The organism is Salinivibrio sp. IB643 (assembly GCF_001996105.1).
GTDB lineage: Bacteria > Pseudomonadota > Gammaproteobacteria > Enterobacterales > Vibrionaceae > Salinivibrio > Salinivibrio costicola.
This window is the reverse complement of the sequence record NZ_MUFF01000004.1, coordinates 1-57,671: the sequence shown is the minus strand read 5'-3', so window position 1 is coordinate 57,671 and position 57,671 is coordinate 1. Positions and strand designations below refer to the sequence as shown.

Genomic DNA, 57,671 nt, shown 5'->3' with positions numbered 1-57,671 from the left:
CCAGCCTAATGTGGCCGCGATTGGCCATGCTGCCAGTGGTGAGTTTTACGGTTTAACCGCGATTAAGAGCGAGATTGCCAACCAACAGCAAAATCACACTCGCTTTATTGTCGTGGCCCGTAAGCCGGTGAAAGTGTCCAAACTTACACCTGCCAAAACCACGTTTATTATGTCGACCTCACAGCAAGCCGGGTCCTTGGTCGAATGCTTGATGGTATTGCGCGAGCGTGGCATCAATATGACCAAGCTCGAATCCCGCCCCGTGCTCGGTAACCCGTGGGAAGAGATGTTTTACGTCGATGTTGAGGCCAATATGGCTAGCAACCTGATGCAAAGTGCGCTGGACGAACTCACTACCCTGACCCGTTATCTAAAAGTGCTCGGCTGCTATCCGTCAGAGACTATTTCACCCACCGAGGTATCCCTGCCGGACGGCCACGACTAATCTCGAGTAGCCATTAACGGCAAAAGCCCACGATGTGGGCTTTTTGCTGATAATTCAACGCTGAGCGGCGTATTTTACATTAAGCTAGGTTGCGGTGCGGTGGGTGGCGTCGTTGGCTTGTCGCAACAAGCCTTGGCTTTCTTGTAAAAAGCGTGGGGCATAATCGCCAAACCAGTTTTCCACTTGCGCGAACGCATCGACAAAAGTGGCTTTGTCGTGCTGTTCAAGCAAATCAATCGCTTCGCCAAAACGCTGGTAAAAACGCTTGATCATCGCCAAGTTTTGCGGTGAGGACATAATAATATCCGCATACAGCCCCGCATCTTGAGCGAACAAGCGCCCCACCATGGCAAGCTCTAAGCGATAAATCGGTGAGCTTAGCGCAGTAAGCTGATCGAGATTGGGGTTTTCTTCTGCCAGATGGACCCCGTAAACAAACGACGTAAAGTGACGTAGCGCTTGAATCAGCGTCATGCCCTCATCATGCTCAATGGCACTGATCCGGTTTAACCCGGCGCCCCAAATACGAAATTGCTCGAGCAACCATTGGTATGCCTCAGGCTGTCGGCCATCGCAATACACCATTACCTGTTTAGCAAGGCTGGCCACATCTGGACCAAACATCGGGTGCAGCCCGACCACGGGCCCCGAATGCGCCGCTAACATCGCTTGTAGCGGACCGGATTTCACCGAGGTGAGATCCACCAATAAGCAATCGTCTGGCAGCTGGGTCAGTTTACTAATGACCGTTTCCGTGACGTCAATCGGCACTGAGACCACCACCATCCCCGCATCGGCCAGCAGGGCATCGGCATCCTCCCAATCTTCTTTATCCAGCACCGCAACCTGATAACCCGACAAACGGAACAAGCGAGCAAATAAGCCACCCAGCTGGCCTTTACCCCCAATCACCACCACCTGACGTAAATCTGGGTTTAGACACTTAAAGCCAGAGTCATTTTCACTGCTGTAAGACTCACGCATGGTGCGACGCAGCACATCTTCAATTAAATCCGGTGGCACCCCTTGCGACTGTGCTTCTTGACGACGCGAAGCGAGCATCGCCGCCTCACGGTCCGGTGCATAAATGGGCAAGCCATGCTGGCTTTTCACCTCCCCCACTTCTGCTACCAGCTCTAAACGGCGCGCGAGCAAGCTCACCATTTGTTTATCGACATCGTCTATTTGATCGCGCAGTCGGCTGAGTTCCGCCACCATGGTTTAGTCCTGTTGAGTACGTTGTTGAAGAGAGGTTGCCAGCTCTTGGTGAGCATGACGTAATAATTGTTCGGTAGACGCCCAATCAATGCAAGCGTCCGTGATCGACACACCGTACTCCATCTCATCTTTAGACAAATCCGCCGATTGGTTACCCGCGTTAAGATGGCTTTCGATCATCAGACCAATGACAGAGCGGTTACCTTGTTTGATTTGATGGATCACATCTTCTGCCACCAATGGCTGGCGGCGGTAATCTTTACGTGAATTCGCGTGGCTACAATCCACCATCAGGGACGGGTTGAGTCCCGCAGCTTCCATTTGCTGTTCGCATTCGGCGACGGACACTGAATCGTAGTTGGTTTGCTTACCACCACGTAAGATTACATGCCCATTAGGGTTACCTTGCGTTGTAAGCAGTGCCACTTGGCCCGCTTGGTTGATCCCCATAAACCGGTGCCCAGACGCGGCGGCTTTCATCGCATTAGTGGCGGTGGCCAGATTGCCATCAGTACCGTTTTTAAAGCCGATTGGCATCGACAAACCACTGGCCATTTCACGGTGGGTTTGTGATTCGGTGGTACGTGCGCCAATCGCCGCCCAGCTAAACAGATCACCAATGTATTGCGGGCTGATTGGGTCCAACGCTTCAGTGGCCAACGGGATCCCCATTTGTGCTAAATCCGTGAGCAGACCACGCGCTTGCTTTAAGCCAGATTCCACATCAAAGCTGCCATCAAGATGCGGATCGTTGATTAACCCTTTCCAGCCTGTAGTGGTCCGCGGTTTTTCAAAGTAGACCCGCATGACAATAAACAGGTGATCGCTGAGTTCATCCGACAAGGCTTTCAGACGACGCGCGTAGTCTTTCGCCGCTTCAACATCATGAATAGAGCAAGGACCACACACCACCAACAAGCGGTGATCGCGTTTATGAATAATATCCGCCACTGTCTCGCGTGCCTCACTGATAGCAGCCCGGGTACTTTTTTCAATAGGGAACTGCGCGCGAAGCTGCTCTGGCGTCAAGAGCACCTGCTCATCACGGATATGAATATTGGTCACCGAATCTTGCTGCATAGCCTTGCCTTTAATGTTCATCATGTTTTACACAAACAATACCAGCCCATATTTTAAAAGCAATAAAAACTGTACCCATTTATTTACTCTGTAATTAATGGTTTACACTATAGATTGCAATAGAGTCTTACAACAGCAACCGTTACTATAGCGCATTGGTTTTTTTGTGTGGGTCGTTATGGCACTGATTCTCTCACTGCTTCAGCAAATGAGCGTCTATCTGGTTATCGCCTATTTGCTCAGTAAAACACCGGCATTTATGCCACTGCTGAGTATTTCGGGGCGACTGTCGCATAAAGTTGTTTGTTATTTTCTTTTCTCTGGCTTTTGCATTCTCGGTACCTATTTTGGCTTGGGGATTCAAGATGCAATTGCCAACACCCGTGCGATCGGAGCGGTCATGGGCGGATTACTAGGCGGCCCATTTGTGGGCTTTTTGGTCGGGCTAACCGGCGGTTTACATCGCTACAGTTTAGGCGGCTTTACTGACTTGGCTTGCGCCATTTCGACCACGGCAGAGGGCTTGATTGGTGGTGTAATGCATCGCTATTTGGTGTCGCGCAATCAAACCAGCCGTTTATTCTCTCCCACAGTCGTGTTAGGGGTAACCTTCGTTGCCGAGTTAGTGCAGATGGCGATTATCCTCGCGGTCGCTGAACCCTTTAGCCGCGCGTATGAACTGGTTAGCGCGATTGCCGCCCCCATGGTGATTGCTAACTCTATTGGCGCGGCGATGTTTATGAGCATTATTGTCGATCGGAAAACCCTGTTCGAGCGCTATTCAGCGGCATTTTCCAGCAAAGCACTCAAAATTGCTGAACGATCGGTCGGCCTTTTAAGCAGTGGGTTTAATCAACAAAGCAGTGAACAAGTCGCTGCCATTATTCAGCAAGAAACCGGCGTTGGGGCGGTGGCGATTACCGATAGAGAAAAGATCCTTGCGTTTACCGGTATTGGCGATGATCACCATCTCCCCGGTACGCCCATTGCCTCTGATTACACCCGTCGCGCGATTGCCGATGATCAGCTGATCTATATTGATGGTGCGGATATCCCCTATTGCTGCTCACTTTCTCCTTATTGCAAGTTGGGATCAGTACTGGTGATCCCACTACGCGGAGGCGATGGCTATGTACTGGGGACGGTGAAGCTTTATGAGCCAAAACGTAAGCTCTTTTCGGCCATTAATGTCACCATGGGCGAAGGGATCGCCCGATTGCTCTCGAACCAGATTTTAACCGGCCGTTATCAGCGTCAACAAAGTTTGCTCACCCAGGCCGAATTAAACCTATTACGCGCCCAAGTCAATCCGCACTTTTTGTTCAATGCCTTAAATACGATTAGTGCCGTGGTCAAACGCGAGCCAGAGCGGGCACGCCAATTGATCCAACATCTATCGACTTTCTTTCGCAGTAACCTTAAGCAAAACCGCGAGACCGTCTCGCTTGAGCAAGAGCTGAATCACCTTGATGCCTATTTAGAGCTCGAACATGCCCGTTTTGCCGATCGCATGAGTGTGGAGAAGCAGATTGATCCCGCTATCTTGCACGCGGTGATCCCAAGTTTTACCTTACAGCCTTTGGTCGAGAATGCGGTGAAACATGGGATCAGCCAATTGATGGCAGACGGCAAAATTATTATACGTGGCTGGCAAGAAGGCGAATGCCTGTATTTACAAGTGGAAGACAATGCCGGGCTTTACCAACCCGCAGCACAGCACTCAGGACTCGGCATGCGTATTGTTGATAAGCGTGTACGAGGGTTGTTTGGCGGCCAATATGCGCTAAAAATGACCTGTCAGTCTGATATATGGACACGGGCAACCGTCACTTTGCCCTTCACGTATCAAACGCCCAATAAGGAGAGAGAGGCATGATTAAGGCATTGATTGTTGATGATGAGCTGCACGCCCGCGAGGCGTTGGAAGACGAGTTGCTAGCGGTAGGCGGTGTTGACATTATAGGGCAATGCAACAATGCCATTGACGCACTGAAAGCCATCAATCAAACCCGTCCAGACGTGGTGTTTTTAGATATTCAAATGCCGCGAGTGACGGGATTAGAGCTGTTAGCCATGCTCGATCCCGATACCATGCCCAAGGTGGTATTTGTCACCGCCTATGATGAATATGCGGTACAAGCATTTGAAGAAAATGCGTTCGACTACCTATTAAAGCCCGTCGAAACCGTGCGATTAAAAAAATCCTTGGAAAAACTCACTCGTGAGCTACGCCAGAAAAACGACTACCGAGCAATGACACCAACGTTGGATTTGCTTCCCTGTGCGGGACACAGTCGGATTACATTGATCCCACATCAAGAGGTCGAAGTTGCGCGGACCGCCTTAAGTGGCGTCGCACTGCTCACCGCAAAAGGCGAGTCTACCACGCACCTATCACTCAAGGTCTTGGAGGACAAAACCCCCTTAATACGCTGTCATCGCCAATACTTGATTCACCCCGCCGCTATCCGCGAAATCCGCTTACTCGACAATGGCCTAGCCGAGGTGATTACCTCCTCAGCGCATGTTGTGCCGGTAAGCCGACGTTACTTAAAAGCGTTAAAAAATCAATTGGGGCTTAACTAACCCAGACTTATACGCCAGTGCTCAATAAAATAGGCTATTGGATTGGCTTTGAGAATCGTGATGACCACGCTGCCATTCCATTCTAAAACGCTGAGATCCTGGCCGACTTTCACATACGCCCATATACGGATTTCCGTCTAGGCCAAGCTGATAGGCATGAGCAGGATCGCAGTAATCATCAATACCATGGATATATCCCTGTTCGTAATCTAGATAGTTGGCGTTCACGCTGACGTTGGATTGACTGACTAGAGTCTGCAAGTCTTTCAATGAGCGCTGAGGCAACCCGCGCTGTCCATCTTGTTCCCCCAACCCATACCAATTTTGATCGTCAACCAAGCCTTGGGTGGTAGAAGCAGCGCACCCGGCCAAAAGTAAAACGGCGAATAATAAAAAAAACGTCTGTTTCATACCCTGTCCTACCCTCATAAAAAAGCCTCAGTAAATACTGAGGCTTAGATCTTAGCGTATTTAACTGAATATTGCTTGAATACCAATCATATAGCTGAGAGCAAATGGATTCAGCATAGGCTTCCTAGCCACGACGTCTTATCGGCTATTATTTCTCCTCAGCAATCAACTGAGCATTGGGTTTATAGCCAATCAGAAAAGCAATCGTGGCGGCAATAGTCGCGCCCACGCCTATCATGGTAGAGATGTTCATCGGTAAGCTAAAACCGATTTCGGCATTGGCCAAATAGGTAACTGTCACTGCGGTCATGAACATCGCAGGAATGGTACATACCCAGTGCAGTTTATCGCGTTTAATCAAATAGGCAGCCGCTGCCCATAACATGATCATGGCGGTGGTTTGATTCGCCCAGCCGAAGTAACGCCAAATCACGCCAAACTCCGCTTTGGTGATCAAAAAGCCGACCACAAACATGGGGATCGCAATCATTAGGCGCTTCACCATCGGTTTTTGCTGAATATTCAGAAAGTCGGCGATAATCAGACGCGCAGAACGGAAAGCAGTGTCGCCAGAAGTGATCGGCAACACAATCACCCCTAATACCGCCATAATGCCGCCGACCGTGCCAAGTAGCGAGGTGGAAACCTCATGCACCACCGCAGCCGGGCCACCGTTAGCGAGCGTTTGATTAAGCGCGTCACTCGATTCATAGAAGCTTAAGCCCAGACTACACCAGATAAGCGCAATCACACCTTCACCAATCATGGCGCCATAAAAGATAAACCGGCCTGACTTTTCATTCTGCATACAACGCGCCATTAATGGCGATTGGGTAGCGTGGAAGCCTGATACCGCACCACAAGCGATGGTGATAAACAGTAATGGCCATAGTGGCAGATCGGTCGGATGGAAGTTGGTGGCAAAATCGAGCCCTTGGCTGTAGAAGCTGTGATCGCTCACGGCCAAGCCGATAATCAAGCCCACCGACATAAAGACAAGCAAAGCACCAAATATAGGATAAAAACGACCAATAATTTTGTCTATCGGCACCACGGTGGCCAATACATAGTAGGCAAAGATAATGCCCACCCACAGCGCCACGCTCATTTCTGACAGACTACCTAACAACTTGGCTGGACCGAGCACAAACACCACGCCCACCAGCATCAAGAGTAACACCGCAAAGAAGTTCATAAAATGTTTAGCGAAGTTACCGAGATGCTCACCCACGACAGAAGGGACAGATGCGCCATTGGCACGCACACTGAGCATGCCAGAGAAATAATCATGCACGGCGCCGGCAAAAATGCAGCCAAACACAATCCATAGCATGGCAACTGGGCCATATAACGCACCGAGTATTGGGCCAAAAATCGGACCGAGGCCAGCAATATTAAGCAGTTGAATCAGATATACTTTCTTATCTGACAGTGGCACAAAGTCCACACCATCGTTCATGCTCATGGCCGGGGTCGCTTTTTGCGGTTTTGGCCCAAAAATTTTGGTAATGAAAGTGCCGTAGGTAAAGTAGCCGACAATCAAGGTCACTACGCAAAGTAAAAACCAGGACATAATTGCTCTCCGTGTCGTTAGCAGCGCTGCTGCCAATCTTTTAGTAGGGGACAGATGCCATTTTGCCGATTGCGTTGTCGAATACACGCGCTTTAACGGCGAGTGGTCGCCGGTGCAGATAAACGGTTGTAAACAGGATTAAGTGGTGAGGGCGGTGAAGGGTGTGGTGTGAATGAGCCGATTGGCCATTAAAAAAGCCCGTCCTGTAGGACGGGCTTTTGAGCAATAAACGCCATAGGGGCGATTACTTCTTGTTAAGACGCTCTTTGATTCGAGCTGACTTACCAGAACGCTCACGCAGGTAGTATAGTTTGGCACGACGTACTGCACCGCGACGTTTAACAGTAATGCTGTCGATAACTGGCGAATGGGCTTGGAAAGTACGCTCTACACCTTCACCGCTAGACATTTTACGTACGGTAAATGCAGAGTGTAGACCACGATTGCGCTTAGCGATAACCACACCTTCATATGGCTGCAGACGCTCACGGTTACCTTCTTTTACTTTAAGTTGTACCAGGACAGTGTCACCTGCTTGAAACTCAGGCAGGTCTTTTTTCATTTGCTCGTCTTCGAGCTGCTTGATGATGTTACTCATTATTTATAACCCTAGAATAAACTGAAACTCAATTTGATTCGGCACTTGCACGATATTCTTTGATGAACTCGGCAAGTAGTGATTCCTGTTCGTCAGTCAGAGCTAGGTTTTCCAGGAGCTCTGGTCGTCGTAACCAAGTGCGACCTAGCGATTGTTTTAATCGCCAGCGACGAATGTCCTTATGATTACCGGATTTTAGCACCTCTGGTACCACCAACCCATCTAACACTTCAGGACGCGTGTAGTGTGGACAGTCTAACAACCCATTGGCAAAGGAATCCTCCTCTGCTGACGCCATATCGCCTAGCACACCCGGTACAAACCGAGCAACAGCATCGACTAACGTCATCGCGGGCAGCTCGCCCCCACTAAGCACAAAATCTCCCACTGACCATTCTTCGTCAACGTGAGTTTGAATAATGCGCTCGTCTACCCCTTCGTACCGGCCACAAATCAAAATAAGTTTATCATTGCTCGCCAGCGACTCGACCCCCGCTTGATCGAGCTTGCGCCCTTGCGGAGAGAGGTAAACCACTTTCGCTTTATCGCCTGCGGCTTGTTTAGCGGCATGAATCGCATCGCGCAAAGGCTCTACCATCATTAACATGCCCGGGCCACCGCCGTAAGGTCGGTCATCGACCGTACGGTGTTTATCGTGGGTGAAATCACGCGGATTCCACGTTTCGACGTTTAACAGCCCTTTTTTTACCGCTTGGCCCGTGACTCCAAAATCAGTGACCGCTCGGAACATTTCTGGAAACAGGCTGATAATGCCAACCCACATATTTCCGCTCGCTTACTGTTGGAGTTTAAAAACCAGGATCCCAGTCAACTTCGATCCGTTGAGCAGTGCGATCAATCGACTTGATGACCTGCTCTTCAAGGAACGGAATTAAGCGTTCCTTTTTACCAAAAGCATCTTTCAGGTTGGCTTTAACGACAAGCACGTCGTTCGAGCCTGTTTCAAGCATGTCAGTCACAGTGCCGAGGTGATAGCCTTTTGCATTCACCACGTCCATACCAAACAGCTCACGCCAATAAAACTCTTGATCTGATAAAGCAGGAAGCGCTTGTGCACTGACTGCAATCTCAGCATTGGTCAGCATCTGCGCGTCTTCGCGCTGATCCAGCCCCGTAAGTTTGGCGACATACCCTTTATTGTGGCGTTTCCAGTCTTCGACCTCGAAACGTTGCCACTGCCCGCGCACCTGGATAAACCAGGGTGAGTAGGCAAAAATGCTTTCAGCGTCTTCAGTGTAAGAAAAAATCTTGAGCCAGCCTCGTATGCCGTACGACGAGCCTAGCTTGCCAACGACAATCGTCTCTTGCTCACTCATTTCTTCTTTTAACCCTGACACTGATCAATTACGCCGCTTGCGCTGCGTCTTTGACTAGCTTAGCAACACGGTCAGAAACCGTTGCGCCTTCGCTAACCCAGTGGTTTACGCGATCCAGGTCAAGGCGTAGTTTCTCTTCCTGGCCTTGAGCAACAGGGTTGAAGAAACCAATTTTTTCGATGAAGCGACCGTCGCGCGCCTGGCGGCTGTCAGCTACAACGATTTGATAAAATGGGCGTTTTTTCGCGCCATGACGTGCCAAACGAATGGTTACCATATCGTCCTCATTTGCATTACTTAATAAAATTGGCCCCGTTTCGCGTAAGCAATGCGGGGCCTCGTGCCAAAATAAAGCTCGGGAATTTTACTCTTTATTGCTGTGAATGCAACTGGTTTAGTCAAATTTCCACCAGCTGTCCCCAGCCTCACAGCGAGTTATCAAGCCTGCTAGCACTGGGCTGACAAGCAAAATATCGAATCGGATTAACCCATGAATCCGCCAGGGCCGCCGGGGCCACCACCGGGTGGCATCATGCCCTTCATTTGGCGCATCATATTGCGCATGCCACCTTTTTGCATTTTCTTCATCATCTTCTGCATTTGGGTGAACTGCTTAAGCAAGCGGTTGACGTCTTGCACCTGGGTGCCTGAACCGGCGGCAATCCGCTTTTTGCGTGACCCTTTGATGATTTCTGGACGCTGGCGCTCACGCGGTGTCATCGAGTTAATGATCGCTTCCATCTGCAAGAACATTTTATCATCAACGTTATCTTTCACGTTATCAGGCACATTGGACATGCCAGGCAGCTTATCCATCATGCCCATCATGCCACCCATGCCCTTCATCTGCTCAAGCTGATCACGAAAATCGGCCAAGTCGAAGCCTTTCTTCTGCTTGAACTTCTTGGCCATTTTCTCGGCTTTGTCTTGATCGACATTACGCTCGAGATCTTCGATAAGCGACAGCATGTCGCCCATCCCCAATATACGGGATGCCACCCGGTCAGGATGGAAAGGCTCAAGTGCGTCTGTTTTTTCACCCACACCCAAGAACTTAATCGGTTTACCGGTGATATGACGCACCGACAGTGCGGCACCACCACGGGTGTCACCATCAACCTTGGTCAGAACCACACCCGTCAATGCCAATGCATCGTTAAAGGCTTTGGCGGTGTTCGCCGCATCTTGGCCTGTCATGGCGTCTACCACGAACAGGGTTTCAACAGGGTTGATCGCGCGGTGAACGTCTTTGATTTCGCCCATCATGGCGTCATCGACATGCAAACGACCCGCCGTATCGACAATCACTACGTCATAAAATTTTAGCTTGCCGTGCTCAACCGCGGATTGAGCAATATCGACTGGATTTTGGTCAGTGCTGGACGGGAAAAAATCAACCCCCACTTCGCTAGCCAAGGTCTCCAACTGTTTGATCGCCGCCGGGCGATACACATCGGCAGACACCACTAACACTTTTTTCTTTTCTTGCTCGGTAAGCATCTTACCCAGCTTACCCACACTGGTGGTTTTACCCGCCCCTTGCAAGCCCGCCATCAAAATCACTGCGGGCGGCTGCGCCGCAAGATCCAATTTTTCATTGGCGTCGCCCATCACCGCTTCAAGCTCAGCTTGAACAATCTTGATAAACTCTTGCCCTGGGGTCAGGCTTTTAGAGACTTCAATGCCAACGGCGCGTTCTTTGACGCGTTTAACAAAATCACGAACCACAGGGAGCGCGACATCGGCTTCCAGTAGCGCCATACGCACTTCGCGCAGGGTTTCTTTGATATTGTCTTCCGTTAATCGTCCACGGCCGCTCACATTTTTGAGCGTCCGGGATAAACGTTCTGATAAGTTTTCAAACATGCGTTACTCGCCCACTCGTCCTATTGGCCCATGATTTTTCATCTGGGTGCAATCGCTGTCGCGAAATTACTGAGATTATACCGCAATCCCCCCATCACTTGCATGTATCGATAGCGACAGAGATTGAGGCAAGGTATACTCACACCTTCATTCTTATTGATTAACTGACTGATCGGTGACGATGGAAATTCTGACAGCCTTGTTGGCATCACTGCTTTATCTGGCCGCCATTTTGCAGATCATCCCCGGCTTGTCCAGCAACAATCAAATTAGTGCGAAGCCGGTCTTTTTCACCGCACTGGCTGCGCTGGCGTTACATGCTTATCTGCTCAAAGATCTGATTTTATCAGGAAGCGGGCAGAATCTTAGCATGCTTAACGTCGCCTCTTTGGTGAGTTTTATCATTGCGATGATGACGACCGGGCTAATTTTCCGATTGCGGCTATGGTTCTTGCTGCCGGTGGTTTATGCCTTTGCAGGACTAAACCTTGCGAGCGCGACCCTGCTGCCCGGTGCCTTTATTACGCATCTTGAATCACACCCAGATGTGCTATTACACATTTCTCTGGCTCTGTTTTCATACTCAACATTGATGATTGCTACCCTGTACGCATTGCAATTGGCTTGGCTGGATTATCAGCTCAAACACAAAAAGCGCCAGGTGATTAATCATAATGTTCCTCCTTTAATGATGGTGGAGCGTCAGCTTTTCAACATCATTTTAGTCGGACAAGTATTATTAACACTCACTCTAATCTCTGGTTTTGTCTTTGTCGATGACATGTTCGCGCAAGGAAAAGCGCACAAAGCCTTCCTCTCGATGGCCGCTTGGGGAGTCTATGGTGTACTCCTTTGGGGGCATTATCAGTCCGGCTGGCGTGGACGTCGGGTGGTCTGGTTTAGTATCGTGGGCGCGTTTCTCCTTACTCTGGCCTACTTTGGTAGCCGGTTTGTTCGTGAGATATTGATTGCAGGCTATTGATTACGCGCATTTAGCGTAAACCCTCGAGCACACGCTCTGATTTTAAAACAAACGTAAGGAACAGTTCGTTGGACGACATATCGACGGGAATATTAATTTCCCTTTTGGTATTGCTTATCGTCATTTCCGGTTATTTTTCCGGGTCTGAGACAGGCATGATGGCACTTAATCGGTACCGGTTGCGCCACCTCTCTAAATCAGGCCACAGTGGCGCTAAGCGGGTCGAAAAACTGCTTACTCGGCCAGACCGATTGATTGGGCTTATTCTGATCGGTAATAACCTGGTAAATATTCTTGCCTCTTCAATCGCGACCGTCCTAGGGTTACGTTTGTATGGCGACGCAGGGATTGCGATCGCAACCGGTGTGTTAACGATGGTGATCCTGGTGTTTGCCGAAGTCACGCCCAAAACGCTGGCTGCTCTTTATCCAGAGCGCGTATCGTTTATTAGCAGCCATTTGCTCACCATCCTAATGAAGGTGTTTTATCCGCTTGTTAGCCTGGTGAACTTTATCACCAATGGTTTTTTGCGCTTGTTAGGAATAGGCGCTAAAGCCGACGGCAAGGATAATCTAAGCACCGAAGAACTGCGGACCATTGTCAACGAAGCCGGTAGCTTGATCCCCCGTCGTCACCAGCATATGTTGCTATCGATCCTAGAGCTTGAAGAGGTGACCGTGGATGACATCATGGTGCCACGCAATGAGATCACTGGGATTAATATCAATGATGACTGGAAGTCGATCATGCGCCAATTCACGCATGCCCCGCATGGAAGAATGGTGTTATATCGCGATACCATCGACGAGGTGGTTGGGATGCTGCGCGTCCGCAAAGCCTATCGCCTGATGGTTGAGAAAAACGAATTTAATAAAGAGACGCTGCTTCGCGCCGCCGATGAAGTCTATTTTATTCCGGAAGGCACGCCACTGAACGTACAAATGCTTAAATTTCAGCGTAATAAGCAACGTATCGGCTTAGTGGTAGACGAATACGGCGACATGATTGGCCTAGTGACGTTAGAAGATATTCTCGAAGAGATCGTGGGTGAGTTTACCACCTCTTTATCACCGAGCTTGGCCGAAGAGATTACGTCATTGACCGATGGTGGCTATTTGATTGAAGGTAGCGCCAATATTCGCGATTTGAATAAGAGTCTTAACTGGACCTTACCCACTGACGGGCCCCGTACCCTCAATGGTTTAATCCTCGAGCACTTGGAGGATATCCCTAAAAGTCGCTTAAGCATTGAAATTGATGGTCACCATATTGAAATTGTCGATGTTGCCGACAATATGATCAAGCAAGTCAAAGTCCTCCCTACAGACCAACCCGACGCCAATATTAGTGTTTAGACCATGCAGCGCACAACGTTAACTCTCACACTCATGAGTCAGCGTGTGCGCCATGTTTTAAGTGGCAGAGTTTTAAGTGGCGGAGCGCCTCGATAAAGCTGGCTTCTTTAATCGGTTTGACGATGATGTAATCCGCGCCTGCTTGGTAAAAAGCCTCATGCACGCTGCCATACGCATCGGCCGTGCAAGCGTAGATGGGGACACTTAATCCGAGCGTTTGCCGTATGGCCTGCGTTGCTTCTACGCCACCAAGATTAGGCATATGGTTGTCCATCAACACCAAGTCATACTGCACTTGCTGAAGGCGCGCTAATGCTTGTTCTCCATCTTTCACCCACTCCACCTCAATATGATATTTATGGCAAAATGCTTGGGCGACCATAGCATTAATCTTATTATCCTCAACCAATAAGACGCGCTTGATGCCGAGCGACACAGGATCGAAAGGCACGTTTTCTGGCGCCTTAGCCGGTTTATTGTCCACCAAGGTGAGCGGCACCTCGACCACAAAGCGGCTGCCTTTATCTGGCTCACTGGTCACATCAATGCCACCTTCCAGTAACTCTAATAGACTTTTAACAATCGACAGGCCCAGGCCGCTACCACCATAAGTCCGCGTCACACTGGAATCCGCTTGTACAAAGGGATCGAACAAAGACTCAAGCGCCTGCTGGTTCATTCCTATCCCGGTATCACTCACGACGAGACGCAATGTATATTGACGCAATGTAGATTGATCTGACGAATTTTCATTCCCGTCTGTTTTTTCTACTTCACGTTGCGCTAGGGTGACCGTCAGCCCAACCTGCCCTGCATGAGTAAATTTTATCGCATTACTCATTAGGTTGAATAAGATTTGTGTGAGGCGGGACTGATCCGAGCGCACCATGGTATCAGCCGCAATCGGTGCATCGATATTTAATAAGATAGACTTGCTTTCACAAAGCGGTGTGTAAATGTTCTCCACCGTGCGAATGATATCTTGGAGATAAAACTCCCCATACTCGATGGTCATTTTACCTTGTTCGATCTTAGACAAATCGAGGATATCATTGAGCACTGTGAGTAAATGCTCACCACTTTGGTATAAACTACCAAGTAGGTCTTTTTGTGCCTTATCCTCGGCTCTATCATTTAATATTTGCGTGATCCCCAAAATGCCGTTAAGCGGTGTGCGTATTTCATGGCTCATCTTGGCTAAGAACTCTGATTTAGCGCGCGCGGAGGCCTCCGCTGCTTCTTTGGCTCGCTGGCTTTGTTGCTCGGCTTCGATAAGAGATGTAATTTCTTGACCTTGACCGATCACCGCTTTGACTTGGTTATCAACCATTAAAGGTGCAAGATTCCATCGGTAAACGCGACGGTCAATCTCAATATTAACTCCTTTGAGGATGGTCCCGTTAACCACGCGCTTTAGATGAGGAGAGATGGCATACATAAACTGATCATACAAGGCTCTTCACCGGATGTGGTGGAAAGTGTTTCTTTTCAAATTTTCCGATTAATTGGACAATAAGGAAACACTCTGCACTTGAGCCCTGAATCAGATGAAAGATACAGCACTCTATCAAGCGATCCTTGGACTGATTCCGCCATGGACTGTCGACTCTGTCCAGGTGGATAAAACGAGCCAACGTATTATCGTGACTATCATGCACGAAAGTCATTTAGGCGTTGCTTGTCCAACATGCTCGAAAGCGGTAAGAAAGCATGATTCTCGAAAGCGGATATGGCGTCACTTGGATACATGCCAATACGAAACATATCTTGAGGCCCAAGTGCCACGTGCTGACTGTCCAAAGCATGGGGTTCAGACCGTTTCTGTTCCTTGGGCATCTCCTGGAAGTCGCTATACCGAACTCTTTGAGACAAAGATTATTGAAACACTTCAGTTCACTTCTCTTCACTCTGTATCTAAAGCATTTCGACTGAGTTGGGGAGCCATTGATCGGATAATGAAAAGGGCTGTTTCACGAGGGCTCGCCCGGAGAAATTTAAATAAGGTAGAAGATCTGCTGGTAGACGAAACTGCCTTTTGCCGAGGACATGATTATGTCACGGTGATGTCGAGCCGAACGGGCCAAGTTCTCGCTGTTGCCGACGGTAAAAGTGAACAAAGCTTAGCAAACTGCTATCGAGTGCTGCCTAATATCGCTAAACAACAGATCCGTTCAGTCTCGATGGATATGAGCCAAGCTTTTATGAATGCAACCGAGTCCTTCTTTGGCTCACGCTCTAAACGCCTGATTGCAGTTGATCATTTCCACGTGGCAAAAGTGCTCACCAAAGCTGTTGACGATGTTCGCAAGCAAGAGGTTAACCGTCTACCGCCATACCTTAAACGAGAGTGCTACAGAACTCGTTATGGCTGGCTCAAAAGAAATAGAAACCTCACTGGTCGCCTGAGGGAGCGTATAAACAAATTGGCCAAGCTCATGATAGATACAAGCCTTAGCTGGTTGCTCAAAGAGCAAGCAAGACTAATCTGGTACGGAGGTTCGATCAGAAGCGCAAGGAATCAATGGCTAGAGTGGCTTGCTTTAGTTAAAGCAAGTGGAATTAAACCATTGAGTGAAAAAGCACTTACCAGCAATCCTTAATGCAATGCGGCTGAAGGCATCGAATGGCCTGGCGGAAGCTATAAATGCCAAAATCCAGTACATGAAGCTTAGAGCCAAAGGCTTTAGAAACAAACAACGGTTCAAGACAGCGATACTGTTCTATTTTGGGGGGCTTGATATGACTTTCCACCATGAACGGTGAAGAGCCATGAATAAACAGTCTTAGAGGGAGGGAAAAGATCATGACCAAAAGTCCGTTTATGGCAAGCCTTCAGCACGAGATTAGGCGACGAGGCTATGCGATTAGAACCGAGAAAAGTTACTTGTACTGGGTTCGTCGATTTATCCTTTTCCATCACAAGCAACACCCTACAGAGCTCAGTGACGAGGATGTAAAAACGTTTCTGTCTTATTTGGCGAATGCGCAGCAAGTTTCACCAAACACACAAAAGGTTGCCCTCAATGCATTAGCCTTTCTTTACAACCAGTTTTTAAACCAACCGCTAGGTAAGATTGCGTTTAGTCCGTCCAAAAAATCGCCGCGAATTCTAATTGTGCTCAGTAAAGAAGAAGTTGCCAAAATTTTTACCTACCTTAGCGCAAGAGATAAGCTGATTTGTGGGCTTATGTACGGCAGTGGCCTACGCATCAATGAGTGCTTGAGGTTACGCATTAAGGATTTGCTTTAACACCCACGCTACCGCCCTTTGGTTAGCGGCATCCAAAAGGCCTTACAGGGCAATTTTTTGCGGGCTAGGTTATCAGACGCTGGGCAGTGTGTTTAGGCAAAGGAGTCTAAAATGTTGGCGGGGTCAGAATTTAGAAATTTTTGGGGGTATAAACGCAAAAAAGCCGCTGACTGAGCAGCGGCTTTTCTATATGTGGCGGAGAGATAGGGATTTGAACCCTAGAAGGGCTATTAACCCTTGCCGGTTTTCAAGACCGGTGCTTTCAACCACTCAGCCATCTCTCCGGAACGCGGCGTATATTATTGGCTTAGGCTTCGCTTGTAAAGTAAAAAGCGACGATTTTGGTTTGTTTGGTTAGCTTTCGTGCAATAAAAAAGAGGCCAGCGTTTGGCTGACCTCTTTCGTCTGTTTTCTAAACAGTTTTAGATGTTTTCGACATCAAATTCTACCAATGGGCTCACGTCTGCGTCGTAGTCTACGCCGTCTACGCCAAAGCCAAATAGCTTCAAGAACTCGGCTTTGTATTCGTTGTAGTCGGTTAGCTCGGTGAGATTGTCAGTGGTGATTTGCGGCCACAAGTCGCGACAGTGCTGCTGAATGTCTTCGCGTAACTCTAGGTCGTCTAAACGCAAGCGACGCTCGCTATCAACGGCAGGCTCACTGCCATCGGCTTGATAGAGGCGTTGAGTAAACATGCGATGGATTTGCTCCATGCAGCCTTCATGGACCCCTTCTTCGCGCATCTTTTTGAACACCATGGCGATATAAAGCGGCATAACGGGAATAGCCGAGCTTGCTTGGGTCACGACGCTTTTCAATACGGCGACGTTGGCGCTACCGCCTTTGGTGGCAAGCGTCTGGTTTAGCGCGTTGGCGGCACGGTCTAAGTCCATTTTGGCTTTGCCTAGTGCCCCTTCCCAGTAAATTGGCCAAGTGAGCTCTGTGCCAATGTAGCTGTAGGCGACGGTCTTGCAGCCTTCGGCCAATACGCCGGCGTCATTGAGTGCGTTAATCCAAAGTTCCCAGTCTTCACCGCCCATGACAGTGACGGTGTCTTGGATCTCTTGCTCAGTAGCAGGCTCGACGCTCGCTTCGATAAGTTGATCTTTATTGGTATCGACGGCGGTTGAGGTGTACGTCTCACCGATAGGTTTGAGTGATGAACGTACCAGCTCGCCGCTGTCAGGTAACTTACGGACTGGCGAGGCCAGTGAGTAAACCACCATGTCGATTTGACCCAAGTCTTGTTTGATCAAATCGATGGTTTTTTGCTTGGCCTCGTGCGAGAAAGCATCGCCGTTCAGGCTTTTTGAATACAGGCCTTCTTGCTTGGCAAACTTGTCGAACGCGGCTGAGTTATACCAGCCTGCGGTGCCTGGCTTTTTCTCGGTGCCTGGCTTTTCGAAGAACACGCCTATGGTTGCTGCGCCGCCACCAAAGGCGGCTGCAATGCGTGAGGACAAGCCATAGCCGCTGGATGCACCCACGACCAACACACGTTTTGGCGCATTGGCAATCGGGCCTTGCGCTTTGGTGTAGTCAATTTGTTCTTTTACGTTCGCTTCACACCCCACTGGGTGGGTGGTTGTACAGATAAATCCGCGAATTTTAGGTTTGATGATCATATTCAACGTCCCTCACAAAATTGAGGCTAGGATAAATACTAACGCCTGCCTATGCATCCCCTTTTATGGAAAAAGGGCAAAAATACCCAGTGGTTGGAGGTGTTGCAGGCAAAAATAGTGGGCAAGATCGCAGTGTTAATCGGTTCCATGAGCGAGCCAACAAAAAAGCGTCTGCTCATCACAGACGCTTTTCATTAGCGTAATCACAGCGTTTAAGCGGCTTTATTTGGGTTGGCTTTGTCGATAGCGCCCCCTTGTAACTGGTTTGAGGTAAACCAATCGGCCTCAAAGTCATCCACTTGTACGGCGTAAGCACGCAACGCATCGGCCTCAAGCAATTTTTCACGCGCATCGGCGGTAATAATATTTTGCTCTACCGCTTGTTGTGAACGGTCGGCCAGGCTGGCTTTACCATTGATTTTCTTGGCTTTTACTGCCTTGATCAGGGCTTTTTCGGTATCACGACACGCCCACATGGCTGTGAAGGCGCGTTCCATTACCGCCACCGGATCGTCGGCTTTTTCCCCGACATAGCAAAGATGCGTCCAACGGTCGCGCTCTGCACTTGGGGTCATTAACTGCTCGGCGATCTGGTTGAGCAGTTTGTCGGACGGCATCGTATAACGCATGCCTAATGGGAACAGTAGCACCCGTAAACTACGACCCACGCCTTTGGCCGGGAAGTTGTTAAAGGCGCCATCAAAGGCTTTGGCACACTGGGCTAAGCAGTATTGCAGCGCATAGTGCACCATTGGCAGATCTTGGCTTGGACGCCCTTCATCTTCATAGCGCTTCAGGGTTGCCGATGCCATATAAAGGTGACTCAATACATCACCAAGGCGCGCTGAAAGCATTTCGCGGCGTTTTAGCTCACCGCCTAGTGACAACATCGCCACATCAGTGGTTACCGCCAGTGCACGACTCATGCGAGTCAAGTGGCGATAGTATTTGGCCGTTTCACCACTAACCGGTGCACGGTTAGTCAGCGAGCCGGTTAACGCATTCACTAACCCCATGATGCTGTTTTTAGTGGCATGACCAATGTGTTTAAACAGCAGGTTATCAAATGCTTGTGCGCCTTGCTCTTGGTCTGGGTTAGCCGCCGCTTCCATCTCTTTAAGTACATAAGGGTGGCAACGGGTCGCCCCTTGACCAAAGATCATCAGGTTGCGGGTAAGAATGTTCGCCCCTTCCACGGTGATCGCGACAGGAATACCAAAGTAATGGTGGCCAATGTAGTTGAGTGGCCCCAATTGAATGGCACGACCCGCGTGAACATCCATCGAGTCGTTTAAGATGGTGCGCGCGATCTCGGTCATGTGGTATTTAGAAATGGCGGTGATGATCGCCGGCTTCTCACCTTGGTCAAGCGCGGTGGTGGTCAGGGTGCGGGTCGATTCAATCAAGTAGTTCAACCCGCCCATGCGACCCAGTGCTTCGGCGACCCCTTCAAAGCGGCCAATATGCATACCAAACTGCTTACGTACATAGCTGTAAGCGCCTGTGGTGCGTGTGGCTAAGTGGCCGACCGCCGTGCCGAGCGCAGGCAGCGAGATCCCACGTCCGGCAGACAGGCATTCCACCAGCATACGCCAGCCTCGACCTACGTAGTCTTTCCCGCCGATGACCCAATCAATCGGAATAAAGACGTCTTCACCACGGGTGGTGCCATTCATGAAGGCCATATTGAGTGGGTTGTGGCGATCGCCAATTTCCACCCCTGGATGGTCTGCCGGGACCAAGGCACAGGTGATGCCGAGATCTTTTTTGTCACCCAACAACCCTTCAGGATCGCCGAGTTTGAAGGCAAGCCCAACGACACTGGCCACGGGGGCTAAGGTGATATAGCGCTTGTTCCAGCTTAAGCGGATCCCGAGAACCTCTTCGCCATTATGCTCACCCATGCAAATAACGCCATGGTCGGGAATGCTCCCTGCATCCGAGCCTGCTTCCGGGCCTGTGAGACCAAAGCAAGGCACTTCACGGCCATCGGCCAGACGTGGCAGCCAGTAATCACGTTGTTCTTGGGTGCCGTAGTGCGTCAGTAGTTCTCCTGGGCCCAGTGAGTTCGGCACCATCACAGTGACCGCCGCGCTTAAACTGCGCGTCGCAATGCGCGATACGATGGTGGAGTTGGCCAGCGCCGAGAACGCGAGGCCGCCGTATTCTTTGGGGATGATCAGCGAGAAAAAGCGTTCTTTCTTCAAGTAATCCCACACCTCTTCCGGCAAATCTTTTTGCTCTTGCACGATTTTAAAATCGTCCAGCATGGCCAGTAAGGTATCGAGTTGGTTATCAATAAAAGCTTGTTCTTCAGCGGTGAGCGTTGGCTTGCCATAGCTGTGCAAGGTTTTCCAATCTGGCGATCCGGAAAAGAGTTCGCCATCCCACCAAACGCTGCCCGCTTCCATCGCTTCACGCTCTGTCGCTGATAAGGGTGGCAGCACCTTTTTGAAGAAAGTAAACGCTTTGTCACTAATCAGTGAACGACGTAATGAAGTTTGAGAGCTCATGATTCAGGTCCTTTTGTTGATCATGGTTGCACTCTTGTTGCTGTTATTGTGCGACCAGAACGGGTTTTACATTGCATTCCACGCATTGTCAGACATCGACAATAACGTGGGCGAATAAATGAGGGCTGGCTCCACGCCTACCACGCCCATACGTTGTTGCGCTAGTCGGCCTGCGATTCCGCCGCAAACGGAAGCACTTGGCCTTGCTGCATCACTGCTGGCTCGGCGTTCATCCCTGCTGCTAAATACGGGATGAGGCGGTCAACGATCGCTTCGGTGTCTAACGTGCGATCAAAATCATTTTCGGCAATATCACGGAGTGCCTCGCTCGATGCCATGGTGAAAATGGCCGCGCCGAGCGTAAAATGGATGTGCCAGAAGACGGCTTCGGGGGTGAGTGCCGGGTTGGCTTTGTGCACCGCTTGGTTAAACAAGGATAAAACGTGCTCATAGCGCGTGGTAATAAACCAACGCAAGTGCCCTTGCACATCGGTGTAGCCTCGACCAATTAATTGCATAAAGGTGGCCGCGCCATGAGGCCGGTATTGGTCAAGTGCGAGTACCGGCTGTTTGGCACAAGAAAACACTTGGGCCATCGTACATTCACGCTGGCTTAACAACGTTTGCAATTGTTCGCCAAGTGCGGGCATAAATGCCTCGAGATAACGTCCAAGCACCGCGCGCACCAATGATTTTTTATCACCAAAATGGTAATTCACCGAGGCAAGGTTAACCCCTGCTTTGCTGGTGATGGTGCGCAACGATGTTTCTTTAAAGCCATGCTCGGCGAAGAGCTGCTCCGCGGCATCCAGTATTTTCGCTTTGGTGTCGCCTCGTCCTGCCATTATTCATTCACCTGATTTAAACGCTTGTTTAACTTTATACCGACAAGCCTTATTTAACAAGTAAGAAACACCTATGTATCGCATGAGCAACATCACATTATTGAGTGATGACAAGGTGATCAGGCCATTACTGGCGTTCAGCGCCCGTTTGTTGTCACCGTATAATGTTTGGTAAATGATCCGTCTGAGATAGGAGGGGCAAGATGATATGTAACGTATTGAATATCAGAGACTAAGCCAGTAAGCCCGTACGGCCGCAAAAATAGGCGGCGCTTTTTTTATACCAATGTGGGAACCCATTCGCATTTTTGCTAGTCACACCTTGTGCCACTGCTTTTTCTAGAAGACTTTTCTTCTATGCCCACTTGCTCGTTGCTTGTGGGCTTTTTTATGCGCGGTTCTTGTGGGCTTTTCTATGCGCATTGAGGAAGGAATAGCGTGCAGATACGCGTTTTTTGTGATAAAAATCACGAAATCGTCGCCCATTGACAAGATTTAGCGACTTTTTTAAATCATCAGGAACTTCTTGGTCATTGCCCAGTCCTAATGGGTGCATCGGTAAGAAATGCCTTGTCCCCCTCAGCGATTGAGGTGCATGATTCACCTTTCTTTCCGAACTGCTGCTGCTTTTTCTACTTACTTTAGAGTTTATTTGTCTCTACCTTTATTTTGCCCACCTTGTGTGGGCTTTTTTTATTTTGGTGCAGGGTCATCAGACGTTACCTGACCATTGGCAATCATTTGATAGGGCGACGCATACCGTAAGGTGAGTCCCAGCTGCGCCAGCGTATGCGAGGCATCAATCCATTTTCCATCGCCAGCACTTGGGTGATACTCAGGTGGCGTTAATCCCATTTCACGTGCAGCCCAGCTGTAATAAACGCTTTTGGATGGATGAAGATCCGCACTCAAATGGAAAACATGTCCCCATTGGCGCTGATGAATCATTGCACTGATTGCAGCCATAACATCGCTACGATGGATAAGGTTAACCGGCTCGCTGCCGCCAGACAGCCCTGTACGCCCTGACAACATGGTTGATGGGTGACGTTCACCGCCAATTAAACCTGCCAAGCGCAGCACACTGCCCCGATTGCCATACACGCGATCAACATGGGCTTCAATGGCTTCATGCGCTTGACCGGATGCCGTTGTCGCGGCGGTCGGTGTCTGTTCTGTGACTTGTCCTTTAAGCTCTCCATACACAGACGTCGTGCTAATAAAGAGCACATGTTCAACGCCCGCTTGTGCCAGATGATCAATAAAGGCGGTCATCGCGTTGCGGTAGGCATCAAAATCGGCATTACGTCGCCCTGCCGCGATATTGATCACCACAATGTCGCAATCAAGCAATGGCTGCGCGTGGTGGTAATCGGGCGCCATGACATCAAAAGGCACCATTGGCGCACCTAGTGACTGGCTCCATGCTTGCGCTGCATCCGATTGGCGCTTGGTCCCCACCACCTGATGCCCTGCCGCTAGCAAGTGCGACGCAAGAGGGGTACCCAACCAACCACAACCACAAATTCCGACTTTCAATCCTGACACAAGCACTCCTTAGGGTTACGTAATTATTTTTCAATGTAATCGGCTTCACACCGCTTTTTGCCCCATTTTTGACCGATTGTTTATTTCACGCTGTAAATATATTCCTTCATTGTGTAAGGAAATAACCAAAAGCGTGAATGGTGACAAAGTTTTCATTCTCAGATAGTCATAATAATGTCATTACAAAGCGTGAGACGATAGACTATTCATCATTAAACGGTGGTCAAAAACCGTGATGATTGACGTACTTAAACACTGCATTTTGTTCGCTCTCAGGGAGCGATAGTTTTTAATTTGGTCTTGAACGTAAGCGGTAACTCAGATGAATACTCTGGAAAAAATACAAAAAAATATTGAAAACTTCAGCAAATCTGAAAGAAAAGTTGCTGAAATAATTGTCGCCTCACCTCAAACCGCTATCCACTCAAGCATTGCGACGTTAGCGAAAATGGCTGATGTGAGTGAGCCAACGGTGAATCGCTTTTGTCGTCGTTTAGACACCAAAGGATTTCCCGACTTTAAATTGCATTTAGCGCAGAGCTTGGCAAACGGTACGCCTTATGTGAACCGTAACGTTGAAGAGAACGACGGTGCCGATGCTTACACAGCCAAGATTTTCGAGTCAACCATGGCCTGTTTAGATGTGGCGAAGAACAGCATTGATACACACCAAATTAACCGTGCTGTTGATATGTTGACCCAAGCAAAGAAAATTTCTTTCTTTGGTTTGGGTGCGTCAGCGTCTGTTGCCCACGATGCGCAGAACAAGTTTTTCCGTTTTAACATCCCTGTCGTCTGCTTTAACGATATTGTGATGCAACGCATGAGCTGTATTAACTGCAATGACGGCGACGTGGTGGTGATGATCTCACACACAGGCCGGACCAAAAGCCTGGTCGACGTGGCGAACTTGGCCCGAGAAAATGGCGCCACCGTGATTGGTATTACCCAGCGCGATTCACCGCTCGATAAGGTTTGCTCGCACACCATTCAACTCGATGTCCCTGAAGATACCGATGAATACATGCCAATGGCAAGCCGCGTGGTGCAAATGACCGTCATCGACGTCTTGGCTACCGGTTTTACCCTACGCCGCGGCCCCGGCTTTAGAGATAACTTGAAACGTGTCAAAGAAGCCATTCGCGATTCACGTTTTCATAAAGAATCATTGACCTAATCCCGAGGAGTGCATGGCACTCCTTTTTTCTGTCATCTCGTTGATATTTTCCGTGCGCTACACTGATGTCAGCGTTTTATTGGTTTATTACTAAGCGGTGATGCTTGCCTTGTAACACGCTTCTTGCGCATCACCCTGTCTACAGGAGTTAATCATGTCTGCAAAATTGAGAAGAACGAAAATTGTCACCACCTTGGGCCCGGCAACGGATAAAGACAGTGTGTTAGAGGCCGTCATTCAGGCGGGTGCCAATGTCGTTCGCCTCAACTTCTCTCACGGCAGTGCAGAAGATCATATTAAGCGTGCCGAACAGGTGCGTGCTATCGCCGCTCGATTGGGTCGCCATGTGGGGATTTTAGGCGATTTACAAGGCCCTAAGATTCGCGTATCCACGTTTAAAGACGGCGCTATTGTGCTTGCGGTGGGTGATAAATTTACCCTAGACAGCGATCTTTCTCCGGGAATGGGCGATCAAGACGCTGTGGGGCTGGACTACAAGGCGCTACCGCAAGATGTCACCCATGGCGACATTTTGCTGCTCGACGATGGCCGTGTACAGCTCAAAGTATTGGCCGTTGACGGCACCAAAGTGCATACCGAAGTCACGGTGGGCGGGAAGCTATCAAACAACAAAGGGATCAACAAGAAAGGCGGTGGCCTGTCTGCGCCTGCGTTGACCGAAAAAGATAAACAAGACATTCTCACCGCCGCCAAAATCAAGGTCGACTTTTTGGCTATCTCGTTCCCTCGCAACGGTCAAGACATGCATTATGCCCGCTCATTAGCACGCGAGGCTGGTCTGGATGCACGTTTGGTCGCCAAAGTTGAACGCGCAGAAACCGTGGTGAGCGATGCCAGTATTGATGACATTATCGAAGCGTCTGATGTGGTGATGGTGGCACGTGGCGATCTTGGCGTCGAAATTGGTGACCCTGAGTTAGTCGGGGTACAGAAACAATTGATCCGACGCGCACGCAGTATGAACCGCTTAGTGATCACTGCCACGCAAATGATGGAGTCGATGATCACAGCCCCGATGCCAACCCGTGCAGAAGTGATGGATGTCGCTAACGCCGTGTTGGATGGTACCGACGCGGTAATGCTATCAGCAGAAACCGCAGCAGGACAGTATCCGGTGGAGACGGTACGCGCCATGGCAGAAGTGTGTGTCGGTGCGGAAAAAATGCCGTCGGTGAATGTGTCTAACCATCGCTTGGATCGTCAGTTTGATAGCCAAGAAGAGACGGTGTCGATGGCAACCATGTATGCGGCAAACCATATGAAAGGGATTAAAGCCATGGTGTCGCTGACTGAGTCAGGCCGCACCGCGTTAATGATGTCACGTATTTCATCGGGTAAGCCCATTTTCGCCTTGTCTCGCCATGAACAAACGCTGAATCGTGCAGCATTGTATCGCGGCGTCACCCCCGTGTATTTCGACAGCAACAGTGGTGCCGGTCCGCAAGTGGCCGAGCTTGCCCTGCAGACACTGAAAGCGGGTGGGTTTTTGAATGAAGGCGATCAGGTGATCATGACCCAAGGTGACCAAATGGAAGTGATTGGCTCAACCAATACGATGCGAGTCTTAACAGTGAAATAGCGAATGTCCATGAGGGCACGAGCAAAAACAGCAACGCAAAAGGCGATCGCAATCGATCGCCTTTTTTCATGGAACCTTCCTTTAGGACGACGATTTARGGCGCCAGTGGGGATTAATATGTGCCATTAACAGGTGATCTTCCCATTGACCATTAATGAGCAGGTAATCCCGTGCTCGTCCTTCTCGTTCAAATCCAACGGCCTCTAACACCTTGGCACTGCGCGCATTGCATGGCATATAAGCGGCATTGACGCGGTGAATATGGATATTATCGAATAACCATTGATTGGTGGTCGCCAATGCGCGGCGCATAATGCCCTGCCCTTGTGCCGCTTGGTCTAACGAGTAACCGACGGTGCAAGAATACGAAGGATACTGCATCATGCTGGTATAAGAGATCACTCCCAATACCGTGGGAGAATCTTGCTTGGCAATTAAAAAATAATATGCCAGCTGATGCTTTTGTAACTCCATCAGCTGTAGCACCCGCCGTTTCCAGCCCTGCTCGGAGTAAAAGCCCGATGTTCGCGCCGGCTCCCAGGGGGCAAGAAAGGCACGATTGCGCTGAAAGTATTGCACAACTCGCATGACGTCTTCATGGCTGATGGCATCAATGCGCAGTTCATCCACGGATAATCGCGGCAAATCACTCACCGAGGGTTCGTACATAGTCACTGTCTTGGCCCGCGTTATTTCTTACCAATGCCATAGTCGCGCAGTTTATTGGCGATAGCGGTATGCGAGACATCCAGCCGCTTAGCCAGTTTACGCGTGGAAGGGTAGCTTCGGTACAAGTTATGCAATATGCCAGACTCATAACGCTTCATGATTTCGTCCAACGATCCATCAATCGACTCTTCACTCAGAAACTGGGTGTTTTCGATTTCTGGTAACTGCACATCGTCTATCGTCATCACGTCGGCATCGATTTGGGTCATCGCATGCAATAACACATTGCGAAGCTGGCGGATATTGCCCGGCCATGCATAGTGGGTCAGGTAGTCTGCAAGGGCGTCATCGATGCTTGGCTTGGATTGGCCCAAATCGGCGGCAAATTGTTTAATAAATAGCTGCGCAAGTGGCATCACATCCGCAGAACGTTCTCTCAGCGGTGGAACCGTCAGCGATAAGACATTAAGGCGATAAAAGAGGTCTTCGCGGAATTGGTGCGCGGCCACCAGCTCAGGTAAATTTTTCTGCGTTGAGCAAATCACCCGCACATCGACCTGCATTTCACGCTCTTCACCGACCCGACGGAAGGTGCCGTCTTGCATAAAGCGCAGCAGTTTTACCTGCAGGTGACGGCTCATTTCACCGACTTCATATAGGAAGACGGTGCCGCCGTCCGCTTGCTCTAAAATCCCTTTTTTCGCGCTACCGCCCTCTTCTGCGGCGGCCATGCCAAATAGCTCGGTTTCAGCGGCGTTATCAGGCATCGACACGCAGTTCACCAGCAAGAAGGGTTTGTCTGCCCGCAGTGAATGCCGATGGCAAGCGCGCGCAATCATCTCTTTGCCTGTTCCGGTTTCGCCTTGTACCAACAGTGGCGCGTCGAGCATCGCTAATTTTTTAGCTTGGCTCATCAGCTGCTTAAACTTGTTGGATTGGCCAACGAGGTGCTCAAAACCATGGTCGCTAGGCGTGCGGAAAACCGTTTGCGGGGTGTTATTCAGCGCCACTTGTTTCAGTTGGACCACGGCGCTCACGAGCACAGGCTGTTCGCTTTCATCGTTGATATGAACAGGCATCACTTCCATGAGGAAGTCGAGGCCAGCCATCACCACCATCCTACAGCTTTGGCTGGCTTCTTCTTTTTCAAGCCAATGGGCAAACTGAAAGTCAGGAAACACGGTGTTCGCATGCTCGTCGATAAGCTGATGCTCACTGGATCCAATCAGATCTTGTGCCGCTTTATTGGCCATATCGATGTAGCCGTCAAGGTTGATCGAGACCACAGGATCGGTCAGGCTTTCGACCAAGGCACGTAGCTCTTTATGCTCGCGCTCGGCAGGCAAGAACTGGACTTTGCGCACATCGGTGACCCCAGAAATCAGTCGAATTTCAGACATCAACTGACTAAAGGCTTCAAATTCAATTTCAGGGCAGTTCAGATAGATAATCCCGACTTGGTCGATTTCGATCCCGCGTAGATCAATATCGCGGCGAACCAGAATATCAAGCAGTTCGCGGGTCAGTCCGATCCTATCTTCACAACAGACTTTCAGTCTCATAATGGATTCCTGTAACGTGACAGTGATACCCAATACCGGCGCAGAACAAGATGGGATGAGGTGATTAAAACCTGCTCTGATCAAGACGTTACAAAAGCAATCGTCAGTATTTTTTCATGCGCCGGATTAGCTGTCAGGATAAGTTGACACTGAGGCGAAGTTTGAGCGGGTTAGGGTTAACAGTCAAGCCCTGATGCCATTTTTGCCTTGCGACATCACGTTTGTAGCACAGACTTTTGCCGTTTAAACTTTTGATTATATTATAAATAAAAACACAAGGTGACAGAGCGCAATGGGCTACGATGTCACCAAGAGCCTGTTACTAAGAGCATGTGACCAAGAGCGTCACCAAGGGCGCCACCAAGGGCGCCACCAAGAACGTGTCACCACGCGTGCTACACGCATTCGCGTCAGTGGGGTTATTCGCCGGGGGTTGGGCTTTTACCCATTAGCCGTTTTACCAGCTCGCGCCGCAACTGTGACAAGCTCGGGGCCGCTTGCCCATGCCAAGGCAGTGGCCGCATCAGGGTCATGGTTTTTAATCCAAGGCGAGCCGTGAGCAAACCAATCCCCAACCCTTGGGCGACGCGACCAGAAACACGTCCAGCGAGGTTCACTGAAAGGACATCAAAGCCAACATCGGTCATGGCCTCACTCGCGCCGGCAAGCGCCATGTTGGTGAGAACCATTTTAAGTAAACTCAATCGGGCTTTGACCCCAAGTTGAATGCCATACACGTTGGCAATCTTGGTCATTAAATGAAAATTTCGCCACGCAACCAGTAACATATCGGCGGCCGCCAATGGGCTAACGGCCACCATTAAGGCCGCCTCTTGCGAGTGTTTCGTCACCAAGGCGCGCGCTGCCTTATCTTGAGCGCTGAGTACCTGTTGCTCATAAAGGCCTAAAATTTCGCTGTCGTTATGGGTTGCCGTGATCGCTTGCTGCCACTGTGTAAAAGCTGGACGTTGTACTTGTCCGGTTTGCTCCGCTAACTGACGACAAAAGTGTTCGCCCTGCCCGACCGCATCACTGGCCAGCAGTTGCTCAGCCTGTTGGCGGACAGCATCGCGTTGCAGCAAACGACGCATCGCGCGCCATTCTTTACCCAGCATCACCAATCCAGTCGTGGCGATGGCGATCAACAAACCTTGCCAGCCAAGACTAAGCCAATCTTGCGCTAGCCAGCTTTGATACACACTGTCAGCGGATTGCCACAATGCCAGTAGCATGGTTGCCAACATAAGAAATGGCCACACTCGGCGTCGCTTGCGTGACGAGGGGGCGAGCGTTGCATCAAGCGAGGCTTCCCATTCATCACTCGCCGCCGGCGTAAAATCATGGTCCGATTCAAACGTGGTGCCTTGTTGTATCCGGCTATCTAATGCCGTCTGGTCTATCTCGGCATCCTGTGCAAAGGTTTGTTTTGGCTTGTATTGGGTCATGACTACCTCATTTATCGAAATTTGTCGCCAAGCAAATAATCCAAGGCTTTATCCATGCGGATATGTGGCAAGGGGGCATCGAGCGGCGCGGGTTGCGGACGAAACGACGGGAAGTCAAACCCTTGATCCTGCCAGAAGGCATCTTCCGGTAACTGAGCCGGTACCTCTCCCGGGTATAACGTCACTGGGCTGTTATCGGCCAAATGGCCTTTTAACGCGCTTTGGGTGCTGCCTTTTACCGAGACATAGCCCGGTGTGGTTGCTTCAATCGCGGCGACACTTTGACAGCGCATATCAATGCCTTCAAACGCCGCCTGTTGCCACGCTTGATGAACAATTTGTTGCAACAGGCTCACCAAGTTTGGATGTTGCTCGGGGGTCACATGATCGGCTTTGGTGGCGGCAAACAACACTTTATCGATACGGGGCGAAAACAGCCGTTTGAGTAACCCTGACTTGCCGTATTTAAAGCTTTGCATGAGCTGCTCAACGGCGAGGCGCATATCGTGAAACGCAGCGGGCCCAGCGTTCAACGGCTGTAAGGTGTCGACCAAGATGACTTGGCGATCAATTTTGGCAAAGTGTTCGCGGTAGAAATGGGCAACCACATGTTCACAGTAATAGTCGTAGCGCGCCTTGAGTACCCCATAGTTGGAGTCTTTCCCTGCTTTGGTCAAATCCTGTTCATTGTCCGAGCCAACCCAAGGAAAGAACTGCACCACAGGTGCACCAGCCAGTTCCCCGGGGAGCACAAACCGGCCAGGTTGCACCCAATGCAGCCCGCCATGTGCTTTACACTGGTGTAAAAAGGCCGTGTAGTCGGCAGCAATCTCAGCCAGCTTTTTTTCATCTGCCGGTGCAAACGGGTCGAGCGCCGCGGCTTTGGTTGTCCACGTACCAGCAAGCTCGCCACGACGCCCGGTCAATAATCCCGACTGTTTAGCTGACCATTGCGAGTAGGTTTGACTCAACAAGGGTAAATCGAGCAGCCACTCTCCGGGGTAGTCAATAATATCAACGTACAAGGTCGCCATGTCGTTAATCGCTCTCAGTGCGGCAGACTGGGGCCGATACCGCACGGCTAGGCGTACTTCACTGACATCACGCGTGGGTGACGGCCACGCCGGCGGAGTACTATGTAGCGCCTGCATGGCAGAGTCGTAATCAAACGCGGGCAAGTGCATATGTGGATGTGGCTCTCGACGCGCCCCTAATCCACGTCCCTGCTGCACCAGTTGCATTAACGGCAAATGAGGCTCGGTCCCCAAATGCGTCAGCTGGTTAATGAGTGAGGTAATAAAGGCCGTTTTTCCCGCACGCGAGAGGCCAGTAACCGCAAGACGAACATGACGGTCAGCGCCTCGGCTGGCCCACTGCTTTACGCGCCTTTTCACTGATGGCATAAGTTTTTATGGCTCCTTGATCAGCCAAGCTGCCTACGACAGGCAGCCGCTGTGCATAGTTAAATGCGTGTTCTGATAAGTTGAGGCGGATTATAGCTTTTTAAACGCTTGATCAACGTTAAACGCTGATGATGTCACATAGGCTTCCATCTGAGTGATCTTGTCTTCCATTTGCGTGAACTCGCCGTTGAGATCACGGATCAGTTGGCTGGCTGACTTGCCCGACTGCCATGGCTTTTGTTTCACCTGATGCGCTGGCGCCGCTTGAGCCGGCTCAACCGTTTCGTGTTCTTGCGCCGGTTTTTTATCTAAGATCAGCACGGCGGCGATGTAGGCCACCACCACAAAAAAACCGAAGCCGAGCAAAAACGCGGAGACCGTCAGGATCCGTACTAACCAGGTTTCCATCCCAAAGTGGTTGGCAAGGCCGGCGCACACACCGGCAATGCGGCCGTTGTCTGGATCTCGATATAAGGTTCCCCTCATGCGCGTTGCCTCCATTGTGGCGCTTCAGCATCAAGCAAGCGCTCTAAGTTATCCACACGGGCTTGCAGTTTTTCAGCGCGCTGAGCCAGCTGCTGTAACGTTTCGTAATCTTGCCCACTTAAGCCCTGCTCAACTTGGCGTTTACTGCGGTAATGCAGCAACAGCCATAGCGGGGCGACGAACAGTAAAAATATCGCCAGTGGAAAGCCAAGAAATAGTGATGACATGTCCGCTCCTCGTCGTATTGGTTATGATTGATTATCTTTCATTTTGGCTTTTAAAGACGCCAACTCTTTCTCAATTTCGTCTTGGGCTTGAAGATCCGCGAACTCGTCGTCTAGTCCTTTGCCTTTGCCAACTTGATAACTGTCGGCCTCCGCTTCAAGTTCGTCAATACGGCGCTCGTATTGTTCAAATTTCGCCATTGCTTCGTCCGCACGACCACTGCCGAGGTGACGACGTACATCACGACGATTGCCCGCAGTCTCACGGCGAATGCTCAGCGATTGCTGACGTGCCCGCGTTTCGCTCAGCTTGGTCTCAAGCGCTGCAATTTCACCACTCAGTTTTTCAACGCTTTCCGCAATTAAACTCAGCTCTTCATCGAGTGCGACTTTCACGTCATGCGCTTTCTGTTTTTCGATCAATGCAGCGCGCGCGAGATCTTCTCGATCTTTTTGCAGCGCTAGCGAGGCTTTTTCCTGCCAGTCTTGAATTTGGCGTTCGATGTTTTCAATCTTACGCGCGACTTCTTTTTTATCTGCCAGCGCTTTCGCTGATGATGTCCGCACCTCTACCAAGGTGTCTTCCATTTCTTGAATGATCAAACGGATCATTTTTTGTGGATCTTCCGCCTTATCGAGCAAGGCGTTGACGTTGGCATTGACGATATCTGCAAAACGAGAAAAGATTCCCATCACTGACTCCTTCTATTTGTTCAAGTTTGTTTAAACCTGCTCACACTTATTCAAACGGTATGCCAACTTTTTATGCACTATTTTTCAATCGGTTAAAAGCAGTTGCGTCGGCCTTCTAAACCGTTCATGATGAATAAAACCACTATTTGGTAAAAATCGCCATGCGAGAACAAGATAACTTACTGGGGGAGTCCGACCGTTTTTTAGCCGTGTTAGACCATGTTAGTCGGCTGGCCCCGCTCAACCGTCCGGTTCTGATTATGGGTGAGCGCGGCACCGGGAAAGAGTTAATCGCGCAGCGTCTTCATTACCTCTCAACCCGTTGGTCACAACCGCTTGTGAGCTTGAACTGTGCGGCGCTAAGCGAGGGGCTGATCGATTCTGAGCTCTTTGGCCATGAGGCCGGTGCTTTTACCAGTGCCAAAGGCCGACATGCGGGCCGATTTGAGCGCGCTGAGGGCGGAACGCTATTCTTGGACGAGATTGCTACCGCGCCTCAGGGCGTTCAGGAAAAGTTACTCCGTGTGATTGAGTATGGCGAATATGAACGTGTTGGCGGCACCACGCCTTTGCGCGCAGATGTTCGGCTGGTGTGCGCCACCAATGAAGATCTACCCGCGCTTGCGCAAGACAACCAATTTCGTCCTGATCTGCTGGACCGGCTCGCCTTCGACGTTATCCATCTCCCCCCGCTTCGCGAGCGCCAGCAGGATATCTTGATCATGGCCGAGCACTTTGCCATGAAAATGGCGGTTGAGCTCGGTTATCCATTATTTGCGGGCTTTTCGCAACCGGCCCAAGCACAATTGCTAACACACTCCTGGCCAGGTAATGTGCGAGAGCTGAAAAATGCAGTTGAGCGGGCGCTTTCGCGCCATAATGATGCCACCACACCCATCGATACGATTTGCCTTGACCCATTTTCACCGCCTTGGCAGCCTCAGCAATCCACGCATGCTCCTTCAGCGGTCAAAGGTTCATTTCCAGCCTTTCCTCTTGATCTGCGTGAGTGGCAAACCACACAAGAACGCGATTTGGTCACAGCGGCGTTGTCGCAAGCCAACTATCATCAGAGGAAGGCCGCGCAGTTACTCGGCCTAAGCTACCATCAATTTAGGGGGCTGTTGCGCAAGCATAACGTGGGACAAGATAACTAATCTTGTGGTTGCTCAACCTTTATCGGCACAGGGACAACTCACGGACACAGAAACGCAAGATAACCCCTACTTTACTTGGTGGTAAGACCGTTTCGGTGGTAGATTACGGGATTCATTTTGATAGCTGATTTTACTTGGTTTATGCGCGTTTTTTTCCAGTTTTTGATCCTGGGCGTGAGCGGTCTGCTTCTCGCAGGTTGTGATGCGGCTAACGATCAACGTGCGGCCGACAACCGTGGTTTTGTGTTTTGTGGCCCAGGCCAACCGAACACATTTAACCCTCAGTTGACCGATGGCGGCCTGACCGCAGACACCTTATCGAGCCAGCTGTACGATCGCCTGCTTCAGCTGAACCCTGACACCTACCAACCCGAGCCCATGCTCGCGAAAAGTTGGGAGGTCAGTGATGACGGTAAAACCTATACCTTTGTGCTCCGTCGTGGTGTGGCTTTTCATCGCAGTGTGACCTTTACGCCGTCTCGTTACCTCAATGCTGAGGACGTTGTTTTCTCTTTTCGGCGCTTGATTAACCCCAGTCACCCTTTTCATCGCATTTCTGGCGGCCAATATCCATGGTTCGATAGCATGGATTTTTCAAGTTTAGTCTCGAGTGTCAAAGCGACCGATACCTATCGTGTGCAATTTACCCTCTCGCGACCCGATGTGTCGTTTCTTTCTACACTGGCCAGCAAATTTTCGGTGATTCTTTCAAAAGAATATGCCAACCAATTATTAGCCGCCGGTACACCGGAAAAGATCGACGCCTACCCGGTTGGCACTGGCCCGTTTGCTATGGCTGAATATCAGCCTCGTGAATTAATTCGTCTGCGCCGCCACTGGCAATATTGGCAAGGTCCCGCCCCGATGGAGCAGGTGGTCTTTGATATTTCAACCCGAGGAACGGGCACCTTGGCAAAAATGCTGACGGGTGAATGTGATGTGCTCGCCTCTCCCGTTGCCAGTCAGTTACCCGTCGTGGTGAATGATCCGCGCTTTCGTTTATCATCTCAAACGGGGATGAACGTGGCGTTTATTGCGCTCAACACCCGCCATCCAGCGCTTTCGCAGGTGGAGGTTCGTCAGGCGATCAATCTGGCGATTAATCGCGGCGCCTTACTAAGCTCGGTGTATTATGGCACAGGCACGCCTGCCACCAGCTTGTTGCCACCGATGTCTTGGGCGTATGACCCTAATCAGCAAAGCCAACATGATCCCAAGCTCGCAGCGGCTCTGCTCGCCAAAGCCGGGTATCGCCATGGGTTCAGTGTTGATTTAACGGTGCCATTAAAGCCCACGGCGTTTAATCCAAGTCCGCGTAAAACCGCCGAACTGATCCAGGCCGATCTGGGAGAAATTGGCATAGACGTTAATATCATTCCAGAAAAAACCGTTAACCGCGCATCGATTCGGGAAGGCGATGACAGTCACGGTATGGTGCTTACCGGTTGGGTGGCCGATAATGGGGATCCTGATGCTTTTTTACGCCCATTACTGACTTGCAATGCCAAGTTCACGGGGTGGAATATCGCCAATTGGTGTAACCGCTTTTTCGATCAAACCTTAAATGAGGCCATTGCGACAGACAATATGGCCATGCGCAAAACCTTATACCAGGACGCACAAACCATTCTTAACCGTCGGATGCCGGTGGTGCCACTTGCCCATGGTATTCAACACCAAGTCCGTGATGCACATTTAACCGGGCTAACCATGACACCCTTTGGGGCAGACAGTTTTGCTGATGTGTCACGGGAGCGCTAAACCATGCTGATTTATACCTTACGACGCTTCAACTTATTTTTGATCACCTTGGTGATCCTCACCTTGGTCGCTTATAACATCATTTTATTGTCGCCTGATTCAGGATGGCACCAATATGACTATTGGTTAGGGTGGGTTTATTATCTACGCCAACTCATTGATGGAAACCTAGGGCTTGCGGCTAACGGGGAGCCAGTAGTCAATATTCTTGCCCATGTCGCACCGGCGACGTTAGAGCTCTGTATTTCCGCGCTGGTCATTAGCGTGATGGTCGGCGTACCGCTCGGCACGCTTGCAGGGCTGCGTAGTCAAGGCCCCACTGATAAAGTGATTTCATCCCTCGCCGTCGTGGTATTTTCGATTCCGACATTCTGGTTAGCCATCTTACTGATTATGGTGTTCTCACTCGACTTACAATGGTTCCCCGTATCAGGCCGCTACAACCTTTTGTATGAGATTCCGCATATTTCTGGGTTTGCGTTAGTCGATTTATGGCTCTCGGATTTACCGCTCCAGGGAAAAGTCGCGACCGATATTATGCGTCATCTTGCTCTCCCGACACTGACGCTTGCCGTGGTTCCGACAACTGAAATTATTAAGATGGTCAGAAACTCAATGGCCTATGTGATGAGTCAGAATTACATTAAAGCCGCGGCCACTAAAGGGCTATCGAAAACCGAGATTGTGCTTCGGCATGGAATGAAAAACGCGATTCCGCCTATTATTCCCAATTTTGGATTATTGGTTTCCACCATGGTGACCTTTGTGATTATTGTCGAATCTGTATTTAACTGGCCAGGCATTGGGCGTTGGTTACTCGATGCGCTCCTTGTCAAAGACTATACCTCTGTACAAGCGGGCGTGCTCGCGATTGGTGGGTTTGTCTTATTGATTAATATTGTCTCCGATGTGCTAGGGGCGTTTATGAATCCGCTGGTAAGGAAGAAATGGTATGCCCTCAAATAGTGTCTACGTTGAACAGCATATTCCCACTCAGTTTGAGCGGACTTGGACTGCCTTTCGCCGCAATAAGTTAGCTGTGATTGGGTTTTGGTGTCTAGCCGGGCTTCTCTTAGTGACCCTCTTTGCACCCTTGCTCGCCCCTTGGAGCCCGCAACATCAAACGGGTCAGCTTTTGATGCCGCCCTCTTGGGTGCAGTCTGGGCAGATTGAGTTTTTTCTCGGCACCGATGATTTGAGCCGCGACATGCTATCGCGCTTAATTGCCGGCTCTCGCTTAACCTTTGGATTGGCGCTGATAACGGCATTAACCGCGTCGTTGGTCGGCATCGCTATTGGTGTGCTGGCAGGCATGACCAAGGGCCTGAAGTCCAGTGTGTTAAACCACATTCTTGACAGCATTCTTTCCATCCCTTCGCTGCTATTGGCGATCATTGTGGTCGCCTTTCTCGGTGTCGGTGAAACCCAGATATTGCTCGCGATTTGGTTGTCACTGATCCCTCGTATTATTCGTGCGGTGTATACCGCGGTCCACGATGAAATAGAGAAAGATTACATCATCGCCGCACGCTTGGATGGCGCGAATAATATCTATCTGTTACACCATTCTATTTTGCCGAATATTGTCACCGTATTGAGTACTGAAGTAACCCGTGCAATCTCGGTCGCGATCTTGGATGTTGCCGCGCTGGGTTTTCTAGGATTAGGGGCTCAACCCCCAGCCCCCGAATGGGGCGCTATGCTCGGTGATTCCATTGAGCTTATTTTTACCGCTCCCTGGACAGTGACCCTGCCCGGCATAGCCATTGCGTTTAGCGTGTTGGTTGTTAACCTTGTCGGTGAGGGCGTCAGCCAAGCCATCAACGCAGGAACTGAATAATGCCGTTATTAGATATTCGACACCTAACCATCGAAATTGAAACGCCTCAAGGGATGGTGAAAGCGGTTGATAGAATGAGCCTGACCATTAATGACGGTGAAATTCGTGGCCTGGTAGGAGAATCGGGCTCAGGAAAAAGCTTGGTCGCTAAGGCCATTTGCGGTGTGACCAAAGATCAATGGCATGTCAGCGCCGACCGTTTGAGGCTGGGCAATATTGATTTACTGGAGCTACCAGCCAGAGAGCGCCGCCACGTAGTGGGTAAAGATATTGCGATGATCTTTCAAGAGCCATCGACCTGTCTTGACCCCTCTGAAGTGGTGGGCCATCAGCTTGAAGAAGCGATTCCTCCCGCGTCGTTTTCTGGCAGTTGGTGGCAGCGTTTAAACTGGCGTAAACAGCATTCCATCGCTCTACTCCATAAGGTTGGGATAAAAGATCATCGGCGGGTGATGGACAGCTATCCTTACGAGCTCACCGATGGCGAATGTCAAAAGGTGATGATTGCAATGGCGATCGCCAACCGCCCTCGACTATTAATTGCCGATGAACCAACCAATGATTTGGATCCCATCACGCAAGCACAAATTTTCCGACTGCTCAGCCGCACCAATCAGCTGTCGAACACGACCATTTTGTTGATTAGTCATGATCTGACTTTGGTTACGCGTTGGGCGGATAGAATTACCGTGATGTATTGTGGCCAGTCTGTGGAGTCGGGAAACCGAGAGCAAATACTCACCACACCCCATCATCCATATACAGACGCATTATTACGGACCATGCCGGATTTTAGCCGCGAGATCCCGCATAAAAGCAAACTAGAAACTCTGCCTGGCTCAATACCGCCATTACAACATTTACCTATTGGTTGCCGACTTGGCCCGCGTTGCCCCTATGCGCAGCGTAAATGCGTAGAAGTACCGCGAACCGAGAAAGTGAAAAACCATAAATTTGCCTGTCATTTCCCGCTCAACATGGAGAACAAGCATGGCCGCTCTTCTTGAAATTGATGGGCTATCGAAAGACTATCATCACCGGTCTGGTTGGCTAAAAAAGCGCGTCACCCATGCGGTGAAGCCGGTGTCCTTTTCATTGGATGTCGGCGAGACAATTGCATTTGTCGGGGAAAATGGCTCAGGTAAGTCAACCTTAGCACGAATGATTGCTGGCGTGATTGAACCGACCGCGGGACAAATCCGCGTTAATGGCGATCCACTCCGCTATAAAGATTATCAAACACGCTGCAAGCTCATACGGATGATCTTTCAAGATCCGAATACCTCGCTGAACCCACGCAACCAAATTGGACAAATATTGGAAGGGCCTTTGCGTCGAAATACCAATATGACACCCCAAGAGCGTGGGAAACGGATTAAAGACACCTTATTACGGGTCGGGCTAATCCCGGAGCACGCTTATTTTTATCCGCAAATGCTTGCTACCGGTCAAAAGCAACGTGTTTCGCTTGCAAGGGCGTTAATTTTGCAACCCAGTGTGATTGTTGCCGATGAGGCATTAAATGGCTTGGATATGTCAATGCGATCGCAGATCATCAACCTGCTGCTCGAGCTACAAGAAGAAATGGGGTTATCTTATGTCTATGTGTCGCAACACATGGGCGTGATTAAACATGTGACGGATAAGTTGATGGTGATGCAAAAAGGCGAAGTGGTTGAATCGGGCGATACCGCCTCACTGTTTGCTAACCCACAGCATAGCCTCACCCAAAGGCTTATCGATAGCCACTTTACCGCTCCGGTATTAGACAGGCGCTCTCGCAAATCCTCAGGTGCACGACCGTAATACAAGCATGAGCGGCCGGCTCTGTCCGCCGCTCATGCTTTCCTTGCTTGATGCTTCTCTGTTAATGCTTTCTCTTTGAATGCTTTCTCTGTTGGTGCTTTATCTGTTAGTGCTTTATCTGTTAGTGCGTTATCTGTTAGTGCCTTCTCTAGTAAGACTTAGATAGCTGGCACATCAAGTGCGTAGGGATTGATTAATCGTATGTAACACAGCGGCTGGATCGGCAGCTTGGGTGACAGGTCGACCAATGACAAGGTAATCCGAACCTGCATTTACCGCTTCTTCTGGCGTCATAATTCGGCGCTGATCGCCTGCGGCACTGCCAGCCGGACGGATCCCTGGAGTCACCAACTTAAAGGTGTCACCACACTGCGCTTTAAGCAAACTGGCTTCTTGTGCTGAACACACCACACCATCCAAACCCGACTGTTGCGTCAGCTTGGCAAGATGCTGCACCTGCGCTTGTGGTGAGCGTTGTACCCCAATTTGGCGTAAATCCGCATCCGTCATGCTGGTCAACACGGTGACACCGATAAGCAATGGGCGGTTGCCTCCATATGGTTCAAGCGCCTCGCGTGCTGCACTCATCATGCGCTCGCCTCCTGATGCATGCACATTGACCATCCACACGCCTAGCTCTGCCGCAGCCGCTACAGCACGGGCGCAGGTATTGGGGATATCATGAAACTTGAGGTCGAGAAAGACGTCGTGTCCGCCTGCATGAAGCTGTTTGACAAGCGCTGGGCCAAACAAGGTAAACATTTCCTTGCCCACTTTTAAACGGCATGAACCTGGCTCGATTTTATCCGCAAAGGCTAACGCTTGGTTCATATCTGCATAATCAAGTGCCACGATGACTTTTGGGTCGTGCATGTTGTTTCCTCGTTCCTCGTTGAATGCTTATAAACGGCATAATGCCGCACTAACCGATAAAAAAACGGCGATGCCTAAGCATCGCCATTACTCCCCATCAAGCCCTCGAATTGGCTTGATAGCGCCCCAGCTTTTGCAAGATGGGCATTGCCAATAAAGCGCATGCGTGGAAAAACCACATTTACGACATCGGTAATGAGGCTTCACTTTCATTTGTTCAGCGACCAAGCCTTTTAAGGTGTTCAAGCTTGCTTTTGCTCGCCCTTCCTCGGCTTGCTCAACATGGTATTCCATTAACTTATAAAAGCCGCGCATGGTCGGATTACGCGTAAGTTGGCGCGTAAGAAAACTCTGCGCCATGGCGATATTCTCGTTGCTGCCAATCACTTCAGAGAGCATTAGCTCGGCGCTGACGCCTGCATTCTTTTCAATACATTCTTTTAAAAAACGCACCAACTGCATCTCTCGTCCCAAGGCGCGATAGCTTTCTGCAAGCAAAGGTAGCGCTTCACTGACAAAATCAGCATCCTGCTCTAAGATGTTCTCGAGCTGTTTGAGCGCCCCTTTGTAATCTTCATGCTGAATGTCGAGTCTTGCCAATTTTAAGCTCGCTCGGACACAGCTTTTATCGTAAGACAAAGCACGACGTAACAATTGCCGTGCTTTGTGCTCATCACCCTCAGCGAGTTGCTGCATCGCAAGCTCACAGTGGAAATGTGCGATATCTTTACGCAGCTTATGTTTGCCCATTTTGACCAGCTTCGCTGCGGTATCGATTGCTTGCTCCCATTCTCGCGTTTGTTGCGAAATGGCAAGTAATTGCTGCAGGGCAAATTCGCGATAATCGGGCTCATCAACCAGCTCTGCAAAGATTTTCTCGGCGCGATCAAAAAAGCCGGCAACCATATAATCTTTAGCGAGCTGCTGCATCGCGAGGTTGCGCTGATCTAAGGTGAGATTGGGCCGAGCGATTAGGTTTTGATGAATTCGGATTGCCCGGTCGACTTCACCCCGTGAGCGAAAAAGGTTGCCCAACGCCAGGTGAGTATCAATGGTTTCGTTATCGACCTGCAAAAGCTCGATAAATAAGTCGACCGCTTTATCTGATTGCTCAGACAGCAGCAAATTGAGCCCCGCCACATATTGGCGAGACAAATGATGGGACTGTTCTTGCCGTCGATGACGAGCATTCCTGTTACCCATGTACCAGCCGTAACCGGCGGCAATCGGGAGTAACAGAAACAACAGCTCTAGCATGAATTATTGTTCCTTAAGCGGGTCCGTACGCAACTTATCAAGTTCTTTGCGTTGCTTTTCCACCTGTTTACGTAGTCCTCGAGCCGTCATTCGGGCTTTGAGATATAGTGCGCCGCAAACGAGCCAGCCAATGCCAAACCCGATGACAAAGACAATACCCAAGATGACGGATAAACGAAACTCACCCTGAGCGATTAAATAGTTAAAATTGACCACAGCTTGGTTTTGCGCTCCTAGCGCCAAGGCGATCAAAAAGCATAATACCAGAAACAGAATGCCGAGTATTTTCACAAGTATTCCCTCATTGCGAAAGGCCGAATGCCCGATCAGTGATGGTAGATAGACAAAGTGCGAGGCACCTGCCATTGTGAACATTGACGCTTGATTTCAATACCAAACGTCGTCGTTACCCTTCCCCTAGCTTACGCTTTATTCAGGCTAAGGTTAATCCGAATAACAACGTGTCGTCGTAGGTATAAGATCTTACACAGGAGGTATGATTATGCAGGAAATTCGTCACGCAAGCTATGATCAGCGGACATAAAAAAACGGCATACTTGCAGCATGCCGTTTTTTTCAGCGTCTATCGATTAACCATAAATGTTAACGCGATCACGAAGTTCCTTACCAGGTTTAAAGTGAGGGACGTACTTGCCGTCTAACTCGACCTTTTCGCCTGTTTTAGGATTACGCCCCACACGAGGCGCGCGATAATGTAGTGAGAAACTACCAAAACCACGGATTTCGATACGATCACCGCTTTCTAGTGTGCTTGCCATATGCTCAAGGATTTCCTTGATGGCATCCTCTACCTGCTTCGCAGATAGATGGGTTTGTTGACTACAGAGTCTTTCAATCAACTCAGATTTGGTCATAAACACCCCGCTTTAGTATGTTTCTCAACAGTATAAGTGCAGAGGGGGAAAATTTCCCCCTCAACGTATACATTATTCGCTTTTCGCTGCTTTAAACGCGTCAGCCATAGCGTTGCCGATAGAACCTTCTTCGGTTTTGTTCAGGCTCGCTACTGCTTCTTGCTCGTCAGCTTCGTCTTTCAGACGGACAGACAGGTTAAGAACGCGGTTCTTACGGTCAACACCGGTGAACTTCGCTTCAACACTGTCGCCAACTGAAAGCACTTGCGTCGCGTCTTCAACACGGTCACGCGATGCTTCAGAAGCACGCAGATAACCTTCAACACCTTCTGCTAGCTCAACCGTTGCGCCTTTCGCGTCAACAGCAGTTACCGTACCATTAACGATAGCACCTTTTTTGTTGGCTGCCAGGTAGTTGTTGAATGGGTCTTCTTCCATCTGCTTGATGCCGAGTGAGATGCGCTCACGCTCTGCGTCAACCTGAAGAACCACTGCTGAGATCTCGTCGCCTTTCTTGTATTCGCGAACGGCTTCTTCGCCCGTTGCGTTCCAAGAAATGTCAGACAAGTGAACCAGACCATCGATGCCGCCGTCTAGACCGATGAAGATACCGAAGTCAGTGATTGACTTGATCTTACCAGTAACGCGGTCGCCTTTGTTCTGAGTTTCAGCGAATTGCTGCCATGGGTTGGCTTTACACTGTTTCAGACCTAGGCTGATACGACGACGCTCTTCGTCGATGTCCAGAACCATAACTTCAACTTCGTCACCCACGTTAACCACTTTAGATGGGTGGATGTTTTTGTTGGTCCAGTCCATTTCAGACACGTGTACCAGACCTTCAACGCCTTCTTCGATTTCAACGAAGCAACCGTAGTCAGTTAGGTTAGTTACACGACCAGTCAGCTTGTGACCTTCTGGGTAACGGTTAGCAATGGCTACCCATGGATCTTCACCCAGTTGTTTCAGACCAAGTGATACACGAGTACGCTCACGATCAAACTTCAGAACTTTAACGTTGATTTCGTCACCAACATTAACGATTTCTGATGGGTGCTTAACGCGCTTCCACGCCATATCAGTGATGTGAAGCAGGCCATCAACGCCGCCCAGATCAACGAACGCACCGTAGTCAGTCAGGTTCTTAACGATACCTTTAACTTCCATGCCTTCTTGCAGAGAAGCTAGCAGCTCGTCACGCTCAACGCTGTTTTCTGACTCGATAACCGCACGACGAGAAACAACAACGTTGTTGCGCTTCTGGTCAAGCTTGATTACTTTGAACTCGAGCTCTTTGCCTTCCAGGTGAGAAGTGTCACGTACTGGACGAACGTCAACCAGTGAACCCGGTAGGAACGCACGGATGCCGTTCAGTTCTACGGTGAAACCACCTTTCACTTTACCGTTAATAACACCGTTAACGGTTTCAGCTTCTTCGTACGCTTTTTCTAGCTGGATCCAAGCTTCGTGACGCTTAGCTTTCTCACGAGAAAGCTGAGTTTCACCGAAACCATCTTCCACTGCGTCCAGGGCTACATCGACTTCACCGCCTACTTCAATTTCAAGTTCGCCAGCAGCGTTCTTGAATTGGTCAGCCGGAATGGACGATTCAGATTTCAGGCCTGCGTCAACCAGAACGAAACCGTTCTCGATAGCAACAACAGTACCCTTAACRATAGAACCTGGGCGAGTTTCGATTTCTTTTAGAGACTCTTCAAAGAGTTGAGCAAAAGATTCAGTCATTATATTTAAAATCTTCAATTTGATAAACGTCCACGGGTATCCTACCGCATGGGGTTGTAAAATATGTCAGCTATCATCCTTGCAGCTAACGGTTATAGACTGCTTATGCAGCCGATAATTTGCTTTCAATAAACGCTAACGCCTGCTCGATCACCTCGTCAATCGATAACGAGGTAGAATCTAGCTCTAAGGCGTCAGACGCAGGGCGCAATGGTGCCACCGCACGGTTGCGATCGCGATCATCACGCTCTTGAATTTCACTTAAAAGTTGCTCAAAGGTAACATTAACCCCTTTACCTTGCAACTGGTGCTGACGGCGACGCGCGCGTTCTTCTGCACTGGCATCCAAAAAGATTTTAGCCGCCGCTTTCGGGAACACGACCGTTCCCATATCACGTCCGTCAGCAATCAACCCCGGCTCACCAACAAAGGCGCGCTGGCGGCGTAATAATGCTTCACGAACCCGGGGTAACGCAGCCACTTTTGAGGCTTGGTTGCCTACCTGCTCGGTCCGCAAGGTCCCGGACACATCTTCGCCTTCCAGGATCACTTTCACCAAGTCTCCTTCGGCTAAAAACTGCACGTCTAAGTTGGCGGCCAGTGGCACCAGTGCTTCTTCAGATTCGGTATCAACGTCATGATGAATCGCTGCGAGAGCCAGTACCCGATAGATAGCTCCTGAGTCGAGCAGGTGCCAACCGAGCTTTTCAGCCAGTCGCATACATAGGGTTCCTTTTCCTGCACCGCTTGGTCCATCTACTGTAATGACAGGCGCCTGTATCGGCATAAATCTCTCCACGTTGGTCTCGATCGCTCAACGCGCCCGTTTTGTCGCATCAGGCTTTTGCTTGCATCACGCTTTAACGAAAACGGGCGGTTGTATAATTCGGTGCACATTATAGAAGAAATGGACAAGGAAATCATTGCTGCTGACTCAATATCAGCAGCAATAAAAAACCCTTACGCTTTATCATCAGTCAGCGCTGATCGCCGCTAGCTTGTCGAAGTAATCAGGAAAGGTTTTTGAGGTGCAACCCGGGTCATTGATGGTAACGGGCGTATCACTGAGTGCCACCAGCGAAAAACACATCGCCATGCGATGATCGTCATACGTGTCGATTGCCGCATGCTTAAGTTGCTTAGGTGGCTCAACATACAGATAATCGTCACCTTCTTCGACCACAGCGCCGAGTTTTTTCAACTCCGTTGCCATGGCATAAAGTCGATCGGTTTCTTTGACTCGCCAATTATACACGTTACGAATGCGCGTCGGTCCGTTTGCGAATAACGCAGCGACACCAATGGTCATCGCGGCATCGGGAATATGGTTAAAATCCATATCCACGCCTTGTAGCGTATTGCGGCGCGCTAACACGTAATCGTCGCCCCACTCTATGTCCGCGCCCATTGCGGCTAGCGCATCGGCAAACTGGATATCACCTTGCACACTTTTCCGTCCAATGCCTGTGACCTTAACTTCACCGCCTTTGATTGCCGCGGCCGCAAGAAAATAAGAGGCAGACGATGCATCGCCTTCAACCATAAAATGTCCAGGCGAGCGATAGTGCTGACCAGCCGGCACGACAAAGCGCTGATAGTTGTCGTTTTGCACCTCGACACCAAATTGCGCCATGATAGCAAGGGTAATATCAATGTAAGGCTTAGAGACCAAATCGCCTTTGATAGTAATACGCGTTTCTTGGCGCGCAAACGGAGCAGCCATCAGCAGCGCGGTCAGAAATTGGCTGGAGATACTGCCATCGATGTTGACATCACCGCCAGCTAACCCTGTGCCTTTGATGCGCAATGGCGGGTAACCTTCGGCCTCGAGATAACGGACATCAGCGCCGATCGCATTGAGCGCGTCGACCAAGTGACCAATCGGGCGTTCTTTCATTCTTGGTTCGCCAGTCAAGGTCACCTCGCCTTTACCCAGGCACAGTGCCGCAGTTAAAGGCCGCATCGCTGTGCCGGCATTGCCCAAAAATAGCTCAAGCGGGGTGTCGACCTGAAAAGCTTGTCCCAGCCCTTCTACCACACATTCGGTGCGATCCGAAGACAGTTGATACGACACACCTAACGCGGTAAATGCATTAAGCATATGCCGAATGTCATCACTATCGAGTAGGTTGGTCAATCGTGTGGTGCCTGACGCTAACGCGGCAAGCAGCAAGGCGCGATTAGACACGCTTTTCGAGCCAGGTAGGTTAATTTGACCATTAACATGAGAGATGGGGGAAAGTGTCAGTTGCTCCATTCTGGTTTATATCCGTGATGCTTAGTGTCCCCAGAGTAACCAAAATACAAGCGGTCTCACAATTATTATTTTTATCAAAGTGTCGAGAAGGGAAATAAAAAGACCGCTTTCACGACAAAAGCGGTCTTTTTCGATAAATCTTACCTGGACACGGTGAATCAGCCGTGCGTTTTCTCAAACTCATGCATAAAGTCCACGAGGGCTTGCACCCCTTCTAGTGGCATCGCGTTATAAATAGACGCTCGCATCCCACCCACGTCACGGTGGCCTTTGAGTGCATGTAGGCCTTGCGCTGTCGCTTCCGCGAGGAAGGTTTCATCCAGCTCACTATTGGCCAGTTGAAACGGCACATTCATCAATGATCGGTTGTCAGGATGAATCTGGTTCCGGTACAAGCTTGACTGGTCTATGGCATCGTATAGCAACGCCGCTTTTTGTTGGTTACGCGCGTACACCGCTTCAATACCACCTTGTTGTTTTAACCACTTAAACACTTCAGCCGCAAGATACCAGCCAAAGGTCGGTGGTGTGTTAAACATGGAGTCTTTATCGGCCAATACTTTGTAATTGAGCACACTTGGCAATACATCTTTTGCCAAGCCCAGTAAGTCATCACGCACGATGACCAGTGTGAGTCCAGCAGGGCCAATATTCTTCTGTGCGCCCGCATAAATAACACCATATCGAGACACGTCGATCGGACGTGACAAAATGGTCGATGACATGTCGGCGACAATCGGCTTATGGGTGTCGGGCAGATCGTTAATTTCAATGCCATCAATGGTTTCATTCGGGCAAAAATGCACATACGCAGCGTCACTACTGAGCAACCAATCTTTGGCTGGCGAGATAGCTCGCTTACCGTCACGCTCGCGTCGAACGTTAATCACATTCGGTGTGCAATAGCGCTTTGCTTCTTTGACTGCACTCTCGGCCCAATAACCACCATCAACGTAATCAGCAATGGTATGGTTGCCCATGAGGTTCATGGGTACTGCGGCAAATTGCGCACGTGCGCCACCTTGGCAAAATAGAATGTGATAATTCTCAGGAATAACCAGCAGTTCTCGCAGATCCTGCTCAGACTGGCGAGCTAAAGATAAAAATGCCTCACTGCGATGCGAAACTTCCATTACTGACGTGCCAAGGCCTTGCCAGTTCATGAATTCTTTTTGGGCTTTAAGCATGACCTCACGCGGCAGCATCGCCGGGCCAGCTGAGAAGTTATAGACGTTATCCATGTTGGGGAGGGGCTCCTGCTTTTTGTCATCTCCCGCGTCCGTTGGACGGCAAGACTACTCGTTGTTTTAAAAAGACGTTTTAAGCCGTTCGTTTTAAAAGGCGTGTGATTGATTTAACACGTTTCACGCACATTTTGAAAGCACCAAGGCACATTCCACCCTGATTTCTTGGCACGCCTGGATATTTTTAGCGCTACCCAATCAATAGGCAATAAAAAAGGGCGCAGTTCACTGCACCCTTTTTAATCTTACACCGAGTCACGATTAGGTGTTTGAATCCTCATCCGACGCTGGCGCGTCGTCTTGATCATCATTCACCGTAGATGAAACATCCTCGTCCGACGTGTCGACACCCTCTGATTTATGGGTCGCAGCAGCTTCATTCGCCAGCGCTTCCATTTCTTCTTCATCAGGCTCTTCAATGCGCTGTAGGCCAACTACTTTCTCGTCATCGCTGACGCGGATCAGGCGAACACCTTGGGTATTTCGACCCACTTGGCTCACTTCTTCGGCGCGAGTACGTACCAGTGTGCCCGCATTGGTGATCATCATCAGCTCGTCGCCTTCACACACCTGAATGGCACTCACGACATCACCGTTACGCTCGGAGACTTTGATCGATACCACCCCTTTGGTTGCACGACTCTTGGTCGGATATTCATCCAAAGCAGTGCGTTTACCAAAGCCGTTTTCGGTGACGGTTAGGATCTCAGCGCCGGCTTGCGGGATAATCAGCGAGACAACTTGGTCATTCTCGGCCAATCGAATACCTCGCACCCCTGCAGCGGTACGACCCATTGCACGCACGGTGTCATTTGAGGCGACAAACCGCACGACTTTACCGAATTGCGAGAACAACATGACTTCGCTGCTATCGTCGGTGAGCTGCGCGCCAATCAGACTATCGTTGTCACGTAAGTTCACCGCAATAATACCGGCGCTACGTGGACGACTAAAGTCAGTCAACGGCGTTTTCTTCACCGTGCCGTGTGCGGTTGCCATAAAGACATACTTGTCTTCCTCGTACTCACGCACCGGTAGAATAGCGGTAATTCGCTCACCGTCTTCAAGCGGGAGTAAGTTAACAATCGGCTTACCACGGGCATTACGTGACGCATGCGGCAATTGATAAACTTTCAGCCAGTACATGCGGCCACGGGTGGAGAAGCATAAGATGGTGTCGTGGGTGTTTGCCACCAATAGACGCTCGATGAAGTCTTCATCTTTCATGCGCGTCGCCGATTTGCCTTTACCACCACGACGTTGCGCGTCATAGTCACTCAACGCTTGGTACTTGACGTACCCGTCGTGTGACCACGTCACTACCACATCTTCTTGGTTGATCAGATCTTCGATATCAATGTCGGCACTTGCCGCAGTGATCTCAGTTAGACGTTTATCACCATAGCTATCACGCACCGCTTCCAGCTCTTCACGGATGACCTCCATCAAGCGCTCAGTGCTCGCTAAGATGTGTAATAGCTCCGCGATTTGCTCTAGAAGCCCTTTGTACTCGTCTAAGATCTTTTCGTGCTCAAGCCCAGTAAGCTTGTGCAAACGCAGATCCAAGATCGCTTGCGCTTGTTGCTCAGTGAGATAATAAGACCCATCGTCGCGGGCACCAAATTCTGCCGCAAGCCACTCTGGACGGGCATTTTCGCCCCCAACCGCTTCAAGCATTGCCGATACGCCACCGAGTTTCCAACCTTGGTCTTGTAACTCTTGCTTGGCAACAGCAGGTGTTGGTGCTTGACGAATCAGTTCAATCACTTCATCGATGTTAGCAAGCGCGACCGCGAGCCCTTCCAGGATATGGGCACGATCGCGTGCTTTACGTAATTCGTAAACCGTTCGACGTGTAACCACTTCGCGGCGGTGATTGACAAAGCATTTCAACATTTCTTTCAAATTGAAAAGCTTCGGCTGGTTGTTGTCCAGCGCCACCATGTTGATACCGAACGATGTCTGCAATTGCGTTTGCGCGTAAAGGTTGTTTAGAACCACTTCCGCAACCGCATCGCGGCGACATTCGATGACAATCCGCATGCCGTCTTTATCCGACTCATCACGCAGTGCAGAAATACCATCGATTTTTTTGTCTTTTACCAACTCGGCGATTTTTTCAATCAAACGCGCTTTGTTGACTTGGTAAGGGATCTCGTTAACAACGATGGTCTCTTTACCATTTTTTTCTGTTTCGATATCCGCTTTGGCACGTAAGTAAACTTTACCACGGCCCGTTTTGTAAGCGTCTTCAATCCCTTTACGGCCATTGATCATTGCCGCGGTTGGAAAGTCAGGGCCTGGGATGTAGTCCATCAACTCGTCGATGGTAATATCTTCGTTATCGATGTAAGCCAAACAACCATTAACCACTTCGGTTAAGTTGTGAGGTGGGATGTTGGTTGCCATCCCGACCGCAATGCCTGACCCACCGTTGACGAGCAGGTTAGGTACGCGTGTTGGCAACACATCCGGGATTTGTTCGGTGCCATCGTAGTTTGGCACATAATCCACGGTTTCTTTATCAAGATCGGCGAGCAGTTCATGGGCAATTTTTGCCATGCGCACTTCGGTGTAACGCATCGCCGCCGCAGAATCGCCGTCAATAGAACCGAAGTTACCTTGACCATCTACCAACCTGTAGCGTAGCGAGAATGACTGCGCCATTCGCACAATGGTGTCGTAAACCGCACTATCACCGTGTGGGTGATACTTACCGATCACATCACCGACCACACGGGCCGATTTCTTATATGGCTTGTTCCAGTCGTTGCCTAGTACGTTCATCGCGAATAATACGCGGCGGTGTACTGGCTTTAGGCCATCACGCACGTCAGGAAGAGCTCGGCCAACAATGACGGACATTGCATAGTCGAGGTATGAGCTTTTCAGCTCCTCTTCGATATTGACTGGCGTGATCTCTTTAGCAAGATCGCTCATGGAGCCAACATCCCTCAAAATAATGTTTGCGTATTCAAATACGTGACTACGGAGAATAACACAAAGCCTTCTACGAGACACGTGAATATGGCCAAGATGTATCACGGATCTCGTTAGTAGACGCTCTGAATGCGTCTATACGGATAAAAACCCACCACTTCCGTATCCAGCTATGCATTTTTAAGAATATAAGCCCACAAGGTGTCTGAGCGCGCTGGCCTGATGTATCACGTCGCGCTGATAGATAGGCTTCTTTTTATCGTGTTGGATTTCGCTATAATGCAGCAAAACCGATAAGGAAGCTGTAGTTATGACTCAGGTATCAAATGTCGATCCGGCAGAAATTCAAAAGTTTGAAGACATGGCATCACGTTGGTGGGATTTAGAGGGTGAGTTTAAGCCTCTACACCAAATCAATCCTCTGCGTCTTGACTATGTGATGGCCAAAGCCGGTGGACTATTTGGTAAGAAGGTGCTCGATGTCGGCTGCGGTGGCGGGATCCTTGCAGAAAGCATGGCGCAAGAAGGCGCCGACGTCACCGGCTTAGATATGGGTAAAGAGCCACTCACCGTTGCCCGACTCCACGCGCTTGAAGCGGGCGTCGATGTTCAATACATCCAATCAACAGCCGAAGAACACGCCAGTAGCTTTGTCCAGCAATACGATGTAGTGACATGTATGGAGATGCTAGAGCATGTCCCTGAGCCCGCCTCTGTCATTCACGCCTGTGCCCAAATGGTTAAACCGGGTGGCCATGTCTTTTTCTCAACCTTAAATCGCAATACAAAATCCTGGCTATTTGCGATTGTCGGTGCCGAGCACATTCTGAAGTTAGTCCCGAAAGGCACCCACGAGCATCATAAATTTATTCGGCCCTCAGAGCTGATGACAATGATTGATAACACCTCGCTTAATGCCCAAGATATGACTGGGTTGCACTATAATCCGTTTTTCGACACCTATAAGCTGTCGAATACCAATGTCGATGTGAATTATCTCGTTCATACTCAGGCCCCCTAACCGACTGAAAAGGAAGCAAGCTGGCATGACTCCGTCGACCATCCTCTTTGATCTTGATGGCACCCTGCTCGATACTGCGCCCGATATGGGTGAAGCTGCGAATCGTGTTTTAGCCGAATTTGACCTGCCGCCTTTGACCGCGGAGCAAATATACACCCACACCAGTTTTGGGGCGCGAGGGCTGCTCACGGCCGGATTTGGCGAGCAAGCAAAACATCAAGATCCTATCGCCTTACGTGCGCGCTTTCTTTATCATTATGGCCAAGCGATTTGCCAAGGGACGCAGGTGTATCCAGGTATTGATGCACTGCTGGATAAATTGGCGCATTTAGCGATGCGCTGGGGCATTGTGACCAATAAGCCTGAAGGGCTCACTCATCAGTTACTCGACCACTTTCCGCGTCTGCAAGCGGCACAAGTAATTGTGGGTGCCGATACTTATGCGCACGCTAAGCCGCATCCATTACCTCTTTTAGAAGCGGCCAAAACGCTTGATTGTGCGCCAGAGTGCTGCTTCTACGTCGGAGATATCGAAAATGATACTCGGGCGGCTCATGCAGCGAATATGAAATCGATTGTTGCTGGCTGGGGATATGTGGGTGATCCGGCGCTGATTAGCAATTGGGAAGCAGATCATATTTTTACCACACCAACACAGCTTAGCGCCTTTCTTGGATCCTAGTCACACCCCACACTTTGTGGGGTTTGCTGACTTTTCAATCAGTTAAAACCGATCACTGATCATGACTAAGATCAACCAAAATAAATTTTTTTTATTGCTAATTTTTGCCTTTCAGTGATTGAAATTTTCATTAATCTTGGCGGCCTTGAGCCAGTAGGTTGGTAGTTACTAACTTTAAGGATAACATCCCCAAGATATCCACACCCTAAGGCCGTCAGATTGGCTTGCAAAAGTGCGCCTATATCACTATCTTGTAACCGACTTACACGCCGACCCCTATATATAGTGTATGAACGACGCAACGTCCGCATAGAGGCCGACCAAAAAATCATCAGCATTTTATAAGAACTTGCAAAAAGAGCAGTTTGGCAAGGAAATATTGGGAAAGCATACAAATGAACCAAGAAATTACCGTATTAAAGCGTGATGGACGCAAAGAAAACTTAAACCTCGACAAAATCCATCGCGTTGTGACTTGGGCTGCCGAAGGCCTCTCAAACGTTTCCGTTTCTCTGGTTGAGATGCGCTCTCACATCCAGTTTYACGATGGCATGCGCACTGAAGATATCCACGAGACAATCATCAAAGCCGCTGCCGACCTTATCTCTGAAGAAAGCCCGGATTATCAATATCTCGCGGCGCGTTTGGCTGTCTTCCATTTACGTAAAAAAGCCTATGGCCAATTCGAGCCACCTAAGCTGGTTGATCATGTAAAAGGCATGGTTGAGAAAGGCAAATACGATAAACACATTTTGGAAGACTACAGCCTCGAAGAGCTCGAGACCCTGGATGGCTATCTCGATCACTGGCGTGATATGAACTTCTCGTATGCGGCCGTCAAACAGCTGGAAGGTAAATACCTGGTACAAAACCGTGTCACCGGTGAGATTTACGAGAGCGCGCAGTTCTTGTACATGATGGTCGCTGCCTGTTTGTTTGCCTCTTATCCCAAAGAAACGCGTCTTGACTATATTCGCCGCTTCTACAATGCCGCGTCGCAGTTTAAAATTTCGCTGCCAACGCCGATTATGTCAGGCGTACGGACACCAACACGCCAGTTTAGCTCTTGCGTGCTGATTGAGTGTGACGACAGCTTGGATTCAATCAATGCGACGTCCAGTGCCATTGTTCGCTACGTGTCACAGCGCGCAGGGATTGGCATTAACGCAGGCCGCATTCGTGCACTGGGTAGCCCTATTCGTGGCGGTGAAGCTTTCCACACCGGCTGTATTCCTTTTTATAAGTATTTCCAAACCGCGGTGAAATGTTGCTCACAAGGTGGCGTACGTGGTGGTGCAGCGACTTTGTTCTACCCGATGTGGCACCGTGAAGTTGAATCGCTGCTGGTATTAAAAAATAACCGAGGCGTCGAAGAGAACCGTGTCCGCCATATGGACTACGGGGTACAAATTAACAAGCTGATGTACACCCGTTTGCTTAAAGGTGGCAACATTTCGTTGTTCTCACCATCAGATGTGCCAGGGCTCTATGACGCATTCTTTGAAAACCAAGAAGAATTTGAGCGTCTGTATACCCAGTACGAAGCAGATGAATCAATCCAGCGTGAAACCGTTAAAGCCGTGGATTTGTTCTCACTGATGATGCAAGAGCGTGCGTCAACAGGCCGTATTTACATTCAAAATGTGGATCATTGCAATACGCATAGCCCGTTTGATCCATCTGTTGCGCCGATTCGTCAGTCGAACCTGTGTCTGGAGATTGCCCTCCCCACTAAGCCACTGAATAATGTTGAAGACGAGAACGGTGAAATTGCACTGTGTACCCTCTCGGCCTTTAACCTGGGTGCGCTTGAATCACTCGATGAGTTGGGTGAGCTAGCTGAATTGACCATTCGTGCACTGGATGCGTTGTTGGATTACCAAGACTATCCATTGCCCGCCGCACGTAAAGCGACCATGAACCGTCGTACGCTCGGTGTGGGTGTCATTAACTTCGCATACCACCTGGCTAAACATGGCGTGCGTTATTCGGATGGCAGTGCGAATGGCCTCACGCATCGTACCTTTGAAGCCATCCAATACCACTTATTGCGTGCATCGGTAGAGCTGGCGAAAGAGAAAGGCGCATGTCCAGCCTTTAATGAAACCACCTATGCACAGGGCATTCTCCCTATTGATACGTATAAAAAAGATTTAGACGCGATTTGCGACGAACCGCTTCATCTGGATTGGGAAACCCTACGTAAGGATATTCAAACCCATGGTTTGCGTAACTCGACCCTGACAGCGCTGATGCCGTCTGAGACGTCTTCGCAAATATCAAATGCCACCAATGGCATTGAGCCACCTCGTGGTTTTGTCTCGGTCAAAGCATCAAAAGATGGCATCTTGAAGCAGGTGGTACCGGAGTATGATAAATATAAAAATAACTACGAACTGCTCTGGAACATTGGTAGCAATGAGGGTTACTTACAGTTAGTGGGTATCATGCAAAAATTCGTTGACCAAGCGATTTCTGCCAACACCAATTATGATCCGAGCCGACATGCAAGCGGTAAAGTTCCTATGAACCAACTGCTTAAAGATCTGCTCACAGCTTATAAATTAGGGGTAAAAACCCTGTATTATCACAACACCCGTGATGGCGCGACGGACGGTCAATCCGACTCAAGCGCGGCACAAGCTGCCGATGATGATTGTGCCGGCGGTGCATGTAAGATCTAACACAATATGCGAAGGGCCCCACCCGGGCCCTTTTCTAGAGGTTAATAAGATTCATGGCTTACAGTACGTTTTCTAAAATTAACAACGATCCGCTTAAAGAACCGATGTTCTTGGGCCAATCGGTCAACGTTGCCCGTTATGACCAGCAAAAATATGAGATTTTTGAAAAGCTGATCGAAAAGCAGCTGTCTTTCTTTTGGCGCCCAGAAGAAGTCGATGTATCAAGCGACCGTATTGACTACAACAAGCTACCTGAACATGAAAAACATATTTTCATCAGTAACTTGAAGTATCAAACATTATTGGATTCTATCCAAGGTCGTAGCCCAAATGTGGCATTGCTTCCATTGGTGTCCATTCCGGAGCTAGAGACCTGGATTGAAACGTGGAGTTTCTCAGAAACCATTCATTCGCGCTCTTACACGCATATCATTCGTAATATTGTCGCTGATCCAGCGGTTGTCTTTGACGACATTGTGATGAATGAACACATTCAAAAGCGCGCCGAAGATATTGCGCAGTATTACGACGATCTTATTCAACTAAGCAACTACTATCATCAGCTTGGTGAAGGCACACACACCATTAACGGTCATACCGTCACCGTGAGCTTGCGTGCCCTAAAACGTCAGTTGTATTTGTGTTTAATGTCAGTGAATGCACTTGAAGCGATTCGTTTCTACGTCAGCTTTGCCTGTTCGTTTGCGTTTGCCGAGCGCGAATTAATGGAAGGTAACGCCAAGATCATTAAATTTATCGCGCGTGACGAAGCGCTGCACCTGACCGGCACACAACATATGCTCAATATTCTGCGGAGCGGTCAGGACGATCCTGAAATGGCTGAGATCGCAAAAGAATGCGAGCAAGAATGCTTTGATCTGTTTAAAAAAGCCGCCGAGCAAGAGAAGGATTGGGCCGAGTATCTATTCCGTGATGGCTCCATGATTGGGTTGAACAAAGACATCTTGTGTCAATACGTGGAATACATTACCAACCTGCGTATGTCCGCTGTTGGCCTCGCCCCCGCGTACGACGATGCAACCCAAAACCCCATTCCTTGGATTAATGCATGGTTGTCATCAGATAACGTGCAAGTTGCCCCACAAGAAGCGGAGATTAGCTCCTACTTGGTTGGACAGATCGACAATGAAGTCAGCGTTGAAGACTTCGGTGATTTTGAACTATGACCCGTATCACTATCGATGTGAATGGCGTGGAGGTGGGTGGCAACACCCACCAAAACTTGCTTGAACAACTCGAAAATGCTGGCATTCAGCCTGAATATCAGTGCCGAAGTGGTCTGTGTGGTGCGTGTCGCTGTAAACTTAATCAAGGGTCGGTCACTCAACACGATGCCATGGCTTTCGTGATGCCCGGGGAAATCCTTGCCTGCCAAAGTGCCCCACAAACTAACGTCTCAATTGTCTTTGACTACCAACCGGCATGCATTAAAAAACAAGTGAACGAGGCGTGACCGACAGTCACCGCCTCGTGGCGTGTTCTTCTTTTCTGTAACCTTCTCTACGCCAGCGTCTGTGCATCGATAAAAATGTCGTCGTGGCGAGTTAAGGATGCATAATCCGCAATAACGGCTTCACCACTAAGATAACGCCGTAGCATGTCTAATAAGACCGTCGCCATATAACAACGTGCATCGTCATTTGAAAGGTGTCGCTTAAAACTAAGCCGCTGCCCCCATTCACCTTCTGGGGTAGAAATCGCCACACATATCTGGCCGTGAAGCTCAGGTCCGCAGGCAAGTCCGATTTGACGCTGTCCTGGCGACGTCGTCGCACTTGCCATCGCTAATGACGCGGCTAAGGGATTAGCGATCGCTTGCTCTGGCACATGCGCATTCGACATTACCCAACCCTGCTCAACCAGATGTGCCGCCTGACCGTTTAAAGTGCTCGCCAGCCAACCACCAGTGAATTGTTCCGCAACTTTTAACACTACACCATGGTGATTAATATCCGCAGCCAATGCCGCCGTCATCGGCTCAGAAAAGGACACGACATAGTCCGCAAGACGATGCCGTAACGCGTCCAGAACCGCATCTTTTTCAACATGATCCGCTTCGATGAACAACTTAACTTCAATAAACGGCAAGCTGGAGCGATACCCGAGTGTTGCACTATTGGGAAGCACTAACGATGCCATCACATCGCTGATCCCCGACTCTGACAGTCCAAATGTAAATAAACGGTAACACGATCGCGCTTTAGCTGGGTAATTATGTAACAACTCAGGAAGAATTTGCTGTTCAACCATTGAGAAAAACTCAGAAGGCACTCCGGGCGTAAAGTAAAAGTGACATCCGTTGAGCTCACAGTGAAAGCCACAAGCAGTGCCTTTGGGGTTATCAATTAACCTTGCGCCTTCTGGCAGCATCGCCTGCTTGAGGTTACTTTGGGCCATCGGCCGGCCTCGACGCTCAAACCGCTGTTTTAACTCGTCTAACCACGCTTCATTGAGGGTTAACTCTACCCCCATCGCAGCAGCCATGGCCGCCGTGGTTAAATCATCCGTGGTCGGTCCTAATCCGCCATTTACGATCACGACCTCTTCCGTTTGTGACAGGCGTACAAGCTCAATCGCCATATCATCAAGTTCATCGCCGATAGTCACACGACGAGACATCGCCAGCCCGTTTTCAAATAATACTCTTGAAAGCCAAGCGGCGTTGGTATCGGTAATATCACCCAGCAATACCTCTTCACCTGTCGAGAGCATTGCGATCCGTGGCAATGGGGTTTCATGTTGTTGTTTGTCCACCTTGCCGCTCCTTGTTGTCGCGATCATCCGACCTTGATTATGACATTAGACGGCACAATGCACTACCCCACCCTCATCGTACACTTTATTTTACAACACCGTACCTGTAACATTACACCAAGCCGTTTTTTTATCTGTCTAGACGATGCACAATACGAATAAATTCAGGTTATCTTTTGTGCGAACACAACAATTAACTATTTATTAACATTGGTTAAACATAATATGAATAAAGTACTGGTTAAACATAATATGAATAAAGTAC

General features: G+C 49.6%; 50 protein-coding genes, 1 tRNA gene and 1 pseudogene (1 of these 52 running past the window's edge). 20 read left to right on the top strand and 32 right to left on the bottom strand.

The genetic code is table 11. From position 1 onward, the window contains the following. A protein-coding gene (gene pheA / locus BZG77_RS02695; protein WP_077646088.1) for a prephenate dehydratase crosses the window boundary here: on the top strand, positions 1–445 show its end. It extends 740 nt beyond the left edge of the window; 445 of the gene's 1,185 nt are visible here — the last part of the coding sequence; its start codon lies beyond the left edge, outside the window; the stop codon is at positions 443–445. Between the two features lie 84 nt (positions 446–529). On the opposite strand, the gene tyrA is transcribed toward pheA, so the two are convergent. Together tyrA and BZG77_RS02685 are read right to left on the bottom strand one after the other, a co-directional pair. Next, positions 530–1,663 carry a bifunctional chorismate mutase/prephenate dehydrogenase gene (gene tyrA / locus BZG77_RS02690; protein WP_077646087.1) on the bottom strand — a complete coding sequence of 378 codons (1,134 nt, stop codon included), beginning with the start codon at positions 1,661–1,663 and terminating at the stop codon, positions 530–532. Positions 1,664–1,666: 3 nt separating this feature from the next. Then, positions 1,667–2,743, bottom strand: coding sequence for a 3-deoxy-7-phosphoheptulonate synthase (locus tag BZG77_RS02685; protein WP_021022054.1), 1,077 nt, complete (start codon positions 2,741–2,743; stop codon positions 1,667–1,669). 178 nt (positions 2,744–2,921) lie between these two features. Between BZG77_RS02685 and BZG77_RS02680 the strand changes: the two genes are divergently transcribed. Continuing rightward, positions 2,922–4,619: a sensor histidine kinase gene (locus BZG77_RS02680; RefSeq protein WP_077646086.1), complete on the top strand. Its 1,698-nt coding sequence runs from the start codon at positions 2,922–2,924 to the stop codon at positions 4,617–4,619. After that, positions 4,616–5,329 (top strand): two-component system response regulator BtsR, encoded by a 714-nt coding sequence (btsR, locus tag BZG77_RS02675; protein ID WP_077646085.1) that lies wholly within the window; start codon positions 4,616–4,618, stop codon positions 5,327–5,329. The genes BZG77_RS02680 and btsR overlap by 4 nt, the downstream gene beginning before the upstream one ends. A 21-nt stretch (positions 5,330–5,350) precedes the next feature. On the opposite strand, the gene BZG77_RS02670 is transcribed toward btsR, so the two are convergent. The 7 genes from BZG77_RS02670 to ffh form a co-directional block, all read right to left on the bottom strand. Continuing rightward, on the bottom strand, positions 5,351–5,740 hold the full coding sequence (locus BZG77_RS02670) for a DUF2799 domain-containing protein (RefSeq protein WP_077646084.1): 390 nt from the start codon (positions 5,738–5,740) through the stop codon (positions 5,351–5,353). Positions 5,741–5,888: 148 nt separating this feature from the next. Continuing rightward, a complete protein-coding gene (locus BZG77_RS02665; protein ID WP_077646083.1) occupies positions 5,889–7,313 on the bottom strand; it encodes a carbon starvation CstA family protein in 1,425 nt (474 codons plus the stop codon). Positions 7,314–7,557: 244 nt separating this feature from the next. After that, positions 7,558–7,911, bottom strand: coding sequence for a 50S ribosomal protein L19 (gene rplS / locus BZG77_RS02660; RefSeq protein WP_021022059.1), 354 nt, complete (start codon positions 7,909–7,911; stop codon positions 7,558–7,560). Positions 7,912–7,939: 28 nt separating this feature from the next. Beyond that, positions 7,940–8,695 (bottom strand): tRNA (guanosine(37)-N1)-methyltransferase TrmD, encoded by a 756-nt coding sequence (trmD, locus tag BZG77_RS02655; RefSeq protein ID WP_077646082.1) that lies wholly within the window; start codon positions 8,693–8,695, stop codon positions 7,940–7,942. 25 nt (positions 8,696–8,720) lie between these two features. After that, positions 8,721–9,248, bottom strand: a complete 528-nt coding sequence (rimM, locus tag BZG77_RS02650; protein WP_021022061.1) for a ribosome maturation factor RimM — start codon at positions 9,246–9,248, stop codon at positions 8,721–8,723. A gap of 28 nt (positions 9,249–9,276) precedes the next feature. Next, complete coding sequence (gene rpsP, locus BZG77_RS02645; RefSeq protein ID WP_021022062.1) at positions 9,277–9,525, bottom strand: 30S ribosomal protein S16; 249 nt, start codon at positions 9,523–9,525, stop codon at positions 9,277–9,279. Between the two features lie 206 nt (positions 9,526–9,731). Beyond that, a complete protein-coding gene (gene ffh, locus BZG77_RS02640; protein ID WP_077646081.1) occupies positions 9,732–11,114 on the bottom strand; it encodes a signal recognition particle protein in 1,383 nt (460 codons plus the stop codon). A gap of 181 nt (positions 11,115–11,295) precedes the next feature. Between ffh and BZG77_RS02635 the strand changes: the two genes are divergently transcribed. Then, on the top strand, positions 11,296–12,096 hold the full coding sequence (locus BZG77_RS02635) for a cytochrome C assembly family protein (RefSeq protein ID WP_077646080.1): 801 nt from the start codon (positions 11,296–11,298) through the stop codon (positions 12,094–12,096). Positions 12,097–12,164: 68 nt separating this feature from the next. Beyond that, complete coding sequence (locus tag BZG77_RS02630) at positions 12,165–13,451, top strand: HlyC/CorC family transporter (protein WP_077646079.1); 1,287 nt, start codon at positions 12,165–12,167, stop codon at positions 13,449–13,451. Between the two features lie 31 nt (positions 13,452–13,482). Here the strand turns inward: BZG77_RS02630 and BZG77_RS02625 are convergent, their stop codons facing one another. Continuing rightward, positions 13,483–14,889: an ATP-binding protein gene (locus tag BZG77_RS02625; protein WP_077646078.1), complete on the bottom strand. Its 1,407-nt coding sequence runs from the start codon at positions 14,887–14,889 to the stop codon at positions 13,483–13,485. Positions 14,890–14,998: 109 nt separating this feature from the next. Between BZG77_RS02625 and BZG77_RS02620 the strand changes: the two are divergent. Both BZG77_RS02620 and BZG77_RS02615 read left to right on the top strand, forming a co-directional pair. Continuing rightward, a pseudogene (locus BZG77_RS02620) lies at positions 14,999–16,214 on the top strand (ISL3 family transposase). A gap of 40 nt (positions 16,215–16,254) precedes the next feature. Continuing rightward, positions 16,255–16,701 (top strand): phage integrase N-terminal SAM-like domain-containing protein, encoded by a 447-nt coding sequence (locus BZG77_RS02615; protein ID WP_077646077.1) that lies wholly within the window; start codon positions 16,255–16,257, stop codon positions 16,699–16,701. A gap of 193 nt (positions 16,702–16,894) precedes the next feature. On the opposite strand, the gene BZG77_RS02610 is transcribed toward BZG77_RS02615, so the two are convergent. The 5 genes from BZG77_RS02610 to BZG77_RS02590 form a co-directional block, all read right to left on the bottom strand. Next, positions 16,895–16,985: transfer RNA gene (locus tag BZG77_RS02610), tRNA-Ser, on the bottom strand. Between the two features lie 138 nt (positions 16,986–17,123). Beyond that, the gene (gene fabV, locus BZG77_RS02605) at positions 17,124–18,326 is read right to left on the bottom strand and encodes an enoyl-ACP reductase FabV (protein ID WP_077646076.1); all 1,203 of its coding nucleotides are present in this window, start codon (positions 18,324–18,326) and stop codon (positions 17,124–17,126) included. Positions 18,327–18,538: 212 nt separating this feature from the next. Beyond that, entirely contained in the window at positions 18,539–20,839 is a 2,301-nt protein-coding gene (locus BZG77_RS02600) for an acyl-CoA dehydrogenase (protein ID WP_021022368.1), read from the bottom strand. A gap of 161 nt (positions 20,840–21,000) precedes the next feature. Then, positions 21,001–21,684 (bottom strand): TetR/AcrR family transcriptional regulator, encoded by a 684-nt coding sequence (locus BZG77_RS02595; RefSeq protein ID WP_025744698.1) that lies wholly within the window; start codon positions 21,682–21,684, stop codon positions 21,001–21,003. 693 nt (positions 21,685–22,377) lie between these two features. Continuing rightward, complete coding sequence (locus BZG77_RS02590) at positions 22,378–23,232, bottom strand: SDR family oxidoreductase (protein ID WP_158011407.1); 855 nt, start codon at positions 23,230–23,232, stop codon at positions 22,378–22,380. Between the two features lie 322 nt (positions 23,233–23,554). Here BZG77_RS02590 and BZG77_RS02585 point away from each other — a divergent pair, with 322 nt between their 5' ends. Continuing rightward, entirely contained in the window at positions 23,555–24,409 is an 855-nt protein-coding gene (locus BZG77_RS02585) for a MurR/RpiR family transcriptional regulator (protein WP_021022372.1), read from the top strand. Positions 24,410–24,563: 154 nt separating this feature from the next. Next, entirely contained in the window at positions 24,564–26,009 is a 1,446-nt protein-coding gene (gene pyk, locus BZG77_RS02580) for a pyruvate kinase (RefSeq protein ID WP_021022373.1), read from the top strand. An 81-nt stretch (positions 26,010–26,090) separates the two neighbouring features. Here the strand turns inward: pyk and BZG77_RS02575 are convergent, their stop codons facing one another. The 7 genes from BZG77_RS02575 to pspA all read right to left on the bottom strand — a co-directional run bounded on the left by BZG77_RS02575 (position 26,091) and on the right by pspA (position 32,491). Continuing rightward, complete coding sequence (locus BZG77_RS02575; RefSeq protein ID WP_077646074.1) at positions 26,091–26,678, bottom strand: GNAT family N-acetyltransferase; 588 nt, start codon at positions 26,676–26,678, stop codon at positions 26,091–26,093. A gap of 20 nt (positions 26,679–26,698) precedes the next feature. Then, positions 26,699–28,240: a transcriptional regulator TyrR gene (gene tyrR, locus BZG77_RS02570; protein WP_077575833.1), complete on the bottom strand. Its 1,542-nt coding sequence runs from the start codon at positions 28,238–28,240 to the stop codon at positions 26,699–26,701. Between the two features lie 419 nt (positions 28,241–28,659). Beyond that, positions 28,660–29,685 (bottom strand): YcjF family protein, encoded by a 1,026-nt coding sequence (locus BZG77_RS02565; protein WP_077646073.1) that lies wholly within the window; start codon positions 29,683–29,685, stop codon positions 28,660–28,662. An 11-nt stretch (positions 29,686–29,696) separates the two neighbouring features. After that, positions 29,697–31,088, bottom strand: coding sequence for a YcjX family protein (locus tag BZG77_RS02560; protein WP_077646072.1), 1,392 nt, complete (start codon positions 31,086–31,088; stop codon positions 29,697–29,699). Positions 31,089–31,178: 90 nt separating this feature from the next. After that, entirely contained in the window at positions 31,179–31,574 is a 396-nt protein-coding gene (gene pspC / locus BZG77_RS02555) for an envelope stress response membrane protein PspC (protein ID WP_021022378.1), read from the bottom strand. Next, positions 31,571–31,801 (bottom strand): envelope stress response membrane protein PspB, encoded by a 231-nt coding sequence (gene pspB / locus BZG77_RS02550; RefSeq protein ID WP_021022379.1) that lies wholly within the window; start codon positions 31,799–31,801, stop codon positions 31,571–31,573. Before pspB ends, pspC begins: the two co-directional genes overlap by 4 nt. 21 nt (positions 31,802–31,822) lie before the next feature. Beyond that, a complete protein-coding gene (gene pspA / locus BZG77_RS02545) occupies positions 31,823–32,491 on the bottom strand; it encodes a phage shock protein PspA (protein WP_021022380.1) in 669 nt (222 codons plus the stop codon). A gap of 161 nt (positions 32,492–32,652) precedes the next feature. Between pspA and pspF the strand changes: the two genes are divergently transcribed. The 6 genes from pspF to BZG77_RS02515 all read left to right on the top strand — a co-directional run bounded on the left by pspF (position 32,653) and on the right by BZG77_RS02515 (position 39,055). Then, positions 32,653–33,648, top strand: coding sequence for a phage shock protein operon transcriptional activator (gene pspF / locus BZG77_RS02540; RefSeq protein WP_077646071.1), 996 nt, complete (start codon positions 32,653–32,655; stop codon positions 33,646–33,648). A gap of 141 nt (positions 33,649–33,789) precedes the next feature. Then, positions 33,790–35,409, top strand: a complete 1,620-nt coding sequence (gene sapA / locus BZG77_RS02535; RefSeq protein ID WP_077646070.1) for an ABC transporter substrate-binding protein SapA — start codon at positions 33,790–33,792, stop codon at positions 35,407–35,409. 3 nt (positions 35,410–35,412) lie between these two features. Next, on the top strand, positions 35,413–36,375 hold the full coding sequence (locus BZG77_RS02530) for an ABC transporter permease (RefSeq protein ID WP_021022383.1): 963 nt from the start codon (positions 35,413–35,415) through the stop codon (positions 36,373–36,375). Beyond that, positions 36,362–37,249, top strand: a complete 888-nt coding sequence (sapC, locus tag BZG77_RS02525; protein WP_021022384.1) for a putrescine export ABC transporter permease SapC — start codon at positions 36,362–36,364, stop codon at positions 37,247–37,249. The genes BZG77_RS02530 and sapC overlap by 14 nt, the downstream gene beginning before the upstream one ends. Beyond that, a complete protein-coding gene (locus BZG77_RS02520) occupies positions 37,249–38,256 on the top strand; it encodes a peptide ABC transporter ATP-binding protein (RefSeq protein WP_021022385.1) in 1,008 nt (335 codons plus the stop codon). Before sapC ends, BZG77_RS02520 begins: the two co-directional genes overlap by 1 nt. Then, positions 38,240–39,055, top strand: coding sequence for a peptide ABC transporter ATP-binding protein (locus BZG77_RS02515; RefSeq protein ID WP_021022386.1), 816 nt, complete (start codon positions 38,240–38,242; stop codon positions 39,053–39,055). Before BZG77_RS02520 ends, BZG77_RS02515 begins: the two co-directional genes overlap by 17 nt. 174 nt (positions 39,056–39,229) lie before the next feature. Here the strand turns inward: BZG77_RS02515 and pyrF are convergent, their stop codons facing one another. The 9 genes from pyrF to gyrA all read right to left on the bottom strand — a co-directional run bounded on the left by pyrF (position 39,230) and on the right by gyrA (position 50,244). Continuing rightward, positions 39,230–39,928: an orotidine-5'-phosphate decarboxylase gene (pyrF, locus tag BZG77_RS02510; RefSeq protein WP_077646069.1), complete on the bottom strand. Its 699-nt coding sequence runs from the start codon at positions 39,926–39,928 to the stop codon at positions 39,230–39,232. A gap of 87 nt (positions 39,929–40,015) precedes the next feature. After that, positions 40,016–41,185, bottom strand: a complete 1,170-nt coding sequence (lapB, locus tag BZG77_RS02505) for a lipopolysaccharide assembly protein LapB (protein ID WP_021022388.1) — start codon at positions 41,183–41,185, stop codon at positions 40,016–40,018. Positions 41,186–41,188: 3 nt separating this feature from the next. Then, positions 41,189–41,476, bottom strand: a complete 288-nt coding sequence (locus BZG77_RS02500; RefSeq protein WP_021022389.1) for a LapA family protein — start codon at positions 41,474–41,476, stop codon at positions 41,189–41,191. A gap of 299 nt (positions 41,477–41,775) precedes the next feature. Further along, a complete protein-coding gene (ihfB, locus tag BZG77_RS02495) occupies positions 41,776–42,060 on the bottom strand; it encodes an integration host factor subunit beta (protein ID WP_021022390.1) in 285 nt (94 codons plus the stop codon). A 72-nt stretch (positions 42,061–42,132) separates the two neighbouring features. Further along, positions 42,133–43,803, bottom strand: a complete 1,671-nt coding sequence (gene rpsA / locus BZG77_RS02490; protein WP_021022391.1) for a 30S ribosomal protein S1 — start codon at positions 43,801–43,803, stop codon at positions 42,133–42,135. 103 nt (positions 43,804–43,906) lie between these two features. Then, on the bottom strand, positions 43,907–44,590 hold the full coding sequence (cmk, locus tag BZG77_RS02485) for a (d)CMP kinase (RefSeq protein ID WP_077460208.1): 684 nt from the start codon (positions 44,588–44,590) through the stop codon (positions 43,907–43,909). Between the two features lie 186 nt (positions 44,591–44,776). Continuing rightward, positions 44,777–46,060, bottom strand: a complete 1,284-nt coding sequence (aroA, locus tag BZG77_RS02480) for a 3-phosphoshikimate 1-carboxyvinyltransferase (protein WP_077646068.1) — start codon at positions 46,058–46,060, stop codon at positions 44,777–44,779. A 158-nt stretch (positions 46,061–46,218) separates the two neighbouring features. Then, a complete protein-coding gene (serC, locus tag BZG77_RS02475; RefSeq protein ID WP_077460206.1) occupies positions 46,219–47,301 on the bottom strand; it encodes a 3-phosphoserine/phosphohydroxythreonine transaminase in 1,083 nt (360 codons plus the stop codon). A gap of 264 nt (positions 47,302–47,565) precedes the next feature. Continuing rightward, positions 47,566–50,244 (bottom strand): DNA topoisomerase (ATP-hydrolyzing) subunit A, encoded by a 2,679-nt coding sequence (gyrA, locus tag BZG77_RS02470; RefSeq protein ID WP_077646067.1) that lies wholly within the window; start codon positions 50,242–50,244, stop codon positions 47,566–47,568. 310 nt (positions 50,245–50,554) lie between these two features. Here gyrA and ubiG point away from each other — a divergent pair, with 310 nt between their 5' ends. The 5 genes from ubiG (at position 50,555) to yfaE (ending at position 56,105) form a co-directional block, all read left to right on the top strand. After that, entirely contained in the window at positions 50,555–51,265 is a 711-nt protein-coding gene (ubiG, locus tag BZG77_RS02465) for a bifunctional 2-polyprenyl-6-hydroxyphenol methylase/3-demethylubiquinol 3-O-methyltransferase UbiG (RefSeq protein WP_021022396.1), read from the top strand. Between the two features lie 25 nt (positions 51,266–51,290). After that, complete coding sequence (gene gph / locus BZG77_RS02460) at positions 51,291–51,947, top strand: phosphoglycolate phosphatase (RefSeq protein ID WP_077460204.1); 657 nt, start codon at positions 51,291–51,293, stop codon at positions 51,945–51,947. Between the two features lie 395 nt (positions 51,948–52,342). Further along, the gene (nrdA, locus tag BZG77_RS02455) at positions 52,343–54,631 is read left to right on the top strand and encodes a class 1a ribonucleoside-diphosphate reductase subunit alpha (RefSeq protein ID WP_077646066.1); all 2,289 of its coding nucleotides are present in this window, start codon (positions 52,343–52,345) and stop codon (positions 54,629–54,631) included. 53 nt (positions 54,632–54,684) lie between these two features. Further along, positions 54,685–55,818, top strand: a complete 1,134-nt coding sequence (nrdB, locus tag BZG77_RS02450) for a class Ia ribonucleoside-diphosphate reductase subunit beta (RefSeq protein WP_021022399.1) — start codon at positions 54,685–54,687, stop codon at positions 55,816–55,818. Beyond that, complete coding sequence (gene yfaE, locus BZG77_RS02445) at positions 55,815–56,105, top strand: class I ribonucleotide reductase maintenance protein YfaE (protein WP_021022400.1); 291 nt, start codon at positions 55,815–55,817, stop codon at positions 56,103–56,105. The genes nrdB and yfaE overlap by 4 nt, the downstream gene beginning before the upstream one ends. Before the next feature lie 47 nt (positions 56,106–56,152). Here yfaE and BZG77_RS02440 read toward each other — a convergent pair whose 3' ends face one another. Continuing rightward, the gene (locus BZG77_RS02440) at positions 56,153–57,406 is read right to left on the bottom strand and encodes a CinA family nicotinamide mononucleotide deamidase-related protein (RefSeq protein WP_241844090.1); all 1,254 of its coding nucleotides are present in this window, start codon (positions 57,404–57,406) and stop codon (positions 56,153–56,155) included. Between the last annotated feature and the right edge of the window lie 265 nt (positions 57,407–57,671).

What these genes read in the sequence shown, in the direction of transcription:
- pyk (WP_021022373.1), top strand. Translation starts at nt 24,564, where the DNA reads ATGTCTGCAAAATTGAGAAGAACGAAAATTGTCACCACCTTGGGCCCG.
- pspA (WP_021022380.1), bottom strand. Translation starts at nt 32,491, where the DNA reads ATGGGAATCTTTTCTCGTTTTGCAGATATCGTCAATGCCAACGTCAAC.
- BZG77_RS02515 (WP_021022386.1), top strand. Translation starts at nt 38,240, where the DNA reads ATGGCCGCTCTTCTTGAAATTGATGGGCTATCGAAAGACTATCATCAC.
- trmD (WP_077646082.1), bottom strand. Translation starts at nt 8,695, where the DNA reads ATGTGGGTTGGCATTATCAGCCTGTTTCCAGAAATGTTCCGAGCGGTC.
- btsR (WP_077646085.1), top strand. Translation starts at nt 4,616, where the DNA reads ATGATTAAGGCATTGATTGTTGATGATGAGCTGCACGCCCGCGAGGCG.
- BZG77_RS02530 (WP_021022383.1), top strand. Translation starts at nt 35,413, where the DNA reads ATGCTGATTTATACCTTACGACGCTTCAACTTATTTTTGATCACCTTG.
- BZG77_RS02680 (WP_077646086.1), top strand. Translation starts at nt 2,922, where the DNA reads ATGGCACTGATTCTCTCACTGCTTCAGCAAATGAGCGTCTATCTGGTT.
- BZG77_RS02625 (WP_077646078.1), bottom strand. Translation starts at nt 14,889, where the DNA reads ATGTATGCCATCTCTCCTCATCTAAAGCGCGTGGTTAACGGGACCATC.
- BZG77_RS02565 (WP_077646073.1), bottom strand. Translation starts at nt 29,685, where the DNA reads ATGACCCAATACAAGCCAAAACAAACCTTTGCACAGGATGCCGAGATA.
- BZG77_RS02685 (WP_021022054.1), bottom strand. Translation starts at nt 2,743, where the DNA reads ATGCAGCAAGATTCGGTGACCAATATTCATATCCGTGATGAGCAGGTG.
- serC (WP_077460206.1), bottom strand. Translation starts at nt 47,301, where the DNA reads ATGGATAACGTCTATAACTTCTCAGCTGGCCCGGCGATGCTGCCGCGT.
- BZG77_RS02600 (WP_021022368.1), bottom strand. Translation starts at nt 20,839, where the DNA reads ATGAGCTCTCAAACTTCATTACGTCGTTCACTGATTAGTGACAAAGCG.
- BZG77_RS02520 (WP_021022385.1), top strand. Translation starts at nt 37,249, where the DNA reads ATGCCGTTATTAGATATTCGACACCTAACCATCGAAATTGAAACGCCT.
- gph (WP_077460204.1), top strand. Translation starts at nt 51,291, where the DNA reads ATGACTCCGTCGACCATCCTCTTTGATCTTGATGGCACCCTGCTCGAT.
- aroA (WP_077646068.1), bottom strand. Translation starts at nt 46,060, where the DNA reads ATGGAGCAACTGACACTTTCCCCCATCTCTCATGTTAATGGTCAAATT.
- ihfB (WP_021022390.1), bottom strand. Translation starts at nt 42,060, where the DNA reads ATGACCAAATCTGAGTTGATTGAAAGACTCTGTAGTCAACAAACCCAT.
- BZG77_RS02635 (WP_077646080.1), top strand. Translation starts at nt 11,296, where the DNA reads ATGGAAATTCTGACAGCCTTGTTGGCATCACTGCTTTATCTGGCCGCC.
- yfaE (WP_021022400.1), top strand. Translation starts at nt 55,815, where the DNA reads ATGACCCGTATCACTATCGATGTGAATGGCGTGGAGGTGGGTGGCAAC.
- lapB (WP_021022388.1), bottom strand. Translation starts at nt 41,185, where the DNA reads ATGCTAGAGCTGTTGTTTCTGTTACTCCCGATTGCCGCCGGTTACGGC.
- ubiG (WP_021022396.1), top strand. Translation starts at nt 50,555, where the DNA reads ATGACTCAGGTATCAAATGTCGATCCGGCAGAAATTCAAAAGTTTGAA.
- pspC (WP_021022378.1), bottom strand. Translation starts at nt 31,574, where the DNA reads ATGAGGGGAACCTTATATCGAGATCCAGACAACGGCCGCATTGCCGGT.
- fabV (WP_077646076.1), bottom strand. Translation starts at nt 18,326, where the DNA reads ATGATCATCAAACCTAAAATTCGCGGATTTATCTGTACAACCACCCAC.
- BZG77_RS02670 (WP_077646084.1), bottom strand. Translation starts at nt 5,740, where the DNA reads ATGAAACAGACGTTTTTTTTATTATTCGCCGTTTTACTTTTGGCCGGG.
- BZG77_RS02585 (WP_021022372.1), top strand. Translation starts at nt 23,555, where the DNA reads ATGAATACTCTGGAAAAAATACAAAAAAATATTGAAAACTTCAGCAAA.
- pspF (WP_077646071.1), top strand. Translation starts at nt 32,653, where the DNA reads ATGCGAGAACAAGATAACTTACTGGGGGAGTCCGACCGTTTTTTAGCC.
- nrdB (WP_021022399.1), top strand. Translation starts at nt 54,685, where the DNA reads ATGGCTTACAGTACGTTTTCTAAAATTAACAACGATCCGCTTAAAGAA.
- sapA (WP_077646070.1), top strand. Translation starts at nt 33,790, where the DNA reads ATGCGCGTTTTTTTCCAGTTTTTGATCCTGGGCGTGAGCGGTCTGCTT.
- rpsP (WP_021022062.1), bottom strand. Translation starts at nt 9,525, where the DNA reads ATGGTAACCATTCGTTTGGCACGTCATGGCGCGAAAAAACGCCCATTT.
- BZG77_RS02665 (WP_077646083.1), bottom strand. Translation starts at nt 7,313, where the DNA reads ATGTCCTGGTTTTTACTTTGCGTAGTGACCTTGATTGTCGGCTACTTT.
- gyrA (WP_077646067.1), bottom strand. Translation starts at nt 50,244, where the DNA reads ATGAGCGATCTTGCTAAAGAGATCACGCCAGTCAATATCGAAGAGGAG.
- pyrF (WP_077646069.1), bottom strand. Translation starts at nt 39,928, where the DNA reads ATGCACGACCCAAAAGTCATCGTGGCACTTGATTATGCAGATATGAAC.
- BZG77_RS02615 (WP_077646077.1), top strand. Translation starts at nt 16,255, where the DNA reads ATGACCAAAAGTCCGTTTATGGCAAGCCTTCAGCACGAGATTAGGCGA.
- rimM (WP_021022061.1), bottom strand. Translation starts at nt 9,248, where the DNA reads ATGAGTGAGCAAGAGACGATTGTCGTTGGCAAGCTAGGCTCGTCGTAC.
- ffh (WP_077646081.1), bottom strand. Translation starts at nt 11,114, where the DNA reads ATGTTTGAAAACTTATCAGAACGTTTATCCCGGACGCTCAAAAATGTG.
- pspB (WP_021022379.1), bottom strand. Translation starts at nt 31,801, where the DNA reads ATGTCATCACTATTTCTTGGCTTTCCACTGGCGATATTTTTACTGTTC.
- BZG77_RS02595 (WP_025744698.1), bottom strand. Translation starts at nt 21,684, where the DNA reads ATGGCAGGACGAGGCGACACCAAAGCGAAAATACTGGATGCCGCGGAG.
- sapC (WP_021022384.1), top strand. Translation starts at nt 36,362, where the DNA reads ATGCCCTCAAATAGTGTCTACGTTGAACAGCATATTCCCACTCAGTTT.
- BZG77_RS02560 (WP_077646072.1), bottom strand. Translation starts at nt 31,088, where the DNA reads ATGCCATCAGTGAAAAGGCGCGTAAAGCAGTGGGCCAGCCGAGGCGCT.
- tyrR (WP_077575833.1), bottom strand. Translation starts at nt 28,240, where the DNA reads ATGAGACTGAAAGTCTGTTGTGAAGATAGGATCGGACTGACCCGCGAA.
- tyrA (WP_077646087.1), bottom strand. Translation starts at nt 1,663, where the DNA reads ATGGTGGCGGAACTCAGCCGACTGCGCGATCAAATAGACGATGTCGAT.
- rplS (WP_021022059.1), bottom strand. Translation starts at nt 7,911, where the DNA reads ATGAGTAACATCATCAAGCAGCTCGAAGACGAGCAAATGAAAAAAGAC.
- cmk (WP_077460208.1), bottom strand. Translation starts at nt 44,590, where the DNA reads ATGCCGATACAGGCGCCTGTCATTACAGTAGATGGACCAAGCGGTGCA.